The sequence below is a fragment of the Ferruginibacter sp. genome (genome assembly GCF_031391665.1).
Lineage (GTDB): Bacteria > Bacteroidota > Bacteroidia > Chitinophagales > Chitinophagaceae > Ferruginibacter.
On the sequence record NZ_JANMUN010000206.1, the window covers coordinates 1 to 44,056 of the forward strand.

The 44,056-nt window shown below is 36.7% G+C and carries 43 protein-coding genes and 2 tRNA genes; 27 read left to right on the forward strand and 18 right to left on the reverse strand.

Going from position 1 to position 44,056, the window contains the following annotated elements:
* On the forward strand, positions 1-242 hold a 242-nt coding region (locus ACY651_RS15060; protein ID WP_462254197.1), incomplete at its 5' end, for a hypothetical protein.
* A gap of 286 nt (positions 243-528) precedes the next feature.
* Positions 529-903: a single-stranded DNA-binding protein gene (locus ACY651_RS15065; protein WP_462254199.1), complete on the forward strand. Its 375-nt coding sequence runs from the start codon at positions 529-531 to the stop codon at positions 901-903.
* Positions 904-1,005: 102 nt separating this feature from the next.
* Here the strand turns inward: ACY651_RS15065 and ACY651_RS15070 are convergent, their stop codons facing one another.
* The 3 genes from ACY651_RS15070 to purN all read right to left on the reverse strand — a co-directional run bounded on the left by ACY651_RS15070 (position 1,006) and on the right by purN (position 3,880).
* Entirely contained in the window at positions 1,006-1,554 is a 549-nt protein-coding gene (locus tag ACY651_RS15070) for a hypothetical protein (protein ID WP_462254201.1), read from the reverse strand.
* Positions 1,555-2,182: 628 nt separating this feature from the next.
* Positions 2,183-2,935: a carboxypeptidase-like regulatory domain-containing protein gene (locus ACY651_RS15075; RefSeq protein WP_462254203.1), complete on the reverse strand. Its 753-nt coding sequence runs from the start codon at positions 2,933-2,935 to the stop codon at positions 2,183-2,185.
* Positions 2,936-3,013: 78 nt separating this feature from the next.
* Entirely contained in the window at positions 3,014-3,880 is an 867-nt protein-coding gene (purN, locus tag ACY651_RS15080) for a phosphoribosylglycinamide formyltransferase (RefSeq protein ID WP_462254205.1), read from the reverse strand.
* Between the two features lie 232 nt (positions 3,881-4,112).
* On the opposite strand from purN, the gene ACY651_RS15085 reads away from it, so the two are divergent.
* The 14 genes from ACY651_RS15085 (at position 4,113) to ACY651_RS15150 (ending at position 21,015) form a co-directional block, all read left to right on the forward strand.
* The gene (locus ACY651_RS15085; RefSeq protein ID WP_462254207.1) at positions 4,113-5,438 is read left to right on the forward strand and encodes a c-type cytochrome; all 1,326 of its coding nucleotides are present in this window, start codon (positions 4,113-4,115) and stop codon (positions 5,436-5,438) included.
* Between the two features lie 72 nt (positions 5,439-5,510).
* Entirely contained in the window at positions 5,511-8,723 is a 3,213-nt protein-coding gene (locus tag ACY651_RS15090; protein WP_462254209.1) for a TAT-variant-translocated molybdopterin oxidoreductase, read from the forward strand.
* Between the two features lie 147 nt (positions 8,724-8,870).
* The gene (nrfD, locus tag ACY651_RS15095) at positions 8,871-10,322 is read left to right on the forward strand and encodes an NrfD/PsrC family molybdoenzyme membrane anchor subunit (protein WP_462254211.1); all 1,452 of its coding nucleotides are present in this window, start codon (positions 8,871-8,873) and stop codon (positions 10,320-10,322) included.
* Positions 10,323-10,414: 92 nt separating this feature from the next.
* Positions 10,415-11,005: a DUF3341 domain-containing protein gene (locus tag ACY651_RS15100; protein ID WP_462254213.1), complete on the forward strand. Its 591-nt coding sequence runs from the start codon at positions 10,415-10,417 to the stop codon at positions 11,003-11,005.
* A gap of 77 nt (positions 11,006-11,082) precedes the next feature.
* Positions 11,083-11,718 carry a c-type cytochrome gene (locus tag ACY651_RS15105; RefSeq protein WP_462254215.1) on the forward strand — a complete coding sequence of 212 codons (636 nt, stop codon included), beginning with the start codon at positions 11,083-11,085 and terminating at the stop codon, positions 11,716-11,718.
* Between the two features lie 26 nt (positions 11,719-11,744).
* Positions 11,745-13,031: a quinol:cytochrome C oxidoreductase gene (locus ACY651_RS15110; protein WP_462254217.1), complete on the forward strand. Its 1,287-nt coding sequence runs from the start codon at positions 11,745-11,747 to the stop codon at positions 13,029-13,031.
* 165 nt (positions 13,032-13,196) lie between these two features.
* Positions 13,197-14,255, forward strand: a complete 1,059-nt coding sequence (locus ACY651_RS15115; RefSeq protein WP_462254219.1) for a cytochrome c oxidase subunit II — start codon at positions 13,197-13,199, stop codon at positions 14,253-14,255.
* Positions 14,256-14,285: 30 nt separating this feature from the next.
* Positions 14,286-16,088 carry a cytochrome c oxidase subunit I gene (locus ACY651_RS15120; protein ID WP_462254221.1) on the forward strand — a complete coding sequence of 601 codons (1,803 nt, stop codon included), beginning with the start codon at positions 14,286-14,288 and terminating at the stop codon, positions 16,086-16,088.
* Between the two features lie 107 nt (positions 16,089-16,195).
* A complete protein-coding gene (gene cyoE / locus ACY651_RS15125; protein WP_462254223.1) occupies positions 16,196-17,161 on the forward strand; it encodes a heme o synthase in 966 nt (321 codons plus the stop codon).
* 225 nt (positions 17,162-17,386) lie between these two features.
* Positions 17,387-17,938 carry a cytochrome c oxidase subunit 3 gene (locus ACY651_RS15130; RefSeq protein ID WP_462254225.1) on the forward strand — a complete coding sequence of 184 codons (552 nt, stop codon included), beginning with the start codon at positions 17,387-17,389 and terminating at the stop codon, positions 17,936-17,938.
* A gap of 76 nt (positions 17,939-18,014) precedes the next feature.
* A complete protein-coding gene (locus ACY651_RS15135; RefSeq protein ID WP_462254227.1) occupies positions 18,015-18,899 on the forward strand; it encodes a cytochrome c oxidase subunit 3 in 885 nt (294 codons plus the stop codon).
* 96 nt (positions 18,900-18,995) lie between these two features.
* A complete protein-coding gene (locus ACY651_RS15140; RefSeq protein ID WP_462254229.1) occupies positions 18,996-19,433 on the forward strand; it encodes a cytochrome C oxidase subunit IV family protein in 438 nt (145 codons plus the stop codon).
* 231 nt (positions 19,434-19,664) lie between these two features.
* Positions 19,665-20,423, forward strand: a complete 759-nt coding sequence (locus ACY651_RS15145; RefSeq protein WP_462254231.1) for an SCO family protein — start codon at positions 19,665-19,667, stop codon at positions 20,421-20,423.
* A 1-nt stretch (position 20,424) separates the two neighbouring features.
* Complete coding sequence (locus tag ACY651_RS15150) at positions 20,425-21,015, forward strand: DUF420 domain-containing protein (RefSeq protein WP_462254233.1); 591 nt, start codon at positions 20,425-20,427, stop codon at positions 21,013-21,015.
* A 4-nt stretch (positions 21,016-21,019) separates the two neighbouring features.
* Here the strand turns inward: ACY651_RS15150 and ACY651_RS15155 are convergent, their stop codons facing one another.
* The 6 genes from ACY651_RS15155 to ACY651_RS15180 all read right to left on the reverse strand — a co-directional run bounded on the left by ACY651_RS15155 (position 21,020) and on the right by ACY651_RS15180 (position 25,337).
* Positions 21,020-21,763: a S1 RNA-binding domain-containing protein gene (locus tag ACY651_RS15155; protein ID WP_462254235.1), complete on the reverse strand. Its 744-nt coding sequence runs from the start codon at positions 21,761-21,763 to the stop codon at positions 21,020-21,022.
* The gene (locus ACY651_RS15160; protein ID WP_462254237.1) at positions 21,760-22,176 is read right to left on the reverse strand and encodes an MGMT family protein; all 417 of its coding nucleotides are present in this window, start codon (positions 22,174-22,176) and stop codon (positions 21,760-21,762) included. The genes ACY651_RS15155 and ACY651_RS15160 overlap by 4 nt, the downstream gene beginning before the upstream one ends.
* 19 nt (positions 22,177-22,195) lie before the next feature.
* A complete protein-coding gene (locus ACY651_RS15165; RefSeq protein ID WP_462254239.1) occupies positions 22,196-22,408 on the reverse strand; it encodes a DUF5522 domain-containing protein in 213 nt (70 codons plus the stop codon).
* Complete coding sequence (gene trmB, locus ACY651_RS15170) at positions 22,392-23,162, reverse strand: tRNA (guanosine(46)-N7)-methyltransferase TrmB (protein ID WP_462254241.1); 771 nt, start codon at positions 23,160-23,162, stop codon at positions 22,392-22,394. The genes ACY651_RS15165 and trmB overlap by 17 nt, the downstream gene beginning before the upstream one ends.
* Before the next feature lie 72 nt (positions 23,163-23,234).
* Complete coding sequence (locus tag ACY651_RS15175) at positions 23,235-23,957, reverse strand: outer membrane beta-barrel protein (protein WP_462254243.1); 723 nt, start codon at positions 23,955-23,957, stop codon at positions 23,235-23,237.
* Between the two features lie 144 nt (positions 23,958-24,101).
* On the reverse strand, positions 24,102-25,337 hold the full coding sequence (locus ACY651_RS15180; RefSeq protein WP_462254245.1) for a LamG-like jellyroll fold domain-containing protein: 1,236 nt from the start codon (positions 25,335-25,337) through the stop codon (positions 24,102-24,104).
* A gap of 237 nt (positions 25,338-25,574) precedes the next feature.
* Between ACY651_RS15180 and ACY651_RS15185 the strand changes: the two genes are divergently transcribed.
* Positions 25,575-25,648: transfer RNA gene (locus tag ACY651_RS15185), tRNA-Ile, on the forward strand.
* Positions 25,649-25,691: 43 nt separating this feature from the next.
* On the forward strand, positions 25,692-26,306 hold the full coding sequence (locus tag ACY651_RS15190) for an HAD family hydrolase (protein WP_462254247.1): 615 nt from the start codon (positions 25,692-25,694) through the stop codon (positions 26,304-26,306).
* A 35-nt stretch (positions 26,307-26,341) separates the two neighbouring features.
* Here the strand turns inward: ACY651_RS15190 and ACY651_RS15195 are convergent, their stop codons facing one another.
* Positions 26,342-26,578, reverse strand: coding sequence for a hypothetical protein (locus ACY651_RS15195; protein WP_462254249.1), 237 nt, complete (start codon positions 26,576-26,578; stop codon positions 26,342-26,344).
* A gap of 166 nt (positions 26,579-26,744) precedes the next feature.
* Here ACY651_RS15195 and ACY651_RS15200 point away from each other — a divergent pair, with 166 nt between their 5' ends.
* The 8 genes from ACY651_RS15200 to ACY651_RS15235 all read left to right on the forward strand — a co-directional run bounded on the left by ACY651_RS15200 (position 26,745) and on the right by ACY651_RS15235 (position 35,629).
* Positions 26,745-27,209, forward strand: a complete 465-nt coding sequence (locus ACY651_RS15200) for a ribosome maturation factor (protein ID WP_462254251.1) — start codon at positions 26,745-26,747, stop codon at positions 27,207-27,209.
* Between the two features lie 50 nt (positions 27,210-27,259).
* Entirely contained in the window at positions 27,260-28,510 is a 1,251-nt protein-coding gene (nusA, locus tag ACY651_RS15205; RefSeq protein ID WP_462254253.1) for a transcription termination factor NusA, read from the forward strand.
* 131 nt (positions 28,511-28,641) lie between these two features.
* Positions 28,642-31,584, forward strand: a complete 2,943-nt coding sequence (gene infB / locus ACY651_RS15210; RefSeq protein WP_462254255.1) for a translation initiation factor IF-2 — start codon at positions 28,642-28,644, stop codon at positions 31,582-31,584.
* A 168-nt stretch (positions 31,585-31,752) separates the two neighbouring features.
* Positions 31,753-33,138: a peptidylprolyl isomerase gene (locus ACY651_RS15215; protein WP_462254257.1), complete on the forward strand. Its 1,386-nt coding sequence runs from the start codon at positions 31,753-31,755 to the stop codon at positions 33,136-33,138.
* Between the two features lie 228 nt (positions 33,139-33,366).
* On the forward strand, positions 33,367-34,560 hold the full coding sequence (gene hflX, locus ACY651_RS15220) for a GTPase HflX (protein WP_462254259.1): 1,194 nt from the start codon (positions 33,367-33,369) through the stop codon (positions 34,558-34,560).
* A 132-nt stretch (positions 34,561-34,692) separates the two neighbouring features.
* A complete protein-coding gene (locus tag ACY651_RS15225; protein WP_462254261.1) occupies positions 34,693-35,055 on the forward strand; it encodes a Rieske (2Fe-2S) protein in 363 nt (120 codons plus the stop codon).
* Between the two features lie 154 nt (positions 35,056-35,209).
* A tRNA-Asn gene (locus ACY651_RS15230) sits at positions 35,210-35,283 on the forward strand.
* A gap of 43 nt (positions 35,284-35,326) precedes the next feature.
* On the forward strand, positions 35,327-35,629 hold the full coding sequence (locus tag ACY651_RS15235; RefSeq protein ID WP_462254263.1) for a GIY-YIG nuclease family protein: 303 nt from the start codon (positions 35,327-35,329) through the stop codon (positions 35,627-35,629).
* A 79-nt stretch (positions 35,630-35,708) separates the two neighbouring features.
* Here ACY651_RS15235 and ACY651_RS15240 read toward each other — a convergent pair whose 3' ends face one another.
* Positions 35,709-36,428, reverse strand: a complete 720-nt coding sequence (locus ACY651_RS15240) for a reverse transcriptase family protein (RefSeq protein ID WP_462254281.1) — start codon at positions 36,426-36,428, stop codon at positions 35,709-35,711.
* A 761-nt stretch (positions 36,429-37,189) separates the two neighbouring features.
* Between ACY651_RS15240 and ACY651_RS15245 the strand changes: the two genes are divergently transcribed.
* Positions 37,190-38,239, forward strand: a complete 1,050-nt coding sequence (locus ACY651_RS15245; RefSeq protein ID WP_462254265.1) for a Fic family protein — start codon at positions 37,190-37,192, stop codon at positions 38,237-38,239.
* Positions 38,240-38,398: 159 nt separating this feature from the next.
* Here the strand turns inward: ACY651_RS15245 and moaCB are convergent, their stop codons facing one another.
* From moaCB to ACY651_RS15280, 7 genes are all read right to left on the reverse strand, one after another.
* Positions 38,399-39,340 (reverse strand): bifunctional molybdenum cofactor biosynthesis protein MoaC/MoaB, encoded by a 942-nt coding sequence (gene moaCB / locus ACY651_RS15250; protein ID WP_462254267.1) that lies wholly within the window; start codon positions 39,338-39,340, stop codon positions 38,399-38,401.
* Positions 39,309-39,749, reverse strand: coding sequence for a molybdenum cofactor biosynthesis protein MoaE (locus tag ACY651_RS15255; protein ID WP_462254269.1), 441 nt, complete (start codon positions 39,747-39,749; stop codon positions 39,309-39,311). Before ACY651_RS15255 ends, moaCB begins: the two co-directional genes overlap by 32 nt.
* Positions 39,749-40,870, reverse strand: coding sequence for a molybdopterin-synthase adenylyltransferase MoeB (moeB, locus tag ACY651_RS15260; RefSeq protein ID WP_462254271.1), 1,122 nt, complete (start codon positions 40,868-40,870; stop codon positions 39,749-39,751). Before moeB ends, ACY651_RS15255 begins: the two co-directional genes overlap by 1 nt.
* Before the next feature lie 3 nt (positions 40,871-40,873).
* The gene (locus ACY651_RS15265) at positions 40,874-41,104 is read right to left on the reverse strand and encodes a MoaD/ThiS family protein (protein WP_462254273.1); all 231 of its coding nucleotides are present in this window, start codon (positions 41,102-41,104) and stop codon (positions 40,874-40,876) included.
* A 50-nt stretch (positions 41,105-41,154) separates the two neighbouring features.
* A complete protein-coding gene (locus ACY651_RS15270; RefSeq protein WP_462254275.1) occupies positions 41,155-41,892 on the reverse strand; it encodes a sulfite exporter TauE/SafE family protein in 738 nt (245 codons plus the stop codon).
* A 6-nt stretch (positions 41,893-41,898) separates the two neighbouring features.
* On the reverse strand, positions 41,899-43,083 hold the full coding sequence (locus tag ACY651_RS15275) for a molybdopterin molybdotransferase MoeA (RefSeq protein WP_462254277.1): 1,185 nt from the start codon (positions 43,081-43,083) through the stop codon (positions 41,899-41,901).
* Positions 43,084-43,200: 117 nt separating this feature from the next.
* Positions 43,201-44,055: a GTP 3',8-cyclase MoaA gene (locus ACY651_RS15280; RefSeq protein ID WP_462254279.1), complete on the reverse strand. Its 855-nt coding sequence runs from the start codon at positions 44,053-44,055 to the stop codon at positions 43,201-43,203.
* Between the last annotated feature and the right edge of the window lies 1 nt (position 44,056).

Genomic DNA, 44,056 nt, shown 5'->3' on the forward strand with positions numbered 1-44,056 from the left:
TCCCATTAAGCCGGATAAAAGACTTTGGAAATGTAATCAATAGAATATCATTTACTGATAAAAAATCAGTTAAATATGCCCAATGCCGAAAAAAATTGCAGTTCGCTTCTAATGCACTTACAAAAGAAAACACAAATCTTAGAAACATCCCCAATTTAATTAAAAACAACATTGCAGCAACAAGTGCCTATGTTGACTACATAAAAAATAGGAATAAATTGAAAAGCCAGAAAAGGGCTTAGTTCATAATCATTTCGACCAGCATACGGCAAAGCTATGTGCTTATCACAGTCGTCAGTAAAGGTCTTCACTCCATTGCATTCCACTTGCCTCCGGTTTTGCCAAAAAAATCTCCACCCTTGTTTTAGCTTTTTCTCACGTTTAGTTGGGTTGTATTTTTTATGTCAAAAACCTTGACTTCCTTCCACGCTTCCATTATGGGTTGCCTAAGCTGGCCAAACTCCGGCGATGAGCCGAAATCGGTTCAGCTTTATAACTTTTATTTTCTCACACTTAAAAACAAATGGTATGGTACTTATTGGAAGATTATGCAAAGATGCAGTTGTAGCCCAACTGAAAGACGACAGGAAAGTGGTAAACTTTACCCTTGCCGTAAATGACTATTACAAACCAAAGAACAGCGACAAAGGAGTAACGGTTACAACCTTTATAAGCTGTGGCTATTGGATAAGCCCGAAGATTGCTGAGTGGCTTAAAAAAGGAAGCCTTGTTGAAGTTACCGGCAGACTAACCGTAAATGCATACACCGATATGCAGGGGGAAGCTAAGGGTACACTTAACTGTCATGTGGATTCAATTAAAATTCATCAGCAGATCAAAGGAGAAGCTGCGAAGACAGAATCAACAAAGAAAGAAGTGGCAGTAAATGACTTGCCCTTCTGATTTTGTTAAAGCAAAAAAAGCTGACAACCTTCAAGGGTTGTCAGCTTGGTGTGAAATGTTTTTAAATAAAGGGTTAACTGAGAAAGGGGAATAGATAAATGATTAATCTTCTTTCGACCCTTTATCTCCAACAAAATATTGTTCTTTATTTTTAAACAATACATTAAAGGTTGTAAGAGAGCCGTAACAACGGGTGATGTATTGCTGAATATTAACTTTGTCTTCGTCACTCAGTTTTTTATTACTATTAATATTTTGTTCTAATACCCGTAACCGATCTCTTAACATTACGATTTTATGAAAAAAATCATCAATAGGGATTTCTTTTGGCTTTAAAGATTTATCAGCCGGTTGAATATTAACTGTGCCGCCAATCCACTTATCACCAAGCGAAACATTTTCTGTAATGCCGCCCCAAAGTTTAAGGATTTTTAATAATGATTTTTCAACTTGACTATGAGTTTCTATTTCTTCGGTAACATTTTCAGGAATAATTTCTTCCAAATTGGTATCGGTTTTATCAATTTCTTTTATTCCGTGATGTACAAAAGAGATCAGGTATGTTGCATACCGAAGGCCAACGATAACACCAGGACCCATCTGCGTATGTTGAAGCCTTGTGCCTATTCCCAAAACTAAATTTTCATCCATGAGTGTCTGTTTAGCTAACAAATATATAGCATCATGCGATTATGTCTTTTCAAATAATTCATGTAATATCTTTTGAGTTTTCAGCAGTGGTAATCTGTTATTACTTTCCCACTGCCACACTACCGAGCCGTCAGTATGCAGTAACTTTCCAAATTGCATTTGTGTTAACCCATGTTTGTACCTGTACTCTTTAATTTTTCCTGCCAAAGAATCTGTTTCAAAAATGCAGGGATTGTATCCTAAAAAAGATATGATAAGAGGGTAATGAGAAACATGTGGTTCAAATAGATTTAACTCCCAACCCCTCAAAGTTTCTCTATCTATCTTAAGAAGTGCAATGACATCCTTAATAAGTATATTTCAGGAAAGCCTGGTATGTTTAATATGATTGCCAACAGTTTGTAACTCCATAGGAAAGGGGCGTTTATCGGGAAGGGGAACTGTAGCGTTGAGTTCGGAATAAGGCACCGCAAGAGGTGTGTTGTAACCTGGTACCAATACCTAAATGCAATTGTTGTTCTTCCATAAAAGTAAAAATTTTAATAAATATCTTAAACAAGTAAAATTAAACAGAAAGTAAAGAAGAGTTTTTTATAATCATAAAATAAAAATACAGCTTACTGTATATTTATTTTGAAGCATCTTTTTGCAACATTTCAATTTTAAATTTATAAGAAGCATTTAAAATATACTGGTTAAAAGTTACTTCATCTGCAAGGCTGGCAAATTCATAATCGGGGCGGTACCTTATTAAAAACATATCCAATTGTTCGCCTTCTAAATGCGTAAGCCTTTTTACAAGTACTTTATTAAAACGGTAGGTGATATATTTTTCCTGTTCCTGCTGCTCTAATCGTATCTGAAAAGTTTTTAGCCGTTTATTTCTTTTAAACCTGAAAATATTTATCAGCTCATTCACATCGGCACCCACACCACCCGTTGGAGAAACAGAAGTTTTAATGCCCGGCTTTTGATAATTATAAATGCTGGCATAGGTTTCCCTGTTTTCTATTGAATCTTCCTTATAAGATTTTGTAAATACCACCACTTCCTTCATAGTGCTGTATTTACCCTTATAATTTATCCGTAAAGAAATATCAAAACGGGAAGGATCGGCAACCGTTTGTACTGCAAATTTTTGGGTGGATTTATTGCGGAACGTAAACGTAACCGAATCTTTTTCTGCAACTGTAAGGCTGTACCTGCCCATGGAATCGGTAACAGTAAAACTTCCTTTGGTGTTAGTTACTTTAACGTTGGGTACAAAATTAATTTTAGTAGAATCGTAAACTGTTCCGCTTAAAACAAACTGCGCTATTAAACTGTTAGCAGTAACAATAAAAAAAACTAACAGTAAAAATATTTTTGTAAATAAACGCAAAAGCAAAAAAGTTTAGCGGCGTAATATTACGCCAACAAATTAATACAGCATTGTATAAGCCTTAATTTAACGGCGATTTTACTTTTGCAGCAGCTCCGCAATTACTTTGGGATAATGGGCATGCTCCAGCAAATGAATTTTTTTTGCAAGGCTTTCAGCCGTGTCATTTTCATCAACAATACATTTTGCCTGAAAAATTACAGCACCATTATCGTACAATTCATCTACATAATGAATGCTGATACCACTTTCTGTTTCTTTATTGTTGATTACTGCTTCATGCACATGCTGGCCAAACATGCCTTTGCCGCCATATTTTGGTAATAATGCCGGGTGTATATTAATTATCTTTTTAGGGTATGCCTTTATTAATCTTTTAGGAATTTTCCATAAAAAACCTGCCAGCACTATAAAATCAATTGCATTTTTTTGTAATTCCGGCAAATAACTATCGCCTTTAAAAAATTGTTCTTTTTCAATTAATAAAGATGGTATGCCTGTATTTGCCGCAATATTTAAAACACCGGCACCGGGTTTATTGCAAACAATTAATGCAATTTTAATTTTTGCAGAGGAAGAGAAGTGCTGTATTATTTGAGCCGCATTACTGCCTGCACCGCTTGCAAAAATGGCGATATTAATTACAAACTCATCCGTATTATTATTCTTCGTAGAAGAAAACCGCCCTAATATCTTGCCGATATATTTTTTAAAAAAATTAAATTGCCCCAGCGGAATACTTACTAATAAAACCGAAAGCGGCCAAAGCAATGTAACCAGTAAAATGTAGAGTACAACCCATAAAGCCCCTTTATCAATATTAGTAAGAGCCATTAATTTTCGGCCAGCATATCCGCACAAACTTCCACCCAGGGCAAATGTTGTAATTATTAATATAAGACTAAGCCCGTTTACCTTCCAGTGCTGTTTAAGTTTTTCAAACATTTGGCAAATGTGAAGTAAAAATTTGTGAAATGAAAGAACAGTCTGAAAATTTGCTGTTCAAATCTTGTTTACAAATATGTGACAATAACATTATAAAAACTAACACAAAACGCTGAAATGCACGCCCAGTAAGCGAAAAAAAAATTTAACAATGTTGATATTATGTCAACATCCTGACTTAAATTTGCACCCGAAACAGGATATTTTTCCACATTAGCCCCGTAATAACTGTATGAGTCGGTATAGAAAAATCTTTAAAAGAGTATTTGCATTCCTATTTCTTTTTGCATTGCTTTCAATTACCAATAATGTTTTTGCTGCTGATGGCGAAGCACTTTTTAAAGCTAATTGTGCAAGTTGCCACAAACCCGATAAGAAATTTACAGGTCCTGCTTTACAGGGTTGGAAAGACAGGCAACCGGCAGGATGGATTTACAAATGGGTGGCGGGGCCTTCTACACTAATAAGTAGCGGGGATAAATATGCTACAAACCTTTATGCTGAATGGAAAAGTGCCGGTATGATGACTGCGTTTCCACAGCTAAAAAAAGAGGATGTTGATGCTATAATGAAATATGTGGATGATTTTAAAGCACCTCCTCCGGGTGGCGATACAACAAAACCTGGCGGTGGCGGTGGAGATGACAACTCCCTTCTCTTCGGAATTCTTACTTTAGTTTTAGCACTTATTGCATTTATATTATTACAGGTAAACAGCAACCTTCGCAAATTATCCGACGAAAAAGAAGGCATTCAACGCAGCGAACCTGTACCGGCTTACAAAAATAAAACGTATTTAATGGTAGCCATCTTGGTACTGTTTTGTGTGGCAGGATATTTCTTTACCAACGCCGCTATTGGCCTGGGCCGAATGAAAAATTATCAACCTGAGCAACCAATATATTATTCTCATCAGGTACATGCAGGAACCAATCAAATCAGTTGTTTATATTGCCACGGTGGCGCACAGGACAGCAAGCATGCCAATATTCCTTCGGTAAATGTTTGTATGAACTGCCACAAAGGAATTAATAAATACGAAGGACCGGATAAATTAGAAAGAGAGGATGGCACTGCAGTAAACGGTACCGAAGAAATTGAAAAGTTATACGCTTATGCAGGATTTAATTCCGCCACTAAAACTTATAACCCCGATAAAAATGGCGATGGTACGCCAGATGGCGCACATCCAATTGAATGGGTAAAAATTCACAACCTGCCCGATCATGTTTATTTCAACCACAGCCAGCATATAAAAGTAGGTAAACAGCAATGCCAAACCTGCCATGGTAATATTCAGGAAATGCCCGAAGTGTACCAGTTTGCAGAATTAAGCATGGGCTGGTGTGTTAACTGCCACAGAGAAAGTAAAGTAGATTTTTATAATAAGGCAGACAGTACCGGTAATAAATTTTACAGCATCTATCAAAAATTTCAAAATCAAATGAGTGATTCTATTTTTGATAAAAAAGGTAAAAAAATATTGAATCCGCACAAAATGGATAGCGTAACGGTAGAAAAAATTGGTGGAACAGAGTGTCAAAAATGTCACTATTAAAATCCTATCCCTGAAGGGGAATGGAGGAGATTAATTTGGATTTAATTATCATTAGCACATTAGCATACTACTATGAGTAATAAAAAGTACTGGCAAAGTTTCGGACAACTCAATCAAACGGAAAGCTTTCAGCAATCTGCAGAAAAAGAATTTAAAGAAGAGCTGTTGCCATTGGAGGATTTGGATGATAAAGGCATTTTAGATGCAAAAACCCCACGCAGGGATTTTCTTAAATATTTAGGTTTTAGCACTGCTGCTGCAACATTGGCTGCCAGTTGCGAAATGCCTGTACGCAAAGCGGTACCTTATTTACAAAGACCCGATAATGTTATTCCCGGTGTTGCAAATTATTATGCATCAACTTATGTAAATGGCGGCGATGTAATTTCGGTTGTGGTAAAGCAAAGAGATGGCAGACCAATTAAGATAGAAGGTAATGAATTATCAAGCATAACAAAAGGTGCAACAAGTGCACAGGCACAGGCATCGGTTTTAGATTTATATGATAATACCCGCCTGCGTTACCCGATGCAAAAAGCAGGCAGCGATTTTAAAGAAGTAACTACTTTTGATAATTTTGATAAAATGGTAGGTGCCGCTATTACCGGCAAAACAGTTGTTTTATTAACTGCTACTATTAATTCTCCTTCTACACAAGATATTATAAACGAATTTTTAGCAAAATATCCTGGCAGCCGCCACGTACAATACGATGCTGTTAGTTACAGCGGAATGTTGCAGGCCAACGAAGCTTGCTACGGAAAAAAAGCAATTCCTTCTTATCATTTTGAAAATGCAAAAGTAATTGTTAGCCTCGGCGCCGATTTTTTAGGTACCTGGTTAAGCCCGACAGAATTTAGCAAACAATATTCTGTAAACAGAAAAATAGTTGGAGAAAAACCAGAGCTAAGTAGTCATATTCATTTTGAAAGTATGATGAGTATAACGGGCAGTAATGCAGACGACCGCTATACACACAAACCTTCTGAAACTGGTGCTGTAGCTGTTGCAATTTTAAACGCCTTGAATGGTTCAGCTGCAACTTTTGCAGATAAAAAAATAAACGACGGTATTAAATTAGCTGCCGAAAAACTAAAAGCAGCAGGTGGTAATGCCTTGGTAGTTTGTGGCAGCAACGATGTAAATGTGCAGGTAATTGTAAACGCCATTAACGAAGCGATTGGTGCAAATGGTAAAACTATTAACTGGGCTGTAACGTCTAACTACCGCAAAGGAATAGATGCCGATATGGTTAAGCTGGTAGATGATATGAACAGCGGTGCGGTTGGTGCAGTTTTAATTAATGGTGTAAATCCATCTTACTCTTACAGTGACAGTAAAAAATTTACTGACGGATTAAAAAAAGTAATTGGTGTTTCATTTAATGCAACCATGGATGAAACAACGGAGCATTGTAAATACGTAATCCCTGCTCACCACTGGTTAGAAAGCTGGGGCGATGCTGAACCTAAATCTGGTTATATAAGTATTATACAACCTACTATCAATCCATTATTTAAAACAAGGGCTTTTCAAACCTCTTTATTAAAATGGAGTAACCCCACGCCTGCAGGCGTGGCGGCTAATGCAACAGATTATGAAACGTATTTTAAAAATTACTGGACTACCAAATTAGGTGGTGCAGATAATTATGATAAAGCACTACAGGATGGTGTTGTTGAACCAGCTTCAATGACAGTTGGCGGCGGCGCATTTAATGGTACATCAGTAGCTGATGCAACATCAAAAATTGCTGCTGTTAAAACCGGCGCAGCCGATACTGAAATTGTGTTGTATCAAAAAGTTTCTGTTGGTAATGGCAGCCAGGCTAATAACCCCTGGTTGCAGGAATTACCTGATCCCATTACAAAAGTAACCTGGGATAATTATGCCATGATGAGCCCGGCCATGGCAAAATCATTATTGAATTTGGATGTAATGAACCAGGAAGGCGGTAAACAAAGCGATTACGAAGTGAATCCTGAAAAACCAGTTGTAAAAATTACAGCTAATGGTAAATCAGTTGAATTGCCTGTAATTGTAATACCCGGCATGCATGCTGCAGTAGTAGCAATTGCAGTAGGTTACGGAAGGGGAAGCGAAGGCGCAACAAAAGAAAAAATTTCTGAAAATATAGGAAAGTCTGCAGTAGGCGCAGGTAAAAATGCTTACCCATTGGTGGCATTTAACGGAACCAATTTGTATTCTTCAGTTGCAAAAATTGAAAAGAGTACCAGTCCTAATTACCCGTTAGCACAAACACAGGTGCATGGTTTTACAGAAAGCCGTCCGGTAATTTATGAAACCAATCTCAAAAGTTTTACAGCTAATCCCGAAGCAGTTTTAGAAGAAATTACAAAAGAGAGATTGAACACAACGGCAAATGACAGCAAAGATTTTGCAAGAGATGCCACCATGTATCCAACTTTTGATAAGCCGGGTATTAAATGGGGTATGAGCATTGACTTAGGTACCTGTACCGGTTGCAGTGCCTGTGTTGTTGCCTGTACTGCCGAAAATAATGTAAGTGTGGTGGGCAAAATGCAGGTACAAAGGGCACACGAAATGCATTGGTTACGTATCGACAGATATTTTACTGGTGATTTAGAAAACCCTGATGTGGTGTTTCAACCTATGCTTTGCCAGCATTGCGATAATGCGCCTTGTGAAAATGTTTGCCCGGTTGCAGCAACCAATCACAGCAGCGAAGGTTTAAATCAAATGACTTATAACCGCTGTATTGGTACAAGATATTGCGCTAACAACTGTCCTTATAAAGTACGCCGTTTTAACTGGCTGGATTATACCGGAGCGGATAGCTTTCCCGATAACCAAAAGGAAATGATTGGCACTTACATGGATGATTCTGTAATGCAGATGAATGATGATTTAACAAGAATGGTATTAAACCCTGATGTAACCGTAAGAAGTCGTGGTGTTATTGAAAAATGTTCTTTTTGTGTACAGCGTTTACAGGATAGCAAATTAGAAGCTAAGAAAAACCAGGATCCTTCATTAGTAAGAAATGTAAAAGTGGCCTGTATGCAGGCTTGCCCTACAGACGCCATCAGCTTTGGTAATGTTAACGATAAAGAAAGCGATGTTTATAAAATTAGAAATGTAGAGCAAAAGCACCGTAGTTTTTATGTAATGGAGCAACTGCACGTTTTACCTAACGTTAGTTACCTGGCTAAAGTAAGAAATACCGACAGGCATATTGGAGTAGAAGAAGGACATGAAGAAAAGAAAGCTGAAGGAAAGAAGGAAGAAAAAACACATGGATAATTGAATATAAAACAGTGAATAGCGAATATTGAATATTTCTTCTGTTGAAAACATTTGAAATTCAATATTCATCAATTCGACATAAAAACAAAACCAAAGCTGTAGTTTGCTAAAAACAAATGCCGGCTAAAAGACTATAAATAAGATATGTCATTATTAAAGTACGAATCGCAACTAAGGGAACCGCTGGTAGATGGTGATAAAGATTACCACCAGGTAACGGAAGATATAGTACGCCCCATTGAAATGAAACCAACACGCCTTTGGTATATTGGTTTCTTCATCAGTGTCGGATTACTTTTATTTGGTGTGTACAGTGTTTACCGTGAGGTTACATACGGTATCGGGCAGTGGAATGTAAATAAAACAATTGGCTGGGGCTGGGATATTACCAACTTTGTTTGGTGGGTAGGTATTGGTCATGCCGGTACATTAATTTCTGCCATCTTATTATTATTCCGCCAGGGTTGGAGAACGGGTGTAAACCGTGCCGCAGAAGCGATGACAATTTTTGCGGTTATGTGTGCAGGCCAGTTTCCTATCTGGCACATGGGCCGTGTATGGATGGCTTTCTTTGTAATGCCTTATCCAAACAGTCGTGGTCCTTTATGGGTAAACTTTAACTCTCCCTTGTTGTGGGATGTGTTTGCGATATCAACTTATTTTACCGTTTCATTATTATTCTGGTATTCGGGTCTGTTGCCCGATTTAGCAACTGTACGTGACAGGGCAAGAACAAAATTCCGCAAAATGTTTTATGGTGTAGCAGCATTTGGATGGAGCGGTAGTACAAAACACTGGCAGCGTCACGAATCATTATCACTGGTACTTGCAGGTTTAAGTACACCTCTGGTACTTTCTGTACACACTATTGTATCATTCGACTTTGCTACATCAATTGTTCCCGGATGGCATACCACCATCTTTCCACCATACTTCGTTGCAGGAGCCATCTTCTCCGGCTTTGCCATGGTACAAACATTAATGATTGTTTTACGTAAGGTGATGAACTTACAGGATTATATAACCCTTGGCCACATTGAGGCAATGAATAAAGTAATTGTACTAACGGGAAGCATTGTGGGCTGTGCTTATTTAACCGAATTATTTATTGCATGGTACGGTCAAAATCCATACGAGTGGTATGCATTTAAAGAAAACAGGGCCAACCTTTTCAGCCCTTATGGCTGGAGCTACTGGTTAATGATGTTTTGTAATGTGGTATCGCCGCAGTTATTCTGGAGCCGTAAATTAAGAAGGAATATCACGGTTACTTTCTTCATGAGTATCATTGTAAATATAGGGATGTGGTTTGAGCGTTTTGTAATTATTGTTACTTCTGTGTACAGGGATTATTTGCCCAGCAGCTGGAGTACTTATTACAGCCCGAGTATTTGGGAGATAGGTTTTTATCTCGGTACGTTCGGATTATTCTTTACCTGTTTCTTCCTTTTTGCAAAATATTTCCCTGTAATTGCTATTGCCGAAATTAAAGCAGTATTAAAAACCAGTGGCGAAAACTATAAAGCAAGAATGACAGATATAGAAAAAGCAGACGCAGAGAAATTTTATATAGCAGATGTAGAGCATGCGCATTAAAGCAATTAGCTGATAGCCAAGAGCTACTAGCAAGAAATATAATAAATAAATAAGCTCATAGCTCATGGCTATCGGCTCAAAGCTTAAAAATTATGGCTGGAGGAATTAAAAAATTTGTTGTTGGCAGTTTTGATGACGAGGCGGTGTTATTCCCTGCGGTGAAAAATGTTCGCAAAGCAGGATATAAAATACACGATGTGTTTACACCTTTTCCTGTACATGGTTTAGACCATGCCATGGGTTTAAGGGAAACCAGTTTACATACTGCCGGATTTATTTATGCCATTACAGGTACAACCACTGCATTAAGCGGCATCAGTTATATTTTAGTGCACGACTGGCCTTTAGATATTGGTGGTAAACCGCATTTTGCATTACCGGCCTGGATACCCGTAACATTTGAATTAACCGTTTTATTTGCTGCTGTGGGTATGGTACTTACTTTTTGTTACTTATGTAATTTGGCTCCATTTGTAAAAAAACATCATTTTCATCCAAGAGCTACAGATGATCTTTTTGTAATGGCTATTGAATGCACCGAAAAAACTAACGATGCAGAAGTGCAAAGTTTTTTACAAAACGCAGGGGCAAAAGAAGTAAATGTACAGGTAGCAGAAACAGGCTGGTGGATTGGAAGATATCATAAAGAACAAAAGTTATACAAAGAAGAAAAAGGGTATTAGTCCCTATCTCCTAAAGGGGGAAATGGAGAAGATTGAAGTGATAGGGAATTGATAATTATTTAATTGATAATTGATAAATGAAACGAATTACTTATTTAAGTGCCATTGTAATTGTAACAATTATTGTAACAGTAAGCAGTTGCAGCAGCAAGCGCCAGCCCGGTAAAGTGTACATGCCCGATATGGCTTACAGCAGGGCATATGAAACTTATGCTGAGCATGATTCTGCAAAATTTACAACAGATATTGCAGACGCAGGGCATAAAATATATTATAACAGCCAGCCTGTAAATGGTACAGTAAAAAGGGGCGAACTTTTTCCCTACACTGTTCCAAACGATAGCAATGGGTTATTGAATTTAAGTAACCTGGTAAAAAATCCTTTACCTCCATTATCTAAAGCAGACAGCGCCGAAGCCGGAAGATTATTTAATATTAATTGTGCAGTTTGTCATGGAGCAAAAGGTGAAGCTAACGGCCCTGTTGCAGCTAAAATTGGTGGGGTAAAAAGTATTATTGCCTTATCACCTACTTACAGCGATGGTAGAATTTTTCATGTAATGGAGTATGGGCAAAATAATATGGGAAGCTACGCATCGCAGCTGGACAGAAAACAACGCTGGATGATAGTGCAGTATATAAGAACACTGGAACCCAAAAAAGAAGCAACTGCAACTGCGGCTAAGCCAGACAGTGCTATAGTAAAAAAATAAAAGTATTAACACAAAATAAAGTTTAGATGAACCATCAATTTGAATTACCGGGCAGTTATAAAAAGTGGACGTATGGCCTGATTGGTGCCGGTATAATTGCATTGCTGTATGGAATGATTGCATTTCATCCTTTTGAGGCTGTGTCACATGCAGCAGGGCACGATGCACATGCCAATACCAACGGAACCCGCTTTTGGGCTGTGTTATTACAAAACAGTGTGTTCTTTTTATTGGTGGTAAATGCGGCTATGTTTTTTATATGTGTTACCACAATGGCAATGGCAGGTTGGGTGGTGGCATTCCGCAGGGTGAGTGAAGCTATTTCAAGTGTTGTACCCATTTTAGGTATAATTACATTCATAATATTATTGGCAATTGTTGTAGGTGGCAGAACTGATATTTATCATTGGCTTGACCCCAATTTATATGATCCCAAGTCTCCTTCATTCGATAAAATACTTGATGGCAAGCATGGCTTTTTAAATCCAACATTCTTTTTAGTTTGGTCGGCTATTACGGTTTTATTATGGTGGCTTTTAGGAAAGAAAATGCGTAGCATGAGTTTGCAAAGCGACAAGGATGGTCCCATGGATTATGAAACCGGAAAAAAGTTTATCTGGAACAGCACTGTTTACGCTTCTTTATTTTGTGTGGTGTTTACGTTAACTGTAGCTTCTACCATTCCATGGCTTTGGTTAATGAGTATTGATGCACACTGGTACAGCACTATGTACAGCTGGTACACTTTTGCAAGCACATTTGTTTCGGGTATGTCGTTAATAGCACTGTTTGTTATCTATTTAAAAAACCGTGGGCAGTTACCCTACGTTACAGAAGAGCATTTACACGATCTGGGTAAATTTATGTTTGCCTTTTCTATATTCTGGACTTATTTATGGTTCTCTCAATACATGCTTATCTGGTACAGTAACCAACCGGAAGAAACAAAATATTTTGTAGAAAGAATTGGTACAGCAGAAAAAAGAGGCGCTTATTATGGCATCTTCTTTTTTAATCTTATTGTAAATTTTCTTTGCCCGTTATTAATACTAATGAAAAAGGGAACAAAGAGAAACTGGACATCAGTAACCATTATGGCAGTGCTTATTATTTTTGGTCACTGGATAGATTTTTATCAAATGGTAATGCCGGGCACATTACATGAAAACGCTCATTTAATGCCTTTTGAATTTGGTATTGGCTGTTTATTTGTGGGATTAATTATGTGGGGAACCGGCAGGTATTTAAGCAGTCATTCATTACTGGCAAAAAATCATCCTTTCTTAAAAGAGAGTATGATACACCATACGTAAGCACAGCCCCACCTATCCTCCCCCAAGGGGAGGGAAATGGAGGAGATGGAAGCGAAAGAATGGTCGAGTTTTAAAAGTAACTGTAGGATTAGTAAAAGTAAATTGAAATAGAAAGCTCTAAAAGCCCCTCTTCGGGAGGGGTTGGGGAGGCTAAATATAAATTATATGAAAGAGTTTTTATTAATTGCATTGGGCGCTTTGGTTTTTGTTGTCGTATTTCAAATTGCGAAGGCAAGTGAATACGTGAGTGTTTTAAAAGGCGAAGAAAAAACCCGTAGGCAAAATAACAGGATCAATGCTTTTTTGCTGTTAGGCTTTTTGGTATTTGGATTAATTGGAGTGTGGTATTGCAATGATATATTTTATAAGAAAACATTGTTTCCGCAAGGCTCTGCATCTGTTGAAGGAGAAAGTTTGGACAGTATGTTTATGATAACAACTGCCGTAACAGGAGCTGTTTTTATTCTTACCCAAATATTATTATTTTGGTTTGCTTTTAAATATCAGGAAAAGGATGACACTAAAGCTTACTACTTTGCACACAGCACCAAACTGGAGTTAATATGGACAACTATTCCTGCCATTGCACTTTGTGTGCTGGTTGCTTTTGGTTTAAAAGCATGGTTTAAAATTACAGGCGATGCGCCAAAAGATGCTATACTAGTAGAGGTAACAGGCCACCAGTTTGGTTGGGAATTTCGCTATCCAGGTGCCGATAAAGCTTTAGGACAAAAAAATTACAGGCTAACAAAAGGAGCCAATAGTTTGGGTGTAGATTTTGAAGACCCTGCAAGCTGGGACGATATACATGTTTCAACTACCATGCACATTCCTGTGGGCAAACCTGTAAAAATGGTAATTAATGCACAGGATGTAATTCATGATGTGGGTTTACCGCACTTTCGTTTAAAGATGGATGCGGTACCTGGCATACCAACTACACAATGGTTTACGCCAAAGTTTACAACAGAAGAGATGAAGGCAAAAACGCACAACCCAAACTTTACTTACGAAATAAGTTGCGACCAAATGTGCGGTAAAGGCCATTTTTCTATGAGAGGAATAATAATTGTAGAGAGCGAAGCAGAATACAGGAAATGGTTAGCTACACAAAAATCTGAGTACTATACTATTTATCCTAAAAAAGATCCGGGGTATAAAGAGCCATCATTAGCAGATACTGCTAAAGGGCAATTGCCTATGGCAGCAGTTGTAAATAAATAATTAAAAAGATTCTTGAAAAAACAATAGAATATGAGTAGCGTAGCCACAATACACGGAGCAGATGTTCATGCAGGGCATGATGCACACCACGAACATCATCATCACGAAACGTTTATAACTAAATACGTTTTTAGCCAGGATCATAAAATGATTGCCAAACAATTTTTGGTAACAGGTATGATATGGGCTGTTATAGGAGGTTTATTTTCTGTGATTTTCCGTTTACAATTGGGTTATCCCGAATCTACTTTTCCATGGCTGGAAGATTTTTTAGGCCATTGGGCAAAAGGCGGTAAACTAGACCCTGAATTTTATTATGCATTGGTAACCATGCACGGAACAATTTTGGTATTCTTTGTATTAACAGCTGGATTGAGCGGAACCTTTGCCAACTTTTTAATTCCATTGCAAATTGGTGCAAGAGATATGGCTTCGCCATTTTTAAATATGCTGAGCTATTGGTTCTTCTTTACAGCATCAATCATAATGTTCTCTTCTTTATTTGTACAAACCGGCCCTGCAAGTGGTGGATGGACGGTTTATCCACCACTAAGTGCTTTAGGCGATGCTTCGGATGGCAGTAAAATAGGAATGGATTTATGGCTGGTAAGTATGGCTATGTTTATTGTAAGTTCATTATTAGGTGGTCTTAATTATATCAGTACTATTTTAAACTTGCGTACCAAAGGAATGAGCATGACAAGGTTACCATTAACCATTTGGGCTTTATTCTTTACTGCAGTTTTGGGTGTATTAAGTTTTCCGGTTTTATTATCAGGCGCTATTTTATTATTGTTCGACAGAAATTTAGGCACCAGCTTTTTCTTAAGTGATATTTATGTAGCAGGAAAAATTTTACCTAACGAAGGTGGTAGTGCAATTTTGTTTCAGCATTTATTCTGGTTTCTTGGCCACCCCGAAGTGTATATTATATTATTGCCTGCAATGGGTATGAGCTCGGAAATTATTGCAGTAAACAGCCGCAAACCAATATTTGGTTACATGGCAATGGTGGGTTCTCTATTTGCTATTGCGATACTAGCGTTTTTGGTTTGGGCACACCATATGTTTGTAACAGGGCTTAATCCTTTCCTTGGTTCTGTATTTGTATTACTTACTTTATTAATTGCGGTACCATCAGCCATCAAAGTATTTAACTGGCTTACTACATTGTGGAGAGGGAGTATACGTTTTACACCGGGCATGTTATTCGCCATTGGTTTTGTAAGTTTATTTATCAGTGGAGGTTTAACAGGTATCTTTTTGGGTAACTCTGCATTAGATCTTCATTTGCATGATACTTATTTTGTTGTTGCCCACTTTCACATTGTAATGGGTGTGGCATCTTTCTTTGGTATGTTTGCCGGTGTATATCACTGGTTTCCTAAAATGTTTGGCCGCTATTTAAACAACACCATGGCCTATATCCATTTTTGGGTAACTATTGTGGGAGCCTATTTAATTTTCTGGCCAATGCATTACGAAGGCCTGGCTGGTATGCCACGCCGTTATTATGATTTCTCTCAATGGGAATCTTTTAAAATGTTTGGTGAACTAAATCAATTTATAAGTTTTGTGGCAATGATTGTTTTTGCAGTGCAGCTGTTGTTTATATTTAATTTCTTTTACAGTATGTATAAAGGAAGAAAAGTAGCTACAGAAAATCCATGGGGTTCAAATACATTAGAGTGGACAACACCAATTAATCCGGGGCATGGTAACTGGCCTGGAGAAATACCGGAAGTATATCGTGGTGCTTATGATTATGCAAAAGACGGTCATGAGTTTATACCACAGAATGTACCAATTGGGGATGATGAGACGAAGCATTAACCCCTATCCCTTAAAGGGGGAAATGGAGAAGATTGTAAAAACGTAGTTAAAGATGAAAAAGATAATGTTGTTGAAATGCTTAATTACAAATGTTGATAATAAAATAAATGCCCGGCCTCCCTCTCTTCCGGAGAGGGAAAGAGGGTGAGGCCATGAATAAGGAGAATATACCTATACCCAACTCAACATCTTTTAAGTTGGTGAGTAAAGTGAAAGATTACTTTCAGTTAATCAAATTCACTTTAAGTTTTATGGTGGTATTTAGTACGGTGGTTAGTTTTTTAATTGGATACAGTGAGCAGGAATATATATACAGTCAGAATAAAATAATATCAGTTCTTTTACTTTTTGTGGCAGGAATGCTAATCACGGGTTCGGCAAATGCAGTTAACCAGGTATTGGAAAAAAATTCTGATGCGTTAATGATGCGTACGGCTAAAAGGCCTGTTGCCAGTGGCAGAATGAGTGTTAATGAAGCAACAGCATTTGCAGTTATTGCAGGGGCGCTGGGTGTTTTCATTATGTGGAAGTGTTTTAATTTTCAAAGCGCCATGCTGGGTTTATTTAGCTTATTGATGTATGGATTTGTTTATACACCACTAAAAAAAATAAATTCTATTTCTGTTTTGGTAGGGGCCATACCGGGAGCCTTACCCTGTTTAATTGGATGGGTTGCGGCAACTGATAGTTTTAGCACTGGCGGATGGATCTTATTCGGCATTCAGTTTTTATGGCAGTTCCCTCATTTTTGGGCAATAGCCTGGCTGGCACATAAAGATTATACAGCTGCAGGCTTTAAATTATTGCCGGGAGATAAAGGCCCAACAAAATTTACTGCAATGCAAACTGTTATTTACAGTGCATTAATGATACCTATGGGTTTGTTGCCGTATGCAACAGGCATGAGCGGAAAGATGAGTATATGGATTTTGCTGGCCTGCAACCTGTGGATGGTTTATGTAAGCATTCTTTTATTTATTAGGATGGATGCAGCAAGTGCAAGAAAGGTAATGTTCAGTTCTTATTTTTATTTGATGATTGTGTTGCTGGCTTTGTTTGCAAACAGGATGTAAACCCCAAAGCCCCCTCCGCCCCCTGAAGGGGGAACTTGCGGAGATGGAAGCGAAGATTGTTGCGGAAATTTGCAAAACACAATTAAAGATGAACAATGAGATACTGTACAAGAGTGTCTCGCCTTAGGCCAGACCAATGAGGATGATAAGAATTAATAAAGCTCGGTACAAAAAATATTTTTAATAAAATTCCCTTTTGGGTTTGAGGTTATGAATACAGTGGTAATGGAACAACGAAATAAAATACATCCGCATAAGTTTACTTTGTGGATAGGCATTGCAAGTATTTTAATGATGTTTGCCGGATTAACCAGCGCATACATCGTTAAACGTAACCAGGCAAACTGGATAAGTTTTGAATTGCCTTTGGCTTTTTGGTACAGTACCGCAATAATGGTGTTAAGCAGTATAACATTGTTTTTAGCAGGCCGTAGTTTTAAGCAAAGGGAAATGCAAAAGTACCGCAGCCTGATGACGACAACTATTGTATTTGGAGTTCTTTTTATTGTACTGCAAATAATTGGGTTTAAACAATTGTGGAATATTGGAATAACATTACAGGCAAATGTTTCGTTCTCTTTTTTATATGTTATTGTGGGTTTGCATGCAGTACATGTTATTGGAGGTGTAATTGCTTTATTGTTTCTTTTTGTAAAAGCATTTAGTACAAAAACAAGAAATTATAATTCGGTACCGGTAGAAGTAACCAGTACTTACTGGCACTTTGTAGATGCACTTTGGTTGTATTTGTTGTTTTTTTTATGGATGATAAAATAAACAGCGTAAAGTTTTTAGTAAAGAATTACACTAAGGTTTAATAGTAAAAATAAACAGGAACATAAAAGTTATATAAATGTCAACAACAGCAATACCAACAAATACCAAGTGGTGGAACGGGGGAAGAAGCCCGTTTAATGCCAGCTATGGTAAAGTGATGATGTGGTACTTTTTAATGAGTGATGCATTTACATTTGGTGCATTTTTAATTAGCTATGGTACTATCAGGTTTAGTGTAAACGACTGGGCCGATCCTAACCATGTGTTTAATTCTTTTCCGCTGGCAGGGCATGCTAATTTGCCTTTGGCATTTGTAAGTTTAATGACTTTTATTTTGATTTTCAGTTCGGTAACTATGGTATTAGCAGTGCATGAAGGCCATAATATGAACAGAAAGGGAGTAGAGAAATATATGATTCTTACCATTTTGGGCGGACTTGCATTTTTGGGTTGCCAGGCTTGGGAGTGGACGCATTTATTAACCGGCGAACATATTGCTTTGTTAAAAGATGGAACACTTTCTGTATTACCAACAACAGTAAAATCAAATCCGTGGGGATCACCGGTAGCACATGATGCCATGCTTGCAGCCTTGCAAACAACCCCACACGACCAATTGGTTTCTATTGCATCAACATTGCACCATAGTGCAGAAGCAGGAGTACACCACGATTTATCAACAGTATCAAATGCAGAATTAATCAATACAATAAAAGCAGCAAATATTGAAGTAAGCAATGTGGGCAGGCCTGCATTTGGAAGCTACTTTTTTGGTATTACTGGCTTTCATGGTTTTCACGTATTTAGCGGCGTGGTAATTAATGTGGTAATGTATGCTAAAACAAAGATGGGGCATTTTGATCAGCGTGGCCATTACGAAATGATTGAAAAAGCAGGATTGTACTGGCACTTTGTAGATTTGGTGTGGGTATTTGTATTCCTTTGTTTTTATCTAATTTAGTTTAGAGGTTTAGATGTTTAGGGGTTTAGTTTACCCTTTCCTAAACATCTAAACCCCTAAACATCTAAACTCTTTATAAACGATTTAAAAAGAATTATGTCAGCACATTCAGCATCACCGGAAATAACTTTTCACCCCGAGCACACAGGCGGTACTAAAAAAATATGGAGGACATTTTGGTTACTCTCTGCCTTAACTATTGTTGAGCTTGGTTTAGGGTTATTGATTTATAATATTCACAAAGGCGAGCACCCTAACCATACACTGGTATTAATGTTTAAAGGGCTGGTTTGTATATTAACTATTGCCAAAGCTTATTATATCGTTTCAATTTTTATGCATTTGGGTGATGAAATAAGGAATATGATAATGACCATTGTGGTGCCTTTATGTTTATTCATTTGGTTCATCATTGCATTTTTATGGGATGGTAACAGCTGGAAAACAATGCGTAATACAGATGCTGGCAGTCACCCCGACAGAACAGAGCAAATACAAAAACCTGCTGCAATAGAAAAAGGATCAAAAGAATAATTTTTTATAAAAATAATTTACAGCCATCGCACAAAAGCGGTGGCTTTTTGTTTTAAAAGAATTCAGATTTATAATTAGTATAAACTATGCTTTTGATTTTGGTTGATGTAAATTTGCAGTTGTTTAAACTTGAAAAGATGAAAGAGAAACAAATTATCAGGCTGTTAAAAGTCCTTCCTTTCGGGGAGGATTTAGGAGGGGCTTATGAATAAAAAAGCCCTGCTTGCTTTAATGCTTGCAATACTGATGCCGTTAACCGGTTATTTTCTGGTTAAATATTACAGCAAACAGGCAGTGCACATGCCCGGTAAATATTATTTGCCTGATAGTGTGGTTGTAAGAGAAAGAAATGGAAAAAAAGTTACTGATACCATCTGGCATAAAGTAAAAAATATTCAGTTTACCAATCAGTTAGGTAAAAAAGTAAGCCTCGATGATTTGCATGGAAAAATAATTGTGCTGGATTTCTTTTTTACACGTTGCCCTTCTATTTGCCCTGGCTTGGCAAAAAGTATGAAACGCCTGCAGGATTCTTTTGTAAAAAACGACAGCATTGTTCAATTCATTTCTATAAGTATTGATCCGGAACATGACAGTGTACCACAATTAAGAAAATTTGCTGACCGATATAATATTAACCATGATACCTGGTGGATGGTAACAGGCGATAAAAAAGAAATTTATGACTTTGCAATAAATGAAATTAAAGCAAATGTTGCCGACCCGGGTGTGGATACCGCATTTATACATACAGAAAATTTCTTTGTATTAGACAGTAACAGAATTGTTCGTGGTTTTTATAACGGATTTGATACCCTGCGGCAGGCAAATTTAGTAAGGGATATTCCATTATTAATGTTGGAAAGAGATAAAACTGCACCATCAGTTTTCAGGGATTTTATACCTATACTGCCCCTTATTTTTATTGCAATAGCCATTGTTTTTATAATAACCATTTTACTAAACCGAAACAGAAACAAACAAAAGTAATATGTTACAACCTTCGATGCAAAAAAAAGATACAAAAGCAAAATGGCATATCACCATTTTTTCGATAATTGTTTTTGCTGCTGTAACAGTTTTGGGTAAATATAATTTAGCAGGTAAAGTTGATTTACCATTTGATGTGCATGTGTTTGCTTTAATTAATGCTATTATTAATTCTTTGGTAACTGTTTTATTAATTGCCGGATTAATATCTGTAAAAAATAAAAACTACCTGCTGCATAAAAAAATTATGCTCTTTGCAATGGCTTTGTCGGTATTGTTTTTACTTTCTTATATCTGCCATCACCTGTTTGCAGGCGAAGTTATTTATGGCGATACTGATGGTGTAAAAGGTTTGAGTGATGCGGAAACTGCTGCAGTTGGCAGTATGCGTAAAGTTTACCTTGCCATTTTAATTACACATATTCCGCTTGCAGGTTTAGCGCTGCCATTTATTTTATTTGCAGCATACCGTGCCTTAACCGGCGATTATGAAAAGCATAAAAAAATTGTGCGTATTATTTACCCTGTATGGTTGTATGTGGCTATTACAGGAGTTATTATTTATTTTATGATTAGCCCTTATTATGAATAAGCAGCTAAGTAATTTGCTCCACAATTATTTTTTGAGGACTTAAATAACTGATAACTACTTTAATTTTTTCTCCAACTTTTATATCTTTTGATATGGCACTTGTTGCTGCATTTTTTGATAAAGGAATTTTTGCCTGTATTTTATCTCCTATTACGTTCAGGTAAATACCATGCTCGGAAATTTTATATACTTCTGCTTCAACCGCTGTTTTAGCTTTATGTAATTTTACAGCAGCATAAAACTCCGGGATATAATTATTATTAAAAAGTTTAGCAGTTACCTTGTCTTTCTTTTCCATATTTTCTAATGAAAAAGTTACGGCTTCATTCAATTCCTGCTCCGTTGGTTGTATGCGCCATGGCGAATGAGCAACAGGAAAAAAAAGATAACTGTCTATCTCTTTTACAAAAATTTTATCATCCGCCATTTTTAAATAACCAATAAAACTGTTTTCGGTTTTGGCCTTATTTAAAAGTACATCCAATGCCGTGTTGTATAAATACTGAATATTAGTGGCTATCATTTTATCGCCTCTGCCAGAAAGTTGCACAGTAAAATTTACTAAATCACCAATATGAAACACATGCGTCTTTTTTATTACCCCTTCTTTTTTTAATTGCAGTTGTGTTTTATCATCCACAATACCATTAATGGTTTTCTTTTTTCCATTTACTTCGTATTCAATCATCACGTATTGTTTTTCGTGATTAACAAAAGAAACTTTGCCTTGTACAATTGTATTGCTCATAAACTTAATTCAGTTATTGGATCCCAAAATATTTTTTTAAAATCTACCACAGTGTCGTTTTTTACTGCAACACCATCTTTCTTTAATAATTCTTCCATTAAAGTGGGGGTGCCAAAATGATGCTTGCCACTCAATATTCCATTTCGGTTAACCACACGCTGTGCCGGCACTTTTGGTTTGGCAGTATGTGCTGCATTCATTGCCCAGCCCACCATACGTGCCGAAAGTTTTGTACCAAGGTATGCCGCAACAGCACCGTAAGAAGTTACTCTTCCTTTTGGAATTTGTCTTACTACATCATAAACATCCTGAAAAAAAGAAGCCCCTCCTTGAACTACGTTCGTTCTCTTTTCAGAGAATCCCGAAGGGGAGGAACTTGCAGTAAGATTCTTTTTAGAATTTTTCTCCTTCATTATTGAAAAGATACATAAATTATCCGGGTATGTAAGCCCCTCCTTTGGAGGGGTTTGGGGAGGCTTGTATTAATTCGCTGCGTTTTGGTTCAGGAACATTTATATATTCATAAGGGCAGTGCCTGCAGCCATTACCACAGCAAAACCCTTTTTGCAAATGGTATTTTTCTGTAAGAACAATATAGCCCTGTTCATTATAGTAAAAATCTTCTCCTTCAGTCAGGTTGTTCATTTTTTAATTGCTCCTGTAATTGGTCATCAATATTTTTTATTACCGCCGGCAAAGTAAATTTAAGATAATGTATTTTATTACTTTGGGCAATATCTAAACTTTCGTAGTGTGTTTTTATTTTCAATTCTTCTTTTACTTGCGTTTGTTGGTACACATCACTGCACTCTTCAACAATAGTTAAATCGTAAAGTTCAATTACCTTTTTTGTAAAAAGATAAAGGTCAGGCGAATCGGTTTTTAAATGAATAACTCCTGATGCTTTTAAAATTTGCTGGTACAATCTTAAAAAACGGGGATGTGTTAATCTTTTTTTTGCTTTGGATATCCGTAACTGAGGATCAGGAAAAGTGATCCATATTTCATCAACTTCGCCGGCAGTAAAATAAGTGGCGAGTTTTTCAATTTGCGTTCTTAAAAAAGCAGCGTTGTTTATTTTTTCGGTTAAACATTTTTTGGCGCCAATATACATGCGGTTACCTTTAACATCAACACCAATAAAATTTTGTTGGGTAAATAATTTTGCAAGGCCAACAGTATATTCGCCACGGCCGCAGGCTAATTCTAAAATAATTTTATTTTCATTTTTAAAAAAAACTTGCCATTTGCCGGGCATGTGTTCTGGATATTCCAGCACATTGGCAAAGGTTTTTATATCTGCAAAACGTTGTAATTTTTTTTGAGCCATGGGGCGCAAAGATATAAATGCTGCAGGTAATTTAGAAGGATAATAAAGAAATACAAATCCGTTTAGCAAAACAGGATTACTGCAGCAAAAAAATCTAAATTGATTGGTAACTAGAATAAGTGAATTAGAAAATTAGGACTTTTACAAACCGCTCAAACTAATACCCACCTGAAAAGGTTTTATCTGCGGACCTACACCATCCTTTAATAAATTATTTATCTGGTAGCTGCCAAATAAAGAAAAATTACCCAATCCCACACGGCCGGTAACAGATATACGGGTGCTGTTAAAAAAACGTTTACTGCTTTCTTTTTCGGTATAAGAATTAATAGTGCCGCCACTTCTGTTTAATAAAGTTTTGCCTTTAGTATGTGCATTTAATAATGTACCTACTTTAACGCCAATTGCAGCCTTAATACTTTTGTTACTTTTGGCAGGGTTATCAGTAAACCTCAGCTCCACAGGTATTTCTAAAAAAGCGGTGGTGAGTTTATATTTTTTAAAATGATCTAAAGTATCCAAAGTATTAAAAGGAAGGCTTGCTTTGGTAGATTTAATATCAATACTGTAATTTTTAAAATACATACTGCTTGTTCCAACACCTACACCAAAAGCAGCGCTAAAACGTGGATTATTTTTAAATGGCTTATTCATCATCACATAAATATTTCCACCTCTTGAAAGTGATTTTTGATGATCTTTAATACTGTCAGGTACACCACTCCAGTGATCGCTGCTAAGTTGTAACATAATATGATCTCCGGCACGGTTAGCTAAATCAGCCTTACTTATAGCTTTTTTATCTTGGGCAAACAGGGTAACTACGGATACAGCAGCAATAAAAACAAGTATTATTTTCTTCATAATTAATTTTGAAGCTGCAAAATAACGTCAAATAATTTAATGAAGCGTTAAATATTTACTATAGCTTTAAGAGGGAGACAAATAAAAAATAGCCGGTATAAATGCACCGGCTATTATAAACAAAGGAGGCCATCAGTTTTATATCTATTGTTTTATAAACTTTTTTGATTGAGTACCCTCATTATTATTAAGTGTAAACTGGTAAATTCCTTTAGGCAAATGAAGCACGGGAATGCTGGTTGCATTATTTCCCTGGCTTAACTGCAACTGCCTGCTGTAAATTTTTTTTCCGGAGGCATCGGTAATAAAAATTGTTGCTGTTTCTGATTTTGCTGAAGGTAATTGCACCTGCAGCACATTATCAACAGGGTTGGGAAAAAGCTCAATAGTAATAACCTGGTTACCCTTAATAACTACAGTACGGCTGTAGGTGTAAGCATTATCAATGTCAGCAAGTTTCAGCCTGTAATAGTTTATTCCAGCGCTTGGGTTTATATCAGTATAACTGTAATTTTGTTTGCTTGATGAATTGCCTTTTGCATTTACCCTGCCAATAGCGGTAAAATCTGTACCATTAGTACTTCTTTCCACCTCAAAAAAGGCGGTATTTTGTTCACTTAAGGTTTCCCAGTTTAATATAATACCACCTGTATTTTTAGCAGCAGTAAACTCACCCATTTTAAGAGGTAAAGTGGCGCTAACCAATTGTGCAACTTCAGTTGCCGACAATGCCCTGTTGTACACACGCAGCTCATCAATTTTAGAGCCGTTTGAAATTGGGTTATAGTTACCGCCAACTGAGACAGCATACATTTGGCCAAGAACAGGTGCATTAGGGTAAGTAATAGCCGAAGCACCTACTGCTCCCGAAATTACCTGAACACCATTAACATAAAGTATCATAGTACTGCCACTTCTTACAGCACATACTGCTTTCCACTGGTTTGCAGGCAAAGCTGCTATTGCACCAATAGAACCGTTTTTAAAATTAAAACGCAGTGTATTGTCTGAATTAAAATACCAAACACCGCAGCCGCCATAATTTAAACCATTATCATAAAAACCCTGGTTTAAAGCCGAGGTAGCCATATAAATGCCAAAGGAAATCGAAAAATCGCCGGCAAAATCAAGGTTGCCGTTATCAGTAATATTTACCGCAGAGGCTGTGGTGCCTGCAAAAAGCAATGCTTTGTTAGCCGCACCAACAGCATTGGTAGTAAAAGATGTGTTGGTAGATGTGGCTGTAATGCTGGCTGAACCTGAATTAGTTAAATTTCCATCTAATTTTAAATGGCCAACAAGACCAGCTGTTGGTTGTGCTAAAAGCAGCAAATTTTGTAAACCCAAAACAAAAAAGCAGAGTAGTTTTTTCCGTTTCATACTTGTAAATTTTTTAGTGAATAATGCGGTATAATCAAAAAAATATGGAGACTGTGTTTTACAAGGAAATGGATACTGTAAAATTGGAAAAAACAATACTGCTGTGTAAGGGCATAATAACGCAAATGTTAAGGGGTTAAAACACGGTAAGGAACCTAAGTTTTAAAACGAATTAGGATAAGATAGTTTTTAATTAAACAGCTTTGATTATATTTGCAGCCTCAAAAGAAATTTTGAGGGCCTATAGCTCAGCTGGTTAGAGCACCTGACTCATAATCAGGGGGTCCCTGGTTCGAGCCCAGGTGGGCCCACAAAACGCCTCGAAAATTTCGGGGCGTTTTTATTTTTACGCCAATGAACAATATTAAAAATATCATCTTCGATTTAGGTAATGTATTACTGGATATAGATTACAGCAAAACAATTACAGCATTTGAAGACTTAGGTTTTAAAAATTTTAAAACCGATTTTGCCCCTCAGGCAATGGGCACATTATTTCAACAAATAGAAACTGGTAAAATGGAGGAGGAAGCATTTTATCAAGCGATAAAAGCTAAAAGCAAAACCCCCATTACCAATACACAAATAAAAAATGCCTGGAATGCATTGTTGTTGAATTTTAGAACAGAAAGCCTTTCTTTTTTAGAAAAAATATCTTTGCAATACAAGCTCTACCTGTTTAGTAATACCAATAGCATTCACCTTGCAAAATTCGAAGAAATATTTACGAGAGATACAGGCAAACCCAGTCTGGATGCATATTTCAACAAAGCGTATTATTCTAATATTATAGGATACAGAAAACCCGATGCAGCGGCCTATGCCTTTGTGTTAAACGATGCAAATATTATTGCAGGAGAAACTTTATTTATAGATGATCTGGAAATTAATATCGAAGGCGCAAAAGCCCTTGGCATACAAACCCACTTGTTGCTGCCACACGAAAGGGTACAGCAACTAAAATTATAAACTCTTTAAATTCACTATTCACAATTGACCATTCACTATTTTACTTCCTCAAATTCAATATAATCATCGCCCTTGGGTTTAGAAGCAGGTTCTTTTGTAGTGGCATTAAATTCGTTGCGTTCCTGGCGGTTCATCTGCTCATTAACATTGCGCTGCATTTCATTCACCTTTTGCTTCACCTGTTTGGTGGTGTTGTAAATAGGAATAATAAAGTCAAATATAAGTTTGTAGAGCATGTATAACAGAAACAGCTCAAATAATACTTTTAACATAGCACAAAGTTATAAAACCCCGCAATGCTTGCCTGTTAAATTTTATACCCGGTTAAAAATGATAATTTAATACTATCATTTTGGCAGTTATACGGCATTTGCATATATTTGCAGCGGACAATGAAGCAAATGAAGGGAACGGGAATCGTTCCCTTCTTCTTTTACTATGATTGAGCAAACACAAATACAAACCATTGAAAAACTGATTGCACCATTACTGGTGGATGATATTTTTCTGGTATCAGTTAAAGTAAAACCCATCAATAATTATAAAATTTATTTAGATGCTGATGGTGGCCTGGGTATTGAAAAATGTATAAAAATAAACCGGGCATTGTATAAAATAATGGAAGAAATGGGCATGTATCCCGAAGGGGATTTTTCTCTGGAAGTATCAAGCCCCGGTATTGATGAGCCGCTGAAATTATTACGGCAGTATAAAAAAAATATTGGAAGAAGTGTAGAAGTAACTACTAATAGCGAAGAAAAAAAAGAAGGGCTGTTAAAAGAAGTAACCGACGATTCAATAACTATAGAACAAACAGAAGGCAAAGGGAAAAAAGCAATAACACTAAATACAATTATCAGCTTTGCTGATATAAAACAAACTAAAGTGCTGATAAAATTTTAATTACATAACAAAACCCCCATACCGGCTGGGATATTGAGCTGGCGAGGATTATGGCAAGTATTAACTTAATCGACTCATTCCAGGAGTTTAAAGAAGCAGAAAATATTGATCGTCCTACGTTGATGAAAGTGATGGAAGATGTGTTTAAAACACTCATCAGAAAAAAGTATGGCAGCGATGAATGTTTCGATGTTATTGTAAACGATCAAAAAGGTGATTTGGAAATTTTCCGTCGCCGTACCATTGTTGACGATGATGATCTTTATAACACCCTTACCGAAATTGAGTATAAAGATGCCATTAAAATAGAGCCCGATTACCAGGTGGGAGAAGAGTTGTATGAAGAGGTAGATATACAAAAAGAATTTGGACGCCGTGCAATTTTAGCAGGCAAGCAAACCTTAGCAGCACGTATCAACGATTTAAAAAAGAACATTCTTATTAAAAAATACGAAGACCGTGTAGGTGATATTGTAAGTGGTGAAGTGTACCAGGTTTGGAAAAAAGAAGTGTTGCTGCTGGATGAAGAAGGTAACGAAATGTTATTACCAAAATCTGAGCAAATACCAACCGATTATTTTAAAAAAGGCGAAACTGTAAGAGGTGTTGTAAGAAAAGTAGAATTAAAAAATAACCAGGCGGTAATTATTATATCAAGAACAAGCCCTTCCTTTTTAGAAAAATTACTGGAGATTGAAGTGCCGGAAATTTTTGACGGCCTGATTGTTGTTAAAAAAATAGTAAGAGATCCCGGGGAAAGAGCAAAAGTGGCGGTTGAAAGTTATGATGACAGGATTGATCCGGTAGGTGCATGTGTGGGTATGAAAGGAAGCCGTATCCATGGTATTGTAAGAGAATTAAAGAATGAAAATATTGATGTAATTAACTGGACGGCTAATACGCAGTTATTAATTCAGCGTTCTTTAACTCCTGCTAAAATTACCAGCATGGATATTGATATGGAAACTAAACATGCCAATGTGTATTTAAAACCAGACCAGGTTTCGTTAGCAATAGGCAGAAGAGGTGTAAATATAAAATTGGCCTGCGAATTAACAGGTTTTGAAATTGATGTGTTCCGTGATAACGAAGGCGAAGTAGAAGAGTTTGATATTGATTTGGATGAATTTACAGATGAAATTGAACCATGGGTAATTGAAGCTTTGAAAAAAGTTGGTTGCGATACCGGACGTTCAGTATTAGACCTTAGCGCCGAAGAATTAGAAAGAAGAACCGATTTAGAAAAAGAGACTATTGAAGATGTAAGAAGAATATTGAAGGAAGAATTTAGTAAAGAATAACAGGCAGGGCACGTTACAATGCGTTGGCAATAAAAATAGTGGAGTGCAAACTCAGCAGCCAATGTCTTAATGACAAATAAAAACTATGTCCTATGATTAATTAAAAGAAAAAAGCAGATTAAAACAAACGAATGTCAGAAGTAAATACACCAAGGTTGATGGCTGCGGCCAAAGAATTTAACATAGGTACTTCTACCCTGGTAGATTTTCTTGTGTCCAAAGGGTTTAGTAATGATGAGTTGAAACCTACTTCAAAACTAACGGAATCGATGTACCGTGTGTTGCAGTCGGAGTTTCAGCAGGATAAGGCAGCAAAGCAAAAAGCAGAACAGGTAGAATTATCCAAAGGCTCGGCAGAACTTAAAAAGAAAAAAGACGAGGAAGATCTGTCAATAAAGAAAAAAGAAGCGGCAAAACCTAAAGAAGAAAAACCTGTTGAACTTGTAAAACCTGCAGAAGTTGAAAAGCCGGTAGAAAAAAAGACAGAACCGGTAAAAGCAGAAACTGCAAAACCAGAAGTAACAAAAATTGATGCACCCGAAATAGAATCGCCTAAAGTACTCGATAAAATAGACCTGGATGCAATAGACTCTTCTACAAGGCCTAAAAAATCAACAAAGAAAAAAGAAGTTGAAACTGAAGCTCCACAAGTTGAAGAAGAAAAATCTAAAGAAACTAAAAAAGTAAAGAAGCCTGCAACAGAAGAAGTAAAGCCGGAAGCTAAAAAAGAAGTACCAGTTGCACCAGTACAACCACCAGTTGCAGAAGAGCCACAGGAAAATCTTCCACCAGTAATTGAAAATATACAGGCAGATAAATTAACCGGCCCTAAAATTTTAGGAAAGATTGATTTGCCGGTTGATAATGATACCAGGCCAAAAAGAGAAAGTGAGGATAAGCGCAAACGTAAGCGCATTCCTATGGAGAAAAAAGGCGGCCAGCCACAACAAGGCGGTGGAGGTAATCAACAACAGCGTCCGCAACAGGGCGGCGGCCAGCAACAACGTCCACAAGGCGGACCGGGCCAGCAACAAGGCGGCGGTACCGGGCAAAATACGCAAAACAGAAGACCACCACAACAGGGCAGCGGTACAAATAATAATACCGGCGGCGGAAGATTTAACCGTGGCGGAAATACCGGCGCAGCACAAGGCGGCCGCAGAGAAGATAAAGTAATTGATGCAAAAGAAATTCAGGATAAATTAAGAGAAACACAGGCCAAACTTGCAGGCGCAGGCGGCAGGGGAAAAAGTTTAAAAGCAAAATACCGTAAAGCAAAAAGAGACGAACAGGCAGAACAAACCGGATCACCTGATGAAACTAACAAATTACAGGTAACAGAATTTATTTCGGTAAGTGAACTTGCCAATTTAATGGATGTAAGTTTTGCCGATGTTATCAGCAAGTGTATGAGTTTGGGTATAATGGTATCTATCAATCAGCGTTTAGAAGCCGACGTTATAGAACTGGTAGCAAGTGAATTTGGATACGATGTAGAATTTATTGGTGTGGATGATGCTGCCGAACTGGAAGCAGATGATGAAGAAGATAACGAAGAAGATTTAAAACCACGGGCACCTATTGTAACCATCATGGGCCACGTAGATCATGGTAAAACTTCGTTGCTGGATTATATAAGAAATACCAATGTAATTGCCGGCGAGGCTGGAGGTATTACACAGCATATTGGAGCTTATGAAGTAACGCTGGCCAATGGCCGCCATATCACTTTCCTGGATACACCGGGTCACGAGGCATTTACCGCCATGAGGGCACGTGGTGCAAAAGTTACAGATATTGCCGTAATTGTAGTAGCTGCTGATGATGCAGTAATGCCACAAACTAAAGAAGCTATCTCACATGCACAGGCCGCAAACGTGCCTATGATATTTGCCATAAATAAAATTGATAAAGACGGTGCCAACCCCGAAAAAATTAAAGAACAGCTTTCGGTAATGAATATATTGGTAGAAAGCTGGGGTGGTAAATTTCAAAGCCAGGAAATAAGTGCAAGACAAGGTCTGAATATTGATTTGTTACTTGAAAAAATATTGCTGGAAACAGATATTTTAGAACTAAAAGCAAATCCGGTGAAAGTTGCTAACGGAACAGTTATAGAAGCCTCATTAGATAAAGGCCGTGGTTATGTGGCAACAATTCTTGTACAAAATGGTACACTAAAACAAGGCGATATGATTGTATCGGGCCAAAACTTTGGTAAAGTAAAAGCCATGTACAACGAACGTAACCAACGCAGCGAAACTGCACCACCATCAACACCCGTATTAATTTTAGGATTAAATGGGGCACCACAGGCTGGTGAGACTTTTAAAGTTTTTGCCAACGAAGCAGAAGCAAGGGAAACTGCCTACAAACGTGGACAAATTTTACGTGAGCAGGGCATGAGAGCTAAAAAACATATTACACTCGATGAAATTGGACGACGTTTGGCATTAGGCAACTTTAAAGAATTGAACGTAATTATTAAAGGTGATGTGGATGGATCGGTAGAAGCATTAAGCGATAGTTTACAAAAATTAAGTACCGAAGAAATTGTAATTCGTGTAATACATAAAGCGGTAGGTGCCATCAGCGAAAGTGATGTAACCTTAGCCAATGCGTCCGATGCAATCATTATTGGTTTTAATGTTCGTCCTTCAATACAGGCCGCAAGACTTGCCGAAAACGAAGCCATTCAAATTAAACTGTACTCCATTATTTATAACGCCATTGAAGAAATTAAGAGTGCCATGGAAGGTATGCTTGAGCCTGGTGTAGAAGAAAAAATACTGGGTAATGTAGAAATAAGAGAAACCTATAAGTTTGATAAAGCTACCGTGGCAGGATGTTTTGTTCTGGATGGAAAAATTGCCCGTAACAACCGTATACGTTTGGTACGTGATGGTATTGTAATATTTACCGGAGAGCTGCAAAGTTTAAAACGCTTTAGAGACGATGCAAAAGAAGTAACCAGCAGTATGGAGTGCGGATTAACTATAAAAAATTACAATGATATTAAAACAGGCGATATAGTAGAGGCATTTGAAGAAGTGGAAGTAAAGAGAACCCTGTAATATTTTGTTAATTGGGTTTTAATAAAAGCAAAAAGTAAAACTTCGTTTTATTTTTACTTAAATATTTTTTTGAACCCGGCTTTATCAATACTATTTAGCTTCATTGGCGTCGCACTCTTGTACTGTATATCATTATTCAGCAGGTGCGGTTACTAAAAATAATTTTAAATGAAAAAACATTTCCTATTTTTTATTGCAATATTCTTTTTTGCATTTGCAGTTACAGCGCAACCGCCGGTACCATCACAAACCAAAAGAGTGGTGGCCGATAAAATTATTGCAGTAGTTGGCGATAAAATTGTTTTAAAAAGCGATATCGACAACAGCCTTTCCGATATGCAGCGCCAGGGAATTGAAATACCAGAAAATGCAAAGTGTTTAACACTGGAGCAGGCTATGGGTATTAAAGCTTTAGTGCTGCAGGCCGAAAAAGATTCGCTGCCAGTAACTGAGGAAGAAATAGAAGTGGATATCGATAACCGTATCCGTAATTATATAAGCCAGTTTGGTTCAAAAGACGAGCTGGAAAAAATAGCCGGTAAATCGGTGTACCAGTTAAAAGAAGATTTTAAAGAAGGGATAAGGGATCAAAAATTATCGCAGGCCATGCGTAATAAAGTGGTGGGAGATATTCGTATTACACCAAAAGAAGTGCAGGAATATTTTAATAAAATACCCTCCGACAGTTTGTTTTTATACGAAAGTGAAGTAGAAATTGGCCAAATTGTTATTTTTCCTAAAGCCAGCCGTGATGCAGAGGAATATGCCGTACAGCAATTAAAAGAATTTAAAGAACAAATAGAAACAGGTAAAAAAGATTTTTGTACAGTTGCAAATAATAATACCGACGATCCGGGGAGTAAAGATAAATGCGGCCAGTACGAAGTTAACCGGAGCCAAAAATCTTACGATCAAACCTGGTTAAACAAGGCATTTACTTTAAAAGAAGGCCAGATATCAACTCCTTTTAAAACACGTTTTGGATATCACATACTGCAACTGGTAAGCCGCTCCGGCGACGATGCCACAGTAAGGCATATACTTAAAATACCACAGGTTACAAAAATAGAAATTAAAGAAGCCATGGAAAGATTAGATTCTGTAAGAGCAAAATTAATTACAGGAAATATTCAGTTTGGCGAAGCAGTTAATAAATACAGCAACGATGAAGAAAGTAAATTTACCGCAGGTATGCTGCAGGGCAGGGATGGAAGTTTTTTAACTATTGATCAGCTGGATAAAGATATGGTGGTGATGCTGAAAGATTTAAAAATTGGTCAATACTCTCAACCTGTAGAATATGCAGACCAAACAGGTAAGAGAGGAGTACGTATTGTGTATTTAAAAACTAAAACAGAACCACACCGTGAAAATTTGAAAGACGATTATAACCGTATTTCGCAAAGGGCGCTTGAAGAAAAAAAGAATGACGCATTAGACGCCTGGTTTATTAAAAAAATACCTACATATTTTATAATGGTGGATGATGAATTTAAAAGTTGCCCCGAAATGAAAAAATGGACAGCAGCATCTAACACGGCTTTAAAAAATTAATTTACTGTATTGATAAAATAAAAAGCGTTCCGGTACTGCCGGAACGCTTTACTTTTGTACAGGATTGCCACAGAGGCTCAGAAGCACAGAAAAATACTATAAATACACATTATATTTTTGCTTGTAATAGCAGAATTTACTTTCTGTGCTTCCGTGCCTCAGTGGCAAAAAACATCTGCCGCAGGCAGCTAACATTATTTATAAAATTTGCAGTTAAAATAAAAAACATTGATAGAAAAAAAACAACTTTTTACAAAAGAAGAAAACTGCATTTTGGTTGGTCTTATTTATAAAGAACAAACAGAAATACAGGTTAACGAGTATCTGGATGAACTTACTTTTCTGGCCGAAACTGCTGGCGCACAAACAATAAAACGGTTTACACAAAAACTTCCTCATCCCGATAGTAAAACATTTGTTGGTAAAGGAAAATTAGAAGAGATAAAACAATTTATTTTATTAAAAGGTAATATCCATATTGTAATTTTTGATGATGAACTAACCGGTTCACAAATTCAGAATATAGAAAAAGAACTGAACGTAAAAACCATCGACCGCAGCGATTTAATTTTAGACATATTTGCCAGCCGTGCAAAAACGGCACAGGCAAAAACACAGGTGGAGCTGGCGCAATACCAATATATTTTACCCCGCCTTAAAGGTATGTGGAAACATTTGGAACGCCAGGGCGGCGGTGTTGGTACAAGAGGCCCCGGTGAAACTGAAATTGAAACAGACAGGCGTATTGTAAAAGATAAAATAGGTTTGTTACGTAAACGGCTGGCCGAAATTGATAAGCAATCTTTTACACAACGAAAAGACAGAGGGGAATTTATACGTGTAGCACTGGTGGGTTACACCAATGTGGGCAAATCTACCTTAATGAATTTATTAAGCAAGAGCGAAGTGTTTGCCGAAAATAAATTATTTGCAACATTAGATACTACTACCCGTAAAGTGGTGTTTGAACAAACACCTTTTTTATTAAGCGACACCGTTGGTTTTATACGAAAGCTGCCGCATCATTTAGTGGAAAGTTTTAAAAGTACATTAGATGAAGTGAGAGAAGCGGATGTGTTATTGCATGTGGTAGATATTTCTCATCCGCAATACGAAGAACAAATAACAGTGGTAAATAAAACCTTAGCGGAATTAAAAATAGAAGAAAAACCCACCATCACTATTTTTAATAAAATGGATAAGTACGAAGCAGAAGCCTTTGACCAATGGCTGGAAGCCGATGTAAAAAAAGAAATACTGAAAGATTTAAAACAACGCTGGCAAACTGAAACAAAAGGCAATTGTGTTTTTGTATCGGCCATCGAAAAAACAAATATCGATTTGTTGCGGCAAACTATTTTAAATGCAGTAAGAGATACTTACCGCATCCGTTATCCTTACAAAGCTGAATTTTTTTATTGAGAAGTAGCCACGGATTACACAAATTTCTACAGATTAAAACACACTGCATTTCATCCGTGTAAATTCGTGTAATCCGTGGCAGAAAACTTATGCCGAAGGCATAAAGCCTTTTTAAAACCACCGGCAAATTAAATGGACGCAAACAAAAAATACACCTGGCATAAAATTGCAGCAAGCATTGAAGAAATTAATTTTTCTGCAAATGGATTAGCAGAAATAGCTGCCGGTAATAAAACCATTTGTATTGCCCTGCACCAAAATGAATTATTTGCCTGCACCCAAAAATGTCCGCACGCCGGGGGTATTATGGCTGGCGGACATATAGATGCCACCGGGAATATTGTTTGCCCTTTACATCGCTACAAATACAGCCTTAGTAATGGCCGCAATACCAGTGGCGAAGGCTATTTTTTAAAAACTTTTCCTGTAGAAATGCGACAGGAAGGCATATTTGTGGGCCTGGAAAAAAATAACCTTTTTGGCTTACTTAAATAGTTGCCTTTATTTTTTTTCCAAAAGCTAAAAAGCCTTACTTTTGCCCTCCCTTAAAAGGGAAGTATAAATTCCTCCTTAGCTCAGTTGGTTAGAGTCCCGTAACTACGGGATTAATCAAATGAGAGTTGGATAGAAATAGAGTTTTTGGTGATACTCCTCCTTAGCTCAGTTGGTTAGAGCATCTGACTGTTAATCAGAGGGTCGCCCGTTCAAGTCGGGCAGGGGGAGCAAAAAGCCTCGAAGTAATTCGGGGCTTTTGTATTTTTATAAAATGTTCTACATTTATTTTCTTTATTCGCCATCTTCAAACATTTATTATGTTGGTTATACAAATAATTATTTAAAGAGACTATCTGAGCATAACGGCTCAGAGAAAAATACTTTTACTAGTAAGCACAGGCCATGGATACTTAAAGCAGTTTTTGAATGCGGATATGAAGAATCTCTGGCAATTACGATTGAAAAGTTTATCAAAAAACAAAAAAGCAGGGTACTGATAGAAAAAATAATAGACGGAATGCAACTTATAGGCTCCTTAGCTCAGTTGGTTAGAGTCCCGTTTTTACGGGATTAATCAGAGGGTCGCCCGTTCAAGTCGGGCAGGGGGAGCAATAGAACCTCACTGCTTTACAATTGTTGTAAGGCAGTTTTTTTTACTTTAATCCGGATATTGAGGAGCTAATTAAATTATAACTCATAACCTGATTTTTATAAACCCTAAGGTTATAATTAGATGCAGTTTTTTTCTGCATTAAAAATGGCAGCTCTAAAATACTCCCCTTCACAAATATTCCTGTTACTTCACAATAATCCTTTCGGTAATGGATTTTTTCATGTGCGATATAAAAATTATCCTGCTTAATTATATTAATTATCTGTGGGATGAGATTTTTAAAATGTTGATTAGAAGAAAAAGTCAAGTCATCCAGGAATGTTGTAAAAGTCAAGCCATTATCTTTTGCCAGCGTATATAATTTATTCCCAGTATCGAGAAAAATAAGATTTGCAATTATGGGAGAACTGGGAACACCTTGAGGAAGCGAACCTTGGTAAGTAGTTAATTGAGTTAATATTCTTGAAACGGATGGCGAAAAACCGTTTTTATTAAAAACCTTGTTCACCTGATGATGATTAATATTAGTAAAATATTTTTTTAGATCAACTGTAAGAAAATATTTATGAGTTAAATGTTGCTGTGCATTTTGAATATTGTTTTTCCCTTTGATAGAACCAAACATATAATCAGGCAGTACAATTTTATTAAGAAGCTGGCTTATGCGTTGTTGCCGGCATTTTAAATTATGATCAGGTACTATTAATTTTCTATATTTTATTTTTCCTGAATGATACCTTTGAAATTCTCCATACTTTATTTAGGGTTTAATTTTAGGTGAATAATAGCGTTGAAGATTTGAAGTAATCGTATCGAGCTCTTTTTCGGGTAATCCTAAGAAAGAATATAAATTAGGTAAACTTTTAATCATAAAAAACCAGGGTTTAGAACATGGTTTTGATAACTTCCGCAATGTGCTTAAATAACAAAGAAGGCTTTAATAGTTTTGCCCATCTTCGCTTAGGTAAATGCGTTCTCGTATTTGAACGATACGTTACCCGGATAGTTACTTCATCAAATACCTGTTCGTTGTTGAACTTGCAATTAAAATTTAATTGTGTAGTTCCGATACTTTTGCGCATTTTTTGGCGCTTAACCTTTTTCATGTTTAATGATTTAGGTACTGTGACAAAATCGTCCCACACACACGAATAGTGTCACAACTCATACTATTATATTTACAAATTTTAAATCCACCCTGGTTATTTTTTAATTTCCGAGCTGCCACATGGCGAGGGAATAGTGGAATGTGTAACTCAATACACTTTAAATGCTGAGTCAAAAAAGTATCAGATGCAAAGAACTTTTATAAAAATAGTAAATGATGTTATAAATTTCAAGCAAAAGAAAGTAACTGTCAATATCTGGTTAATAATAATTATCAGATATGCGGATAATCAATCTATTGAAGCTCTATATAGAAACAGATTGGTTTTATAGCTCATTAGTAGGCTATTTTACAGCTCAAAAAATACCAATTATGAGCTATTATTAGTATTTTTGTGAGCTATAATTTAGAAAATGGCAAAAAAGCAACCAGATTACCCCCAACGAATTATCAACTTTATTAAAGCCAATCCAAAATCCTCTTCTCAGCAAATACTTAATGGTTTGGGAATTGATATTAGCATTGCAACCTTAAAAAGAGCTCTACAAAAATTAATTGCAGAACAGCTTGTATCATCAACCGGTAAACTAAAAAGTACAAAGTATGAAATTAGTACGCAATATGCTATAGTAAGACCTATTGATGTAAACCAGTATTTTGAAAAAGAAATTGACGAAAGAGTAATTCAAAATAATTTCAATCATCTATTACTTAAAGAAATTTTAAGTAAGATATCTTTATTTACAAAAGAAGAATTGTCTCAATTAAACCAGTTACAAAACGTTTATACCAGCAATTCCTCAAAACTTACTCCATCAGAATACAAGAATGAATTGGAGCGCTTAGCTATTGATTTAAGTTGGAAATCATCTCAAATAGAAGGCAACACTTATTCATTATTGGAAACGGAACGTTTATTAAAAGACAAAGAAACCGCTGCCGGAAAAACAAAAGATGAAGCAACAATGCTACTCAACCATAAAGACGCTATTGATTTTATTGTTGCCAATCCAGACTACATTAAAACGTTGTATGTTTCAAGTATTGAGGATATACATAGCATCTTGGTTAAAGAATTGGGCATTTCCAAAAATGTAAGAAATAGAAGAGTAGGTATTTCAGGTACAAACTACAAGCCTCTTGATAATGAATTTCAAATCAAGGAAGCATTAAAAGATATGTGCAGCATTGTTAATAATAACAATAATGTATTTGAAAAAGCTTTATTAACGCTTGTTTTGATTTCCTATATTCAGCCATTTGCAGATGGAAACAAAAGAACGGCTAGAATAATCGGTAATGCAATTTTAATGAGCAATCATTATTGTCCTGTTTCTTTTAGAACAATTGATTCAGTAGAGTATAAAAAAGCAATGTTGATTTTCTATGAGCAAAATAATATTAACCCTTTTAAAAAGATCTTCATAAATCAATTTGAATTTGCTGTTAAAACTTATTTCTAAATCCGTTTTTTCATTGGAAGAATCGTCCCAAAAATTTCTATTTTTTACAACAAGTGGTGGAAGATAAAACCTGGAATTTTTTCGAGGCTATTGTATTTCAATTCCTTTACTTGGCTAATTTAAAATTACAGTTCTCTTATTCTGCAAAAAAATCCACCCCTAATCATGCCGCATTCCTTCCGCAATTTTAAATACATGTAAAATATAAGGAAAGAGGGCATCAATAGTTTCGGCAGCACCTTTGGTTGAGCCAGGTAAAGTAAGTACCAATGTTTTATCAATAAATCCGCAAACACCTCTTGATAACATGGCGTAAGGCATGCGCTGCTGACCATAGTTTCTGGCTGTCTCCATTATGCCATCTATCTCACGGGTAAGCATGGGCTTTATGGCATCAGGTGTAATATCTCTTGGCGAAACACCAGTGCCACCCACAAATACCAGCAGGTTACATTCACTTACGGTATATTGTTTTGCTTTTTGCTGGATTAAATCAAAATCATCTGCAATGGTTTCCTGTGCCATCACGTTAATTTTATGTGCAGTTAATTTTTCTGCTACTTTTATTCCTGCGGTATCTTCTTTTTCTTTTTTCGAAACACTGTCGGAGCAAACAATCACTACTGCTTTTAAATTTGCCGTCTGCTGGGTAAAATCTGTTTTGCCTCCTTTTTTATTTTCTAATTTAATGTTTGATATCTCCACGCCTTTATCCAATGGCTTCAGCATATCATACATGGTTAATGCTGTTATAGCGGCACCATGCATGGCTTCTACTTCTACACCGGTTTTATAAATGGTATGCACTTCCACAGTGATGATAATGCTTAAGCCCTTAACAGTATGTTTGATTGCAGCAAATTCTACAGGTAGTGGATGACAATCGGGAATTACATCACTGGTTTTTTTTATGGCCAGCAAACCTGCCGCTCTCGAAAATTCAAACACATCGCCTTTGGGTACAGTTTTATTTTTTACAGCATCAATTGTTTCCTGTTTAGAAACTGTGACTGTTGCAGATGCAATCGCCTCACGTAAGCTGTTTGATTTATGTGTGATGTTTACCATGTTATTTATTGGTTTTCCATTGAATACTTTCATCTAAAAATATTTCTTTCCCCCAAACCGGTAATTCTGCTTTTATTCTTTCTACCGTTTCATTACAGGCATCAATGGCCGCTTTGCGGTGTGCCGAAGAAGTAAATACAAATAAACAAATTTCTCCTGCAACTATTTTGCCCAGGCTGTGATACACATGGATACAGGTAAGCGGATATTTTGCAAATATGGCCTCTCTTATTTCATGCATTTTCTCCAAAGCCATTTCCTCATATGCTGTGTATTCAATTGCTGCTACTTTTATCTCGTTAATAATATCGGCTCTTACCTGCCCTAAAAAAATACTGTGTCCACCAATGGCAGTATTAGTACTGTGCTTTGCAATACTCTCTCCAATAAAAGATGCAGCTATTGGCCCCAGAATAAAAATATTTTTTGGCTTTCTTTCCATTATAATAATTGTTTTGCAAGTTGCTGTTTCCATACTGTAATACCGCCATGCAAACTGTATATTTTTTTTGATGTGCCGAAAACTGCTGTTAATTGTTTTGCTGCCTGCAAACTTCTTTTACCCGATTGGCAAATAGCAACTACAGCGGAGGCGTTTAATAAAGAAAAATTTTCTGCTAATTGTGATAAGGGAATTTTTTGATGATCAAATTCTTTAATAACCGGCAGCTCATCCAATTCTCTTACATCAATAATATTTATATCACCGGATGATAATAACTTATTAAAAAAAACAACATCAATTTCCGGCGGATCAATTGTTGCACTGCATAACCAATCGTAATTGGTTTGTTCAAAGGCGGTTTTATCTTTCGGTATCAATGCACGTGTTTCAGCATTTGCCGATAATTCCAATTCATATATTTGATTGTTTAGTGCATTGTACGTAAGTAACCGGTTGATTAGCGGCTTGCCAATACCAGTTATTAATTTTATAGTTTCGTTTGCCTGCATGGTACCAATTATACCCGGCAAAACTCCCAGCACACCAGCTTCTGCACAATTCATTATTTCATTTTCTTTTGGTGGTTGAGGAAATAAATCACGGTAGTTAACAGCATTTTTGTCAGGGCAGTTAAATACCGCCACCTGTCCTTCGTACTGCGAAACAGCTCCGTACACCAATGTTTTATTTAATAACACACAGGCATCATTAATCATGTACCGGCTTGCAAAATTATCTGTACCGTCAATAATTATATCATACTTGTCAATTATTAAAAATGCGTTTTGTGTGGTTAATCTTTCTGCGTAATCAATAATATTTATTTCAGGATTACTTTTTTGTAAAACAGCAGCGGCGCATGTTGCTTTGAATAAACTAATATCATTTACTGTAAATAAAATTTGCCGGTGCAGGTTAGATAATGCTACCACATCATCATCAACAATACCAATGGTGCCAATACCGGCTGCTGCTAAATATTGTAAGGCCGGGCAACCCAAACCACCGGCACCAATCACTAATACTTTTGCCTGCAACAATTTTTGCTGCCCGGCTTCACCAAAGTTTTTTAAAATCATCTGGCGCTGATAACGATCATATAAAATATTTTTATTCATTTTTTATCCGCCGGAAAATGGTGGTAATAATGCAACTGTATAATCTTCTTTTAAAACAGTATTTACCGTTACCTGTTTTTTATTTACCGCTATTACATATTTATAATTCGCCAGCTCCGGAAATTTTTTATGCAGGGCCTGTTGTAAACTTTCTGTATCCGCAATGTTATCGATTACCAGGTTTTCTCCCAGCACTTCACTAAGCTGACCAAATATGATGATGTTAATTTTCATTACTTATTGCCGAATTGATTGGTAACGCAAAAATACATTTCATTTACAGTTTATGCAGTAGTAAATAATAATTTATAAGATGCCAGCATGAGTACTACAGCCAGCATATATTTTAAAATGGTTTGATTAAATTTTAAAGAACCAAAGTAAGCTCCACAAACACCGCCAGCAAAAGCAATGGCAACAAAGGCATACATATCTGTGCTAAAGTGTATGCCTTTGGTAAGCTGGCCTGCCAAACCTGCAATAGAATTTACAAAGATGAACAGGGCACTGGTGCCAGCCGCTTTTTTCATATCTGTCCATTTTAATAATAACAGTACCGGCGTTAAAATAATGCCACCACCAATGCCAATCATGCCTGATAATAAACCAATGCCTGCACCAATTACCAATGATAAAACAGTATTTGATTTTTTTAAATCATCTGCAGCAACTGTATTAAAAAATAAGAATCGAATGATGGGAATGATTAATAATAAACCTAATATTTTTTTATAAACGAAAGTATCTATTGAAATTAATCCTCCAACAAAAGCCATGGGTACAGAAGCAATTGCGAATGGTAAAAATATTTTCCAGTCAAAATGTTTGCCCCGGTAAAACTGAATGAAGGAGGTGAGTGATACAAAGAGGTTTAATAGCAGCGCTGTTGGTTTCATTACATCGGGGGTAAAACTAAAAATGGCCATCAATGCCAGGTAACCACTGGCACCTCCATGACCAACCGATGCATATAAAAAAGCAACCAGGAACAATAACCCATAAAACAGATAAATATTTTCCATAAAAAATTAAGCAGGTAATGAATGCACTTCTACCATTTCTCCTGCTGCACATTGCGTTACTTCTTCATTTATTTTTACAAGACAGTTGGCTTTTGCAAAAGAACTGAGGCGGTAAGATTCCTGTGCATCAAGTATACTTACTGTTTCGCCATTATAAAATCCTTTTAAAAAATGAGTGAGTGCATTTGTTTTGCTGAATGATTTTTCTAACGGTGCATTAAGAGATTGTAAATTTAATTGCTGCCGTGTTAATATTGCTAATGCACTAAGTACATATTCATAAAAACAGGTTAGTACCGATGATGGATTGCCCGGTAAACCAAAAATTATTTTATTTTCTTTTTTACCAAAGAATAATGGTTTACCCGGCCGCTGTTTTATTTTATGAAACAACTTTGTAACGCCGCAATTTGCTGCAGCCTGCAGTACAAAATCATAATCGCCTGCGCTTATGCCACCGGTGAGCAACACTACATCACTTTGCTGCAATGCCTGTTGTAAAATGCCGGTTAATATTTTCAGGTCATCGTCTGCCCTCCATATTTTTACATCATCAATTTGCAGTTGTTGTAATGCCGATGAAAGTGTAAAAGAATTTGATTCGTACACCTGGCCATATTGCAAAGGCTGGCCCGCCTGCTGCAATTCTTTACCGGTAATAATAATACTGATGAATGGATTTGGAAATACTTTTATTGCAGTAATACCAATGCCTGCTAAAAATCCAATGGCTGCAGGTGATAATAAAGTTCCATTTTCTAAAGCCAGTTCACCCGCTTTCATTTCAGAACCTTTTGGCCGCACATTTGTTCCTTGTTTTATTACTTCATCTTCTATAATTAATGTTGAATTTTGTACAGTAACTTTTTCCTGCATTACAACAGTATCAGCACCGGGTGGCACTGGTGCACCTGTAAAAATGCGGATGGCTTTTCCTTCTGCAAGTAAAATTTCTGCCTCACTGCCTGCAGCAATTTCTCCCTCAATAATTAATTTATTATGCTGTTGCCACTGACTGAAGAAAAATGCATAACCATCCATTGAGGATTGTGGAAATGCAGGAATGTCAACAGTTGAATACACATCTTCTGCCAAAATTTTTCCTGCTGCATTTTGCAATTGCATTTGTACTGAATGCAATACAACAATATTTTGTTCAATTATTTTTTTTGCTTCGTCAACTGATATCATGCCTATAAACTTAAGCTATATTTAAATGTAACGGTAAAAATTATTTTTGAATTATTCAGAGTGTTGTTAAGCCCCTTCTGGTACATCCCGACTTTTCGGGAAGGGGGTTTGGGGGTTTTATCCCCCAATCGTAATCATACTCCTGTTATTAATATCTTCCGCATGTATATGCTCAAAATCCGGCGTAAACTGTCCGCCTAATTCTTTTGCTTTGCTGCTGATGCTTTGCTGTATCAATGGTAATACCGCTTCTCCTTTTCGTAAGGCAGATAACAGATCGGTTTCTTGTTTTGAAAATAAACAATTCTTCATTTTACCATCGGCGGTTAAACGCATGCGGTTACAATCGCCGCAAAAATTTTCGCTCATGGTACTGATGATAGCAAATGTTCCTGCATGGCCGGGCACCATATATTTTTTTGCAGTATCGTGCTTTTCATCTTTTAAACGGATGTAAGCATATTTTTTTTCTATTACATTTAATATTTCCTGAAGTGTAAAAACTTTATTACTCGTCCACCGGTTGCCGCTAAAAGGCATAAACTCAATAAAGCGAACATGTACCGGTGTATGTTTTGTCCATGCAATAAAATCGTTTATCTCATTATCATTAAAACCCTTCATTGCCACCACATTTATTTTTACATGAAAGTTTTTGTGTAACAGCAACTCAATGTTTTTCATCACCACATCAAACTGGTTGCGCCGGGTAACTAATTGAAATTTTTCTGCCTGCAAAGTATCTAGGCTAATGTTGAGCGAACGCACATTGGCCTGCTCCAGCACATCAACAAATTCATGCAGTCGTGTACCGTTGGTAGTAAGTGTAAGGGTAACGGGTAATTTTGATAAGGCCGTAATAATTTCTGCAGCATCTTTACGCACTAATGGTTCGCCACCGGTAAGCCGAATTTTATTTACACCATTTGCTACAAATATTTTAGCCAGCTTTTCTATTTCATCCACCTGCATT

Coding starts and splice junctions, on each gene's coding strand:
- ACY651_RS15140 (WP_462254229.1), top strand. CDS start 18,996: ATGTCAGCACATTCAGCATCACCGGAAATAACTTTTCACCCCGAGCAC.
- ACY651_RS15135 (WP_462254227.1), top strand. CDS start 18,015: ATGTCAACAACAGCAATACCAACAAATACCAAGTGGTGGAACGGGGGA.
- ACY651_RS15070 (WP_462254201.1), bottom strand. CDS start 1,554: ATGGATGAAAATTTAGTTTTGGGAATAGGCACAAGGCTTCAACATACG.
- ACY651_RS15110 (WP_462254217.1), top strand. CDS start 11,745: ATGAACCATCAATTTGAATTACCGGGCAGTTATAAAAAGTGGACGTAT.
- ACY651_RS15255 (WP_462254269.1), bottom strand. CDS start 39,749: ATGGAAAGAAAGCCAAAAAATATTTTTATTCTGGGGCCAATAGCTGCA.
- ACY651_RS15215 (WP_462254257.1), top strand. CDS start 31,753: ATGAAAAAACATTTCCTATTTTTTATTGCAATATTCTTTTTTGCATTT.
- ACY651_RS15085 (WP_462254207.1), top strand. CDS start 4,113: ATGAGTCGGTATAGAAAAATCTTTAAAAGAGTATTTGCATTCCTATTT.
- nusA (WP_462254253.1), top strand. CDS start 27,260: ATGGCAAGTATTAACTTAATCGACTCATTCCAGGAGTTTAAAGAAGCA.
- ACY651_RS15105 (WP_462254215.1), top strand. CDS start 11,083: ATGAAACGAATTACTTATTTAAGTGCCATTGTAATTGTAACAATTATT.
- moaCB (WP_462254267.1), bottom strand. CDS start 39,340: ATGAAAGTATTCAATGGAAAACCAATAAATAACATGGTAAACATCACA.
- ACY651_RS15245 (WP_462254265.1), top strand. CDS start 37,190: ATGGCAAAAAAGCAACCAGATTACCCCCAACGAATTATCAACTTTATT.
- nrfD (WP_462254211.1), top strand. CDS start 8,871: ATGTCATTATTAAAGTACGAATCGCAACTAAGGGAACCGCTGGTAGAT.
- ACY651_RS15200 (WP_462254251.1), top strand. CDS start 26,745: ATGATTGAGCAAACACAAATACAAACCATTGAAAAACTGATTGCACCA.
- ACY651_RS15175 (WP_462254243.1), bottom strand. CDS start 23,957: ATGAAGAAAATAATACTTGTTTTTATTGCTGCTGTATCCGTAGTTACC.
- ACY651_RS15195 (WP_462254249.1), bottom strand. CDS start 26,578: ATGTTAAAAGTATTATTTGAGCTGTTTCTGTTATACATGCTCTACAAA.
- ACY651_RS15115 (WP_462254219.1), top strand. CDS start 13,197: ATGAAAGAGTTTTTATTAATTGCATTGGGCGCTTTGGTTTTTGTTGTC.
- ACY651_RS15065 (WP_462254199.1), top strand. CDS start 529: ATGGTACTTATTGGAAGATTATGCAAAGATGCAGTTGTAGCCCAACTG.
- ACY651_RS15180 (WP_462254245.1), bottom strand. CDS start 25,337: ATGAAACGGAAAAAACTACTCTGCTTTTTTGTTTTGGGTTTACAAAAT.
- ACY651_RS15270 (WP_462254275.1), bottom strand. CDS start 41,892: ATGGAAAATATTTATCTGTTTTATGGGTTATTGTTCCTGGTTGCTTTT.
- cyoE (WP_462254223.1), top strand. CDS start 16,196: ATGCCCGGCCTCCCTCTCTTCCGGAGAGGGAAAGAGGGTGAGGCCATG.
- ACY651_RS15235 (WP_462254263.1), top strand. CDS start 35,327: ATGTTCTACATTTATTTTCTTTATTCGCCATCTTCAAACATTTATTAT.
- infB (WP_462254255.1), top strand. CDS start 28,642: ATGTCAGAAGTAAATACACCAAGGTTGATGGCTGCGGCCAAAGAATTT.
- ACY651_RS15265 (WP_462254273.1), bottom strand. CDS start 41,104: ATGAAAATTAACATCATCATATTTGGTCAGCTTAGTGAAGTGCTGGGA.
- ACY651_RS15225 (WP_462254261.1), top strand. CDS start 34,693: ATGGACGCAAACAAAAAATACACCTGGCATAAAATTGCAGCAAGCATT.
- ACY651_RS15145 (WP_462254231.1), top strand. CDS start 19,665: ATGCTTGCAATACTGATGCCGTTAACCGGTTATTTTCTGGTTAAATAT.
- ACY651_RS15130 (WP_462254225.1), top strand. CDS start 17,387: ATGGAACAACGAAATAAAATACATCCGCATAAGTTTACTTTGTGGATA.
- ACY651_RS15160 (WP_462254237.1), bottom strand. CDS start 22,176: ATGAAGGAGAAAAATTCTAAAAAGAATCTTACTGCAAGTTCCTCCCCT.
- purN (WP_462254205.1), bottom strand. CDS start 3,880: ATGTTTGAAAAACTTAAACAGCACTGGAAGGTAAACGGGCTTAGTCTT.
- ACY651_RS15090 (WP_462254209.1), top strand. CDS start 5,511: ATGAGTAATAAAAAGTACTGGCAAAGTTTCGGACAACTCAATCAAACG.
- ACY651_RS15100 (WP_462254213.1), top strand. CDS start 10,415: ATGGCTGGAGGAATTAAAAAATTTGTTGTTGGCAGTTTTGATGACGAG.
- ACY651_RS15165 (WP_462254239.1), bottom strand. CDS start 22,408: ATGAACAACCTGACTGAAGGAGAAGATTTTTACTATAATGAACAGGGC.
- ACY651_RS15190 (WP_462254247.1), top strand. CDS start 25,692: ATGAACAATATTAAAAATATCATCTTCGATTTAGGTAATGTATTACTG.
- moeB (WP_462254271.1), bottom strand. CDS start 40,870: ATGAATAAAAATATTTTATATGATCGTTATCAGCGCCAGATGATTTTA.
- ACY651_RS15275 (WP_462254277.1), bottom strand. CDS start 43,083: ATGATATCAGTTGACGAAGCAAAAAAAATAATTGAACAAAATATTGTT.
- ACY651_RS15150 (WP_462254233.1), top strand. CDS start 20,425: ATGTTACAACCTTCGATGCAAAAAAAAGATACAAAAGCAAAATGGCAT.
- ACY651_RS15155 (WP_462254235.1), bottom strand. CDS start 21,763: ATGAGCAATACAATTGTACAAGGCAAAGTTTCTTTTGTTAATCACGAA.
- ACY651_RS15280 (WP_462254279.1), bottom strand. CDS start 44,055: ATGCAGGTGGATGAAATAGAAAAGCTGGCTAAAATATTTGTAGCAAAT.
- ACY651_RS15120 (WP_462254221.1), top strand. CDS start 14,286: ATGAGTAGCGTAGCCACAATACACGGAGCAGATGTTCATGCAGGGCAT.